Here is a 56,641-nt window from a genome sequence, read left to right on the forward strand (position 1 = left end):
GCACAGGAATTCTCGCGCGGGGTGACGCTGGGGCCGTTGCAACGGGTGGGCGCTGCCCCCAACCGGCGCGGCACGGCGGTGATCTTCACCCCCGATACCGAGATTTTCGGCGATCAGAAGTTCAGGCCCTCGCGACTGTTCAAGCTGGTGCGGTCGAAGGCCTATCTGTTCGCCGGGGTGGAAATCCGCTGGAAATGCTCGGCCTCGCTGGTGAGCGACGATGTGCCGGCCGAAGCGGTGTTCCAGTTCCCCGGCGGTCTGGCCGATCACCTCTCCGAACAGATCGGCGGGCGCGAATGCGTGACCAGCCAGATGTTTGCCGGACGGCAGGATTTCCCGCGCGGCGATGACGGTTCCGAACAGGGCCGGGTGGAGTGGGCGATCGCCTGGCCGCTGTGGTCCGACGGGGCCTATTCCTATTACTGCAACACCATCCCGACGCCGGATGGCGGCACGCACGAACAGGGGCTGCGCGCCGCGTTGACGCGCGGGATGCGGGCGTTTGCGGAACTGGTGGGTCAGGGCAAGAAAGCCAAGGACCTGACTCCCGATGATGTGGTGACGGGCAGCGAGGTCATGCTCTCGGTGTTCATCCGCGATCCGCAATTCCAGAGCCAGACCAAGGACCGCCTGACCAGCGCCGAGGCGGCACGGCTGGTCGAGAACGCGGTGCGCGATCACTTCGACCATTTCCTCACCGACAATCTCGATCGCGGCAAGGCGCTGCTCGGGTCGATCCTCGAACGCATGGACGAACGCCTGCGCCGCAAGGCCGAGCGCGAGGTCAAGCGCAAGACCGCGACGAACGCCAAGAAGGTACGCCTGCCGGGCAAGCTGACCGATTGCTCCGGCGAAGGCAGCGGCGAGACCGAACTGTTCATCGTCGAAGGCGATAGCGCGGGCGGGAGCGCCAAGCAGGCGCGTGACCGCAAGACGCAGGCGATCCTGCCGATCCGCGGCAAGATCCTCAACGTCGCCAGCGCCACGGCGGACAAGATCCGCGCCAACCAGGAAATCGCCGATCTCGGCCTCGCGCTCGGCTGCGGCACCCGCAAGGACTGCAACCCCGATGCGCTGCGCTACGATCGAATCGTCATCATGACCGATGCCGACGTGGACGGCGCGCATATCGCCACGCTGCTGATGACGTTCTTCTTCCAGGAGATGCCCGAAGTGGTGCGGCGCGGGCACCTCTACCTCGCGCAGCCGCCGCTCTATCGCCTGACGCACGGAGCCAGATCCGCCTACGCCCGCGACGATGCTCACCGCGCCGAGTTGGAAGAGACCGCGTTCAAGGGCAAGAAGGTCGATGTCTCGCGCTTCAAGGGTCTGGGCGAGATGAACCCGCAGCAGTTGCGCGAAACCACCATGGCCCCGGCCTCACGATCGCTGATCCGGGTGACGCTGCCGCAGGAAAACGAGGAGCGCTTCGCCGTGAAGGAACTCGTCGACCGCCTGATGGGCCGCGACCCCGCCCCACGCTTCCAGTTCATCCAGAACCGCGCGGGCGAAGTGGATCGGGATTTGATCGATGCGTGAGGTGTCATTGATTTGGATTTTCACCGCCTCAACGATTTTCTCAGCGTCGGCCCGCGCTTCCGAATTATCGCAATCCGTTCATCCCGAGATTGAATCCTCAACCTCCTCAAGCGCTGAATTGGTCGTGTTCGGTGACGCAGGTGTTCCGGATGGAACGGCACTGAAAAGAAATTTGTATTTTACAAAGGTTCTCGCCTATGTAGACGGGTCAGGCAGAGCCACAGACTGTACAATATCTCATCCCAGTGGCTCTAGCGATGCGGATAGTTATGCTTGCGCCCGGATTATGAAAAGTTTGTTTATTCCATCCGCAAGTGTGATGCCCGCCAATTTTATCCATTGGTCCGGATGGATCGCTTCCCGAACGAACGTGTTGGGCTCAAATTCTTGGGGCTTGGAGCCATCGTCCCATACTTGGTCCCAACAAATTAAAGCAAAATATCCAAAGAATGCGAGACGCGTTAACGCTGAGGGTCGGACGGCGGTTAGCACAGTCGTTTCTCGTTATGGGAGACTTCTAACCTGTGAGGTAAAATCCTCGTCCGGTTCGGAAGAGCTAGATGACACGACCTGCATTCGGTTTTTGAAGTACGCGCAGTTCAATCCCGCTCGAGACGATGCGGGTATAGCTGTTGAAGGAAGTTACTCCGGTGCAGTCGTTTGGAAACTGCCGTTCTAACTTTTTTTCAGGCTCATAGGGAGTTAAGTCTACCACTAAGCCGCCGCGCCACCACCACAAACAGCCCCGCCAGCACCAGCGGCATGATCGGCAGCCCTACATTCAGTGCCAGTGGCCGGGCAAAGGCCGGAGCGATGAATGCGGTGGCCAGTGCCAGTTTCTCCCAGTCCCGCCAACCTGACCGCAGCCCCTCGCCCGCCAGCCACAGCAGCGGCGCGGCGAGCAGGACCATGTCGTAATCGAGCACGAACGGCGTCGCCAGCGGCGCGCCCGCCAGCACCAGTGCGGCAAGCCCCGGCGTCCAGCCCCGCCGCCGCGCGATAACCGCCACGGTGGCGGCAACCGCCAGCGTCACCAGCCCCTGCACCGCATAAGCCAGCGCGACCGGCGCGCCAATCAGGCGCAGCGCGGCGAACGGGCTGACCATCTTGCCATAATCGACCGCGCCTTGCGCCATCGCCGCTTGCGCCCGGCCGCTGGCGGCAATCCAGTCCGGCCAGAACTGCGGGCCGAATGCCAGCGCCGCTGCCAGTGCCAGCGCCAGCGCGGTGACGGCCGCCGCCGCGAGCGTGCGCCATTCGCGCGCACCGATCAGCGCGATCGGAACCAGCAGGCCGAACTGCGGCTTGATCGTGGCCAGCCCCAGCAAGGCTCCGGCCAGCGCCGGGCGACCGGGCACCAGCAGCAACCCCAGCCCCAGCAGCGCGGCGACGAGAAAGCTGGTCTGGCCATGCGTGATGACGATCGGGACGGCCGGGAATGCGAGCGCCAGCAGCAACCCGCCCGATACGCCGCAAGCCCGCGCCCAGGCCCGCGCCACCGCGAACCAGGCAGCGCCGGTCGCGCCGAGCCACGCCGCCAGCGCCGCGAAGTAGGGCAGCAACCCCAGCGGCCAGCAGAACGGCAGGAACGCAGGCGGATAAAAGAACGCGGTGAACCCGTCGGACGATGCGAAGAACTGGCGCTGGGCGGCGATGTGGGCGGCAGCGTCATACGGATTGCTGCCCGCCAGCAGCATGCGCCCGGTGGTCCAGAAACTCAGGAAATCGCTGCCCAGCAGGAAGCCGTTGGCATCGATCCCCTGATGCGATGTCGCCAGCAGCCAGCCCAGCATCGCCAGGTTCATCACCGCCAGCAGCCGCAGATAGCCCTGCGCGCGGCCTGCGCCCAGCCAGTTCATCTGTCGCAAGAACGCCGCCCCCATGACCTCGCGTTGTGCCCGCCCTGCCCCCGCTTGTCCATGCGCCGGCCGCGCGGGGCGGTGGAAATGCGCTTGCCTTGCTGCGCTGCAAAACCTACGTCCCTCGGCAAACCCAACGGGCAGTGGACCAAGGCGGACAAGAGCATGCAGCGTTTCGAAGGTACCAGCAACTACGTCGCCACCGAGGATCTGAAGGTCGCCGTCAACGCCGCCGTGCTGCTGCGCCGCCCGCTGCTGGTGAAGGGCGAGCCGGGCACCGGCAAGACGGTGCTGGCCGAACAGATCGCCGAGGCGCTGGGCGCGCCGCTTATCACGTGGAACGTCAAGTCCACCACCCGCGCCCATCAGGGGCTGTACGAGTATGACGCCGTGGCTCGCCTGCGCGACGGCCAGCTTGGCGACGAGCGGGTGCACGATATTTCCAACTACATCCGCAAGGGCAAGCTGTGGGAAGCGTTCACCAGCCCGGTGCTGCCGGTGCTGCTGATCGACGAGATCGACAAGGCCGATATCGAATTCCCGAACGACCTCCTCGCCGAACTCGATCGCATGGCCTTCGACGTCTATGAAACCGGCGAACATGTTGCCGCCGTCGAACGCCCGATCGTCGTCATCACCTCGAACAACGAGAAGGAACTGCCCGACGCATTCCTGCGCCGCTGCTTCTTCCACTACATCAAGTTCCCCGATCGCGAGACGATGGAAGAGATCATCGACGTCCACTTCCCCGGCATCCAGAAGACGCTGGTGAGGAAGGCGATGGAAGTGTTCTACGAACTGCGCGAAGTGCCCGGGCTCAAGAAAAAGCCCAGCACCAGCGAACTGCTCGACTGGCTCAAGCTGCTGCTGAACGAGGACATGCCGCTCGACGTCCTGCAGAACCAGGACCCGACGAAGGCGATCCCTCCCCTTCACGGCGCGCTGCTCAAGAACGAACAGGACGTGATGCTGTTCGAACGCCTGGCGTTCATGTCCCGTCGGGGGCAGTAGGTCCGCCATGACCGCTCCCTATCACGGCCGCTGCAACTGCGGCGCGGTCACGGCGACGTTTTCGGCGGAACCGGTATGGGTGCGCCAGTGCTGGTGCCGCCAGTGCCAGAAGAGCGCGGCGGGCAGTTGCACGACCAATGCGCTGTTCCTCACCGACAGCTTCACGCTATCGGGCGATCTGCGCTGGTTCAGCTATGAGGCGGACAGCGGCAACGGCGTCGAACAGGGCTTCTGCGCGAGCTGCGGCACCCCCGTGATCGGCCGCAACACGGCGCGCCGGCATGCCTGCGTCATCCGGCTGGGGTTCATTGAGCCCCCGCACGATCTGGCACCCACCAGCGCGATCTGGCTGGACGATGCCCCGGACTGGGCGGTGATCGACCCGGCGCTGCAACGGTTCGCCCGACAACCGCCGCCTCCGCCGGAAACGCCCGCCTGATTTCTAGCAAAGTTGGAGAAAAGCTCTCTCCCCACCCCCAGTGCGACGCAACCAGCGGTCGAACCGTGGGAAAACGAAATAACGGCTTTCAAAAACCGATAATTTCGTTATTTCGATTTTCGTTAGGAGATTCGGAATGACGAACGCAGCCCAGAATATCATCGCGAAATTTGGAGGCCAATCGGCTTTGGCCGATGCGTTGGGCACCAAACAGAGTACAGTCCAGCACTGGGCAAAAACTGGCACTATCCCCGCTAAATGGCATAGCGCAATTGCTTCCCGGGCCGTTGATCGCGGGGTTAGCGTCTCGCCCGGCGAGTTTTCACCGATGACAACAGCGCAAGCTACTGCTGTAGCGGTTGCTCCTGTTGCGCAGTGGCCCGGCAACCTCGTCGTCGGCGACGACGAGTTGCCCTGTTACGTTTTGGAGGACGGAAGAAGCGTCATCACACGGACCGGCGGTCTGAACTTCCTTACCGGTGGCAAAGGTGGCGGCAACTTGGAAAGCTATCTCCGGGTACAGGTGTTGCAGCCGTTCCTTCCTGCCGATTTGGATGGCCAGTTTTTTGACATCACGATCCCCCAAGTCGTGAACAAGAATGTGCAGGCCATGTCGGCATCAGCATTCATTGATATTTGTCGCGCTTATTCGCGCGCGCGTGACACTGGCGCACTTACTTCTGAGTCTCAGGTGAGTATCGCGATCCGCGCCGCAGCACTGATGGCTGCGTTCGCGAAGGCGGGCATCGAGTCGGCTATTCACGAAGCGACCGGATACCAATTCGAACGTGCGCCTGACGCACTGCGAACCAAGCTCAAGCTTTTTCTAGAAGAAGAAATGCGGCCGTGGGAAAAGACGTTTCCGGACGAGTTGTGGGTGCAATTTGGTCGCCTCACCAACTGGCGTGGCCCCATACATTCTCGTCCCAAATACTGGGGAAAGCTCGTGAACGAACTTGTCTACGGTTATTTGGACGGCGACGTGATGACTTGGTTGAAGGAGAATGCACCGGCACCCCGTGGTGGACAGAACTACCATCAGTGGCTCAGTGCTCAGTTCGGCCTTCGCAAATTGGTCGAACATATCTGGATGCTGATCGGAATGGCATCGGCCTGCCGCGACATGGCCGATCTCCGACAAAGGATGGCCGAAAAGTTCGGTCGAGAAAAGGTCCAGTTTATCATGTATCTGCCGCCGGTCGGCCCAGGTGGAAGAGGTAAATGATCCAGAAGCACGGGGAATTGCGATACCAGTTTATTAAACGCACAAATTGCCGGCCCGCGCTATCGGGCAATTTGGACCAAGCCTCAGCCCAGCAAACCCACATCACCCCACATTAAAGCAATCCTCCCCGGCCCGCCGCAGCGATGAGCAGAACGCGAAGGCATCCGGGGCGCTGGCGCGCAGGCGGTAGAAGCGGCGGGAGCCGACTATGGCGGGCACCACCTGCTTTTCGAAATCGCCCAGCGCGGGATGCTGGCTGATCAGCGAGGCCCAGTGCGCGTCGGCCTCTGCCGGGGAGACGGCGGCGGCGAGCTGGATGGTCTGGGTCGGGCCCACGGCACGCGGCGGCGGGGCATAGACCGGGGCTGGGACCGGGGCTGGGACCTGAGCTTGCGCGAGCTGGGGCCTCACCGGGGTCCGGAACGGCACCGCCGGTTGCGGAACCGGCGTGTTGAGCGCCAGCGTCCCCGCGTCCATATGCGAGAAGACCGGCTCGTTCGTGACGACCACGGTCGTCGTGCTGGCGCGGGTCAGGCCGTAGAGCGCGCGGGCGAAGGCCAGCGGCAGGCGGATGCAGCCGTGCGATGCGGGATAGCCCGGCAGGTGGCCGGCATGGATGGCGACGCCGCGCCACGTCAGCCGCTGCATATAGGGCATCGGCGCGTTGCTGTAGAGGTTGGAACGGTGCCGCACCGCCTTCTGGAGGATGGGGAACACGCCGGCCGGGGTCGAATGGCCGCGCCGCCCGGTCGAAACCGGAGAGGTCTGCCAGGGCTGGCCGTCCTTGAACACGAACATCCGCTGCGATGCCTTGCTGACGACGATCAGCACGCCCGACTGCATGACGTCAGCCACCGCCGGCGGCTGCGTGGCAACCAGCGGATAGCCGCCTTCGGCAATCGCCTGCTCTGGCGAAGCCAGGATGATCGCCATCAGCAGGAGCATCGAAGCGCCAAGGGCGCAGGCCAAGCGAATCATCGCGGGTCGCCTCGTTAACCAATCGTGTTAACGATTATCCGCCCCGCGCCCGCGCTCAACCGATTTCTTTGCAGCCGGCGGCCCGCCCGGCACCGAACAAAGCGGGCCAGTGCCCCTTGCGTGCCCGCTCCCTCCCCATCTATCAAGGCTTTGGACCTACAGGAGCCTGGCCGAGTGCTGTTGAATTTTGTCGATGAATTGCGCGCCGCCGGGATCAAGGCATCGCTCAAGGAGCATCTCGTCCTGCTCGAAGCGCTCGATCGCGAGGTGATCGAGCAGACCCCTGAAGCGTTCTACTACCTGTCGCGCGCCACGTTCGTGAAGGACGAAGGGCTGCTCGACCGGTTCGACCAAGTGTTCCAGAAGGTCTTCAAGGGGCTGTTCACCGATTACGGCCAGAACCCGGTCGATGTGCCCGAGGATTGGCTCAAGGCGATCGCCGAGAAGTTCCTTTCGCCCGAGGAGATGGAGCAGATCAAGTCGCTCGGCGATTGGGACACCATCATGGAGACGCTCAAACAGCGGCTCGAAGAGCAGCAGGGCCGGCACCAGGGCGGCAACAAGTGGATCGGCACCGGCGGGACCAGCCCCTTCGGCAATGGCGGCTATAACCCCGAAGGCGTGCGAATCGGCGGGGAAAGCCGGCACAAGCGGGCGATCAAGGTCTGGGAGAAGCGCGAATTCGCCAATCTCGACAACACCCGCGAACTGGGCACGCGCAACATCAAGATCGCGCTGCGCCGCCTGCGCCGGTTCGCACGCGAGGGCGCGGCCGACGAGCTAGACCTTGACGAGACGATCCGGGGCACCGCCAAGCAGGGGTGGCTCGATATCCGCATGCGGCCCGAGCGGCACAATGCCGTGAAGGTGCTGCTTTTCCTCGATGTCGGCGGATCGATGGACCCTTATATCAAGCTGGTCGAGGAACTGTTCAGCGCGGCGACGGCGGAGTTCAAGAACCTCGAATTCTTCTACTTCCACAATTGCCTGTACGAGGGCGTATGGAAGGAGAACAAGCGCCGCTGGTCCGATCGCACATCGACCTGGGACATCCTCCACAAGTACGGGCACGACTACAAGGTGCTGTTCGTTGGCGATGCCTCGATGAGCCCTTACGAGATCACTCACAAGGGCGGGTCGGTGGAGCACATGAACGAGGAAGCCGGGGGCATCTGGATGCGCCGGGTGGTGGAAACCTATCCGGCAACGGTCTGGCTCAACCCCACGCCGGAACGGACCTGGGACTATTCGCAATCGACCAAGATGATGCGCGAGCTGGTCAACGGGCAGATGTATGGCCTGACCCTCGAAGGACTGGACGCGGCGATGCGCGAGCTGACGCGCAAGAAAAACTGATCGTCGCCCGCGCAAAGCTATCGCGCCGGCCCGCTTGCGCACCGCGCGGTTGACCCCATTTATGCCGTTATGACCCAGACTATGCCCGCCCTGTTCATCGGCCACGGTTCGCCGATGACGGTGATTACCGACAATCCTGAACGCCGGTTCCTTGAAGGTCTGGGATCACGGCTGTCGCGGCCCGAGGCGATCCTGTGCGTCACGGCGCATTGGGAGACCCGCGACGCGGTCCATCTGACGGATGGCGACGCGCCGCGCACCATACACGACTTTCGCGGCTTTCCGCGTGAACTGTACGAGATCAGCTATCCGGCCGCGAACGCGACGAAGCTGCAGGACCGCATCGAGGCGCTGGCAGGCCCTGCCCGGATCACGCGCGACAGGACCTGGGGATTCGACCACGGGGTGTGGGGCGTGCTGCGGCCGATGTTTCCGGCGGCGGACATCCCGGTCCTGGCGATGAGCCTCGACCGCGCGTTGACGGCGCAGGATCACCTCGCCCTGGCCGCCCGCCTCGCGCCGTTGCGTCGCGAAGGCGTGATGATCGTCGGCAGCGGCAATGTGGTGCACAATCTGGCCTTGTGGCGGGAAAGCGCGGGCACCGTGCCCGGATGGGCGCGATCACTGCAGGACCGCATCACCGCCGCCATGCAGGCCGGCGATCTCGATGCCCTGTCGCGCTTCGAGGCGGACGACGAGGCATCGCAACGGGCGATCAACAGCGCCGAGCATTACCTGCCCCTGCTCTACATCGCCGGTGCGCGCCTGCCCGAAGATGACGTGGGCGTCTTCAACGACAGCATCGATGGTGCGCTGTCGATGACCTCGTACCTGCTGGGCGATCCTGCGGTTCTTGCACAGGGGCCCGCTCCAGCTCAGTAAAGCAGGATATCCGCCACCTCAGCCCGCCATGCCGCCTCGTCGTTGGCGGCGATGGCTTCCAGGTCGCCGGGCAGCGCGGCGCGATCGTCGACCCATTCGCGCAAGGCCGGACCGCCGTTGATGACATCGATGGCCAGGCGATCGAACTCGTACTCATAGGGAAAATCACGCCAGATCGGGTAATCCGCCGCGAGGTTGCGGATCGCCTTGAAGGCCAGCGCCTGCAATCGCCAGGGGCGAAAAGCCTCGTGATCGTAGAACGGCCCCTCGGCGTGGACCATCAGCCCCGAGCACAGCTTGCCCTGATGCTTGTGAAACGTCGGCTCGAACCAGCATTCGCGCAAGGCGCAGCCGGCGAGCCACTGCGGAGCCAGGCGTTCCATCTCTGCCCGCACCGCCCGCGCGTCCACATCCGGCGCGCCGAACAGCACTTCGAGCGGGCGGGTGGTGCCGCGCCCTTCGGACAGCGTGGTCCCTTCCAGCATCACCGTCCCGGCATAGACGCGGGCCATGTTGAGGTTGGCGGCATTCGGGCTGGGGTTGATCCAGATACGGTCCTGCGGCCACCCGAAGCCGGGGCCTGCGTCCGGCTGCCAGCCTTCCATGGCGATCACCCGGTAATCGATGTCGATGCCGTGATGGCGGACGAACCACTGGCCCATCTCGCCCAGGGTCAGGCCGTGGCGCATCGGCATCGGCCCCGCGCCGACGAAGCTTTCCTGCCCGACCAGCAGCGTCGTCCCTTCGACCGGCCGTCCGGCGGAGTTCGGCCGGTCCAGCACCCACACCGCCTTGCCCTGCGCCGCCGCCGCCTCGATCAGATAGAGCAGCGTGGTGACGAAGGTGTAGATGCGACAGCCGAGGTCCTGGAGATCGAACAGGAAGACATCGGCGGTATCGATCATCGCCGCGCTTGGCCGCCGGACTTCGCCGTAAAGGCTGAAGACCGGGATGCCGTATTGCGGATCGCGTTCGTCCGCCGTTTCGACCATGTTGTCCTGCTTGTCGCCCTTGAGGCCATGCTGGGGGCCGAACGCGCTCGTCACGTTGACGCCGGCGGCGATCAACGCGTCGAGCGAGTGGACCAGCCCTTCCGTCAGCGAAGCCGGATGAGCGACAAGCGCGACACGCCGACCTTCGAGCGGTTTGCGCAGGGCGGGGTCCGCCAGCAGGCGATCGATACCGAATTTCATGGCTTGCCGGGTGCCGCAAGCGCTTCGAGGAAGCAAGCCGGATCGTGGAAATCGGGCGCATCGCCGCCGTGGGCCAGCGCCCAGTAGCTTTTCACCCCGCCCTGCTCCTCGATCACCGCCGTCAGCGCGATCCGGGCGGGCAGCGGCGGCAACCCGGCGGCAGGGATGGCGACATCGAAGATCGCCAGATCGCTGCCGAGCCGCAGCGTGCATTGCGGCTCGTGCGGCATCGGCCATTCGCGCATGCCTTCGCGCCGCGAGTCGAAGGCGTAGGCATTCCAGCGCTCGGACGGCGAAAGGTTGAACTCGACGTAGCCGGGCCCGGCCTCTGGCTGGATGAACAGCTCGAAACAGGTGGTCTGCCACAGGCCGTCCGCCCGCCCCTTGCCGGCAAAGGCCGGAACCCCCAGCGCCCCCGCCCCCTCCACCCGCCAGCGAAGCCGCAACCACCGGGCATCGCGCCCGGTGATGCGCGATCCGATGCGGCGGACTTGCTTGGGCGGGTGGGCGGGGTGGGGGATGAGTTCGGTCATGCGGCGTACTGTGGCGACGGTTGGCGATGGCGGCAACAAGGTGGATCGTGGAAAAAGGAAGAGGGGTTCGCACAGAGGCGCAGAGGCGCAAAGGTCTCGCTCGGCGCCGCAGGCGATTCTCCCTGCTTCCACGTTGCGGCAAACGCAGCGTGGACAGAGAGTGGCGGCGTTGCCGCGAGCACAACATCTTTGCGCCTCTGCGCCTCTGCGTGAACCATTCCTTTCCTGACCCGCGATGGCATCCCACGCCCTCGCCCACCCCTTTGTTTCGCAAGGCCCGCGTGCTAGGCGCGCCGCTCGTTCAGTTCCTTAGCGAAGCCATAGCCATGACTTACACCTCCGATCTGCTCCGCCTGCTCGAACAGCGCGGCTACATCCACCAGATGACCGATGCGCAGGGGCTCGATGCCCTCGCCGCGCGGCAGATCGTTCCCGGCTATATTGGTTTCGACGCGACCGCGCCCTCGCTCCACATCGGCAGTCTGGTGCAGATCATGATGCTGCGCCGGCTCCAGCAGGCGGGGCACAAGCCGATCGTGCTGATGGGCGGTGGCACCACCCGCATCGGCGATCCGACCGGGCGCGACGAGAGCCGCAAGATGCTGTCCGACCAAACGATTGAAGACAACATTGCCTCGATCCGCACGATCTTCTCGCGCCTGCTGACCTTCGGCGATGGCCCGACCGATGCGGTGATGGTCAACAACCAGGACTGGCTGGGCCAGCTTGGCTACATCCAGCTTCTGCAGGAAGTGGGCACCCACTTCACCGTCAACCGCATGCTCAGCTTCGATTCGGTGCGCCTGCGCCTGGAACGCGAACAGCCGATGACGTTCCTCGAATTCAACTACATGATCCTGCAGGGCTATGACTTCCGCCACTTGGCGAAGGACATGGGCGTGGCGCTGCAGATGGGCGGTTCGGACCAGTGGGGCAACATCGTCAACGGGGTCGAGCTGACCCGGCGCATGGACCAGAAGGAGGTCTTCGGCCTCACCACCCCGCTGCTGACCACCGCCAGCGGGGCGAAGATGGGCAAGACCGCTGCCGGGGCGGTCTGGCTCAACGAGGACCAGCTTCCCGCCTATGATTTCTGGCAGTACTGGCGCAATTGCGACGATGCCGACGTCGGCAGGTTCCTGCGCCTGTTCACCGACCTGCCGCTGGACGAGATCGCCCGCCTCGAAGCGCTGCCGGGGGCCGAGATCAATGCCGCCAAGGTGGTGCTGGCCAACGAAGTGACCGCGCTGTGCCGGGGTGCCGATGCCGCCCGCACCGCCGAGGCGACGGCGTCCGCCACCTTCGCCGCCGGTGGCCTTGGCGAGGATCTGCCGGTGCTGGATGTGCCCTCCGAAGGCGTTCGGCTGGGGGCGGCCTGCACCGCGCTCGGCTTCACCGCTTCAAACGGGGAAGCCAAGCGCAAGGTCGTGGAAGGCGCGGTTCGGCTGGACGATGCGGTGATGGACGATGCCGGCCTGCTGATAAATCTTGCCCCCGGAGAAACCCGCAAGCTGGCGGTCGGCAAGAAAAAGATCGGCGTTCTCAAAGGCATCTGACGGCAAAGGTTTGCTGATCCGGGCGGCAAAACGCTGCCGGGTTTACCGTTTCTTGGGGATTGTGGTGCAGTTTGTGCCTTCGTGATCACCAAGGAAAGGGCATCGGACATGGGGGGCGGAGCGCAACTCACTGTAACTGACAAGCGTCGGGCCGCGCGCCATCCGGTCGATCATCACGTGATCGCCGAGCATCGCAATCTGGGCGATCTGCCGCTGCACATCATCAATGTGTCGGCGCAGGGGTTCATGGCGCAAGGCGGCCTCGCCCTTGAACGCGGCGAACGCATCGTCATGCGCCTGCCCGTGGTCGGCCGGATCGAGGCGCACCTGATCTGGCTGCACGAGGAGCGCGCCGGATTCCAGTTCGAACGGATCATCCGCATCGACGATTTCCTGAAGCTGGTCGATCAGCTCCAGCCCAATCCCCGGCTGCGCCCGCGCCGCTGATCGGTGCCTAGAGCACGATAGCGTTTGTCTGCATCGCCTGCTCCTCCACCCTTTAGGGGGGAGGTCGGGAGGGGGGTGTGCGCGGCTAGCGTTGACGCGCTGCCTGCGGCATCGCTCCCCCTCCCCCAACCCCGCCCCGCCGGGGAGGGCGATTCAAGGTAAGGCCGTCAGAAGCTGACACCGGTTCGTCGCCGTTTGCGACCTCCTCGCCGCGATGCAGCAGGCGCATCTCGCAGTCGCGCACTCGCCACTTGATACAATATATCATCACAAGTAATACCGGAGCATGACGATTCGCTCCCCCCGCATTGCGCTGCTGGCCTGCGCCGCCGCCCTCCCCCTCCCGGCATTCGCTCAGGAGGCGGCGCCGCCGGCCCCGCACCCGCAGGAAAGCGGCCCTGAAATCATCGTGACTGGCCGCCTGATCTCGGGCAGCGCCGATCCCATCGCCGCGCCGGTGGTGCTTCAGGGTGAAGCGCTGACCCGCGCGCTCAAGCCCCAGATCGGCGAAATGCTCGCCAGCCTGCCCGGCGTTTCCAGCAGCGGCTTCGCCCCCGGCGTCTCGCGTCCGGTGCTGCGCGGCTTCGACGGGCCCCGTGTCCAGGTCCTGCTCGACGGGATCGGCTCGCTCGATGCCTCATCGGTTTCGGCGGATCACGCGGTGTCGCTCGATACTCTCAACATCGACCGGATCGAGGTGCTGCATGGCCCACAGGTCCTGCTCTATGCCAGCGATCCCTCCGGCGGCGCGGTGAACGCGCGGGACAAGCGCATCCCGCGCCGGGTGCCTGACAAGGCGATCACGCTCGATGCGCTCGGTTCCTACGGCACCGCCGCCAATATGGTGAACGGCGGCGTGGCGGCAGATGTGAAGCTGGCGGATCGTTGGGTGGCCCACGCCGATGCCAGCTATTTCGACAGCGATAACTTGCGCGTGGGTGGCCATGTGCTGTCACCGCAGCTTCGTGCGCAGACTTTGGCCGCCGCTTCGGACCTGGCCAATGCGGGCGATATCGACGGGGCCGCTGCGCTGACCGAGCAGGCGGGGCGCAAGGGCTCGATCGCCAATAGCTGGACCAAGGGCTGGTCGGCGGGCGGCGGCATCGCCTTTATCGACGCGGGTGGCGACATGGGCGTCTCGGTCCAGCGGCTTTCCACCGATTACGGCATCCCGCCGCGCCCCTCGGCCGATCCCGAAGCCACCAGCATCGCCTTGCGCCAGACCCGCGTGGACTGGCGCGCCGGGATCAACCCCGACGGCTTCTTCAAACGCATCGAACTGCGCGGTGCTTTCGGCGATTACGAGCATGCCGAGATCGAGGACGGCGCGACCGGGACCCGGTTTCACAATCGCGCCATCGAAGCCCGGCTGCAGGCGGATCAGGCGCGGCGCGGGATCTGGAGCGGATCGAGCGGAGTCCAGTACTCGACCGCCAAGCTGGCGATCACCGGTTCGGAATCGCTGTTGCCGGATAACCAGACGGACAGGTTCGCCCTGTTCACGCTGCAGCGCTTCGAAGTGGGGCAGTTCGATATCGAAGGTGCGGCGCGCTATGAAAACACGCGCATCAACGCCGCCGCGATCGGTGAGGCACGCGATTTTTCCCAGTATTCGGCGGTGGCAGGCATTGCCTGGCATCCGGCTGAACCGCTGACCCTTTCGATCAACTACTCGCACGGCGAGCGCGCGCCCTCGGCCGAGGAACTCTTCGTCGATGGCATGCATGACGCCACCCAGTCTTACGAGCGCGGTAATCCCGCCTTCACGGTCGAGAAGAGCGACGGCATCGAGGCGGGAATCCGCTACAACGGCGGCGATCTGGTCGGCTCGGTCACCGGCTACGCGGTCAACTTCAACAATTTCATCACCGCCGTGCCGACCGGCGAAGTGATCGAGGATTTCCCGGTCTACCAGTATCTTCAGGCCCCTGCCCGCTTCCGCGGTGTCGAGGCGGAGGCCGGGTGGACGTTTGCGCGCCTCGCCTCAGGTGCTTCACTGAAGGGCGATGCCGGTCTCGACTATACCCGCGCCCGCCTCGTGAACATCGGCCCGGTTCCGCGCATTCCGCCGATGCGCGCGCGCGGCGGGCTCGAATTCAATTCGCCCGCCTTCGACTTGCGCGGCGAGGTGGAATGGAACGCACGGCAGCGGCGGGTGGCGGAGAACGAGAACCCCACCAGCGCCTTCACACTGGTCAACCTGAGCGCGACATGGCGCCCCCTGGGGCAGGATGGTCCGCTGTCGCTGGTCCTGGCTGCTGACAACCTGTTCGATGTGTCGGGCCGCCTCGCCGCCTCCGATACCCGCGATTTCGTGCCGATCGCCGGGCGCGATGTGCGGCTGACCGCGAAGATTTCCTACTGACCGGTCAACTCCGGCGAGGCTTGGCAAGGCCCTGGGCCACTGCCAAACCAGCGCCGTGAACGTCCCTGATTCCCCGCTTCGCATACCCGACTATCGCAGATTCTGGCTGGCCCGGTTCAGCGCGACGCTGGCGACCACCGGCATGGTCGTGATCCTGGGTTACCAGTTCTACGACATCGCCCGGATGGATTACGGGCTGTCAATCTCGGAAGCGGCGCTACGGCTTGGCGCACTGGGCCTCGTGCAGTTCATCCCTCTGCTGCTGCTGACACCGTTCTCCGGGGTGATGGCCGATCGCTTCGACCGGCGGCGGGTGGCGGCGCTGGGCATGCTGCTCGATGTGTTCATCGCCGCCTCGCTCGGGCTGGTGACCGTGCTGAAAGTGCACAGTCTCGAACTGCTTTATGTGCTGGCGGCGCTGCACGGTGTCGGCAGGGTCATCATCAGCCCCTCGCTCAGCGCGATCGCGCCGAACGTGGTGCCGCCCAACCTCATCCCCCGCGCCATCGCCCTCAATTCGATCGCGTGGCAATCGGGATCGATCATCGGCCCGGCGCTGTTCGGCTTCCTCTATGCCAGTAGTCAGGCGCTACCCTACTGGATCTCGGTCGTCCTGATCCTCGCCGCCAGCTTCAGCGTCAACGCCATCCGCACGCTGCCCCCGGTCCCGCCAGAGGCGCGGCGCACGCATCCCGTGCGGCAGATGATCGACGGCTTCCGCTATGTCTGGAACGAACGGTTCCTGCTCGGCTGCATCACCCTCGATCTGTTCGCGGTGCTGCTGGGCGGAGCGACCGCGCTGCTGCCGGTGTTCGCGCGCGACATCCTCCACGTCGGGCCAGAGGGGCTTGGCCAGTTGCGCGCCGCGCCTGCGGTCGGCGCGGCGCTGGTTGCGCTGATGCTGTCATTCCGCCCGCTGGAACGCAACGTCGGGGTCAAGATGCTGGTCGCGGTAGTGGTCTACGGCGCGGCGACGATCGGCTTCGGCCTCTCACGCTGGTTCCCGCTATCGCTGCTGTTCCTGTTCGTGCTGGGCGCGGCCGACATGGTTTCGGTGTTCGTGCGCGGTTCGCTGGTCCAGCTCAACACGCCGGATGACAGGCGCGGCCGGGTCTCGGCGATCAGCGGAGTGGCGATCTCGGCATCGAACGAGCTGGGGGAAATGCAGTCCGGCCTTGCCGCCGCGTTGCTGGGTGCCACCGGCGCGGTTGTTTTCGGCGGCGCTGCCGCCATATTCATCACGCTTCTGTGGGCAGTGGTTTTTCCGGAACTGCCACGCGCCCGGACATTTGCACCGCAGTTTCGACAAAGGGAGACCCCGACATGAAGGCCGACAGCATTCTTGCCACGATCGGGAACACACCGCACGTGCGGCTGTCTCGTTTATTCCCGGACCATGAGGTCTGGATCAAATGCGAGCGCGCCAATCCCGGCGGCTCGATCAAGGACCGCATCGGCCTGGCGATGATCGAGGCCGCCGAAGCCGACGGCAGCCTCAAGCCGGGCGGGACGATCGTCGAGCCGACATCGGGCAATACCGGCATCGGCCTGGCCATGGCGGCGGCGGTCAAGGGCTACAAGCTGGTCCTGGTCATGCCCGAATCGATGTCGATCGAGCGGCGGCGGCTGATGCTGGCCTATGGGGCCACGTTCGACCTGACGCCCCGTGAAAAGGGCATGAAGGGGGCGATCGAGCGCGCGCGCGAACTGATCGAGAGCACGCCGGGTTCGTGGATGCCGCAACAGTTCGACAATCCCGCCAATGTTGCCGTCCACATCAAGACCACCGCACAGGAAGTGCTGAGCGATTTCGCCGACGCCCCGATCGACGTACTGATTTCCGGCGTCGGCACCGGTGGCCACCTGACCGGCTGCGCCGAGGCCCTGAAACAGAGCTGGAGCGGGCTGAAGGCGTTCGCGGTCGAACCGACGCTGTCGCCCGTGATCTCCGGCGGCCAGCCCGGGCCGCACCCGATCCAGGGCATCGGTGCCGGCTTCATCCCCGGCAACCTGCATACCCAGGCGATCGATGGGGTGATCCAGGTCGATCCCGCCGATGCCAAGGAATGGGCTCGCCGCAGCGCGACCGTCGAAGGGATGCTGGTCGGCATCAGTTCGGGCGCGACGCTGGCGGCGATCGCCCAGAAGCTGAAGGAACTGCCCGCCGGATCGCGGGTGCTCGGCTTCAATTACGATACCGGCGAACGCTACCTTTCGGTCCCGGACTTTCTGCCGGAATGACCGAGGTGGAACAGATAAGCTATCGCGATGGCCAGACCGCACTGACCGGTTTGCTGGTCCGCCCCGCCCATCCGGCCCGCGCCGCCCTGGTGCTCTATCCGACTATTGCCAACCACAATGAGGCGATGAAGCGGCGGGCGGCGATGTTTGCACAGGCTGGCTTCCTGGTGATGGTTGCCGATTTCTACGGATCAAACCCCGTAGACTTCCCGCAGGCTCACCAATGGGGCGCGGCCTTGCGCGACGATACCCCCGCCTATCGCGCCCGCTGCACCGCCGCACTCGAAGCGCTGCGAAGCCGCCCCGAAACCGAAGGCCTGCCGATGGTTGCGGTGGGGTATTGCATGGGCGGGCAAGCCGCGCTGGAAATGGCGCGCGAAGGGCATGATCTTGCGGGGGTCGTTACATATCACGGCCTCCTCGCCACCGGCCGCCCGGCCCAGCCGGACACGATCAGCGCGCGCATCCTGGTCTGCCACGGCGATGCCGATCCGATGGTGCCGCGCGAACAGGTGATGGCATTCTGGGAAGAAATGGACCACGCCGGAGCGGACTGGCACTTCCACAGCTACAGCGGCGTGCGCCATGGCTTCACCGATCCCGCGTCAGACGCGCGTGGTCTGCCCGCGATCGGTTATGACGCCGCCGCCGATGCTTCAAGCTGGGCCGCGACGCACCAGTTCCTCGACACCTTGCTGGGCTGAGCAAGCTGGGTTGGGCTGACCGCGCGGGTCAGCCCAACCCAGCGAAATCATACGCCATCGTGCTAGCCGCACCGGTCGCGATCTTGCGCCGCAACGCGCCTGCTTCGGCCACGAAACGGTCGGCATAATAGCGCGCAACTGCCAGCTTGCCGGAAAGGAAGCGCACGTCAGGATCTCCCGCGTCGAGATCCGCCGCAGCCACACGGCCCATCCGCAACCACATCAGCCCCAGCGCCACGATGCCGCCCAGGCGGGCATAGTCGGTGGCCGCCGCCCCGGCATTGTCGGGATTGGCCATCGCGTTCTGCGCCAGCCACAGCGTGGCCGCCTGCATCTCGCCACTGGCCTTGCGCACCGCTTCGGCAACGCCGGACAGTCGCTCGTCAGCGCTCACCGCAACGCATTCGGTTTCCACCAGCGCAAAGAACGCGCGGATGGCCCGGCCGCCATCGCGGCCCAGCTTGCGGCCGACAAGGTCCATCGCCTGGACGCCGTTCGCCCCTTCGTAGATCAGCGCGATCCGCGCATCGCGGACGAACTGCTCCATGCCGTTCTCGACGATGTAGCCGTGTCCGCCCCAGATCTGCTGCATGTCGGTCGCCACGCGATAGCCGGCCTCGGTTCCGCCCGCCTTGATGATCGGCGTCAGCAGGCCCAGCAGATCCTCGGCATCGCGCCGGGCCGCTTCGTCTTCTGCATGTGCGGCCTGCTGCACCAGCACCCCGCTCCACAGCGCCAGCGCGCGATAGCCTTCTGTCAGCACCCGCGCATCCATCAGCATCCGCCGCACATCGGGATGGACGATCAGCGGGTCGGCCGGGGCGGAAGGATCGGCCGGGCCCGTCAGCGCGCGGCCCTGCCGCCGCTCAAGCGCATAGGCGAGGCCGTTCTGATAGGCCACCTCGGCCTGACCGATACCCTGCACGCCCACGCCGAGCCGCGCCATGTTCATCATGATGAACATCGCCGCCAGACCCTTGTTCTCCTCGCCCACCAGCCAGCCTGTGGCACCGTCGTAGTTCATCTGGCAGGTGGCGCTGGCGCGAATGCCCATCTTGTGCTCGATCGCCCCGCATGACAGCGCATTGCGCGCGCCGATCGAGCCATCGTCTGCGATCAGGAACTTGGGCACCACGAACATCGAAATGCCCTTGGTCCCCGCTGGCGCATCCGGCAGCCGCGCCAGCACCAGATGGATGATGTTTTCCGACAGATCGTGATCGCCGGCGGAGATGAATATCTTCGCCCCGGTGATCGCGTAACTGCCATCGCCATTGGGCACCGCACGGGTACGCAGCAGGCCAAGGTCGGTCCCCGCGTGGGGCTCGGTCAGGTTCATCGTGCCGGTCCAGCGGCCGGAGACCATGTTGGGCACGAACCGCTCGATCACTTCGGGCGAAGCGACCGCCAGCAGCGCATCGACCGCGCCGTTCGTCAGGAACGGATAGAGGCTGAACGCCATGTTCGCCCCGGTCATGAATTCATGCACCGCCATGCCCAGCGTTTCGGGCAGCGCCTGACCGCCGAAGCGCTCGGGCTGTGACAGCGCGCTCCACCCCGCCTCGCAGAAGGCGGAATAGGCGGCGATGCAGCCTTCGGGGGTGATAACCGAGCCGTCAGCCTCGCGCCGGCAGCCCTGAGCATCGCCGATCGCGTTGATGGGCGCCATCACTTCGCCGGCAAATCGCCCCGCCTCTTCCAGCACCGCATCGATGATGTCCACCGATGCCTCGCTAGCGCCCGGCAATTCGGACAGCCGCAGAACGCGGTTGATGATGAAGCGCGCATCGCGCACCGGAGCCTTGTATTGCGCCACGCGGCGTCTCCCTCCCTGATTATCGAGAGGGATATAGGGCTATTCGCCGATCCTGTTAAGAACATCGCCCTCAAGCCGGCGATAGAAACAGCTCCGTGCCCCGGTATGGCATGCGGGGCCCGCCGGCTCGACCACCAGTTGCAGGGCATCCTGATCGCAATCGACCAGAATTTCCTTGATCCGCAACACGTTGTTGGATGTCTCGCCCTTGAGCCAGAGCGCCTGGCGCGAGCGGGACCAGAAATGGGCAAGCCCCGTCTCGCGGGTCTTCTCCAGCGCTTCGGCATTCATGTAAGCGACCATCAGGATTTCGCGCGTCGCATGATCGACGGCGATGGCGATGATCAGACCCTGGGCATCGAAGCGCGGCAGAAATGTTGTTCCCAGCTCGCGTTCTTCAGTGTCGACACCCGACATGGCGGTATTTCCTTCGATTCGCGCCCGCAACGGGCATGTTGCACGAACATCACAGCCACTGGGCAAAATCGCCACGATTCGCGCATCGCTCTTTCAAAATCGAGCCGGATCGTGGATGGAGTGCTGGCAGCGGGGCGCTGCTTCTGGCCCAAAGGTCGCTATCAGACAAGCGCCATGGTTCAGGGAAAAAGTTGGGGCGGGCAAGGCAGCGCAAACAGCGCGCCGGCCCGAAAGATGAGGGATCGGACCAGGCGGTACAGGGGCCGCCTAACTGTTCGACAGGGTCCTTTGAGTTTCGTCACGAGGACGCCCGGAGCACCAGCTTCGGGCGTTTTCGTTTGTGGTGGCGGGGCGGGCGGATAGTTCCGCAAGTTAACAAGAAAATGGTTCACGCAGAGGCGCAAAGATGTTGTGCTTGCGGCTATGCCGCCTTCTTTTTGACGACTGCGTTTGCCGCAGCGTTGAAAGATGAAGGAAGCCTGCGGCGCAAAGCGACACCTCTGCGCCTTCGCGCCTCCGCGTGAACCATTCTTTCTCTGACCTTCTCCACAGATCGACAAAGCGGGCCCCCCATCACAACGCCTCATCCAGCACTCGCGCGAAGCAGCTTATGACAACCTTGCCCGCACCAGCCCGCTTGATGGCGGAGACGCAGGCGTTTGAGGTCGCGCCGCTGGTCAGGACGTCGTCTACCAGCACCACCTGCGCACCCTTCAGCATCGCCGCCCTGCCCGGATGCGCGGCGATCGCGCCGGACAGGGCGCGGCGGCGTGCTTTGGCTCCCAGGCCGCCCAGCGTCGGCGTCGGCTTGCGCCGGACCAGCGCATCGACCGCGAGGCGTGCGCCGGTGAGCCGTGCCAGTTCGCGCGCCAGTTCCGCCGACTGATTATAGCCCCGCCGCCAGAGCCGCCAGCGATGCAGCGGCACCGGCACGATCAGCCAGGTTTCGTCAAGCGGTGGCAGGCGGGCAGCCATCAGCCGCGCCAGCAGCGGAGCCAGCGCGATGCGGCGGCCGTGCTTGAGCTGGAGGACCAGCTTGCGTGACGTTTCGTTGTAGAGCGTGGCGGCGGCGATGCCGTCATGCCGGGGCGGATCGGCCATGCACGGGGCGCAGATCGCCTCTGCCACGATCCCTTCGCCGAACGGCCGGCCGCACGTGGCGCAGGCGGGGGTGCCGGGGATGACAAGGCCGTTCCAGCACCCCTGGCACAACCCGCCATGACGCGCCACGCCCGCGCCGCACAGCGGACAGCGCGGGGGAAACACCAGATCGATGACCGGTTCAAATGCGCTCATCAGTGCCATGCCCCGATTGCTACCCGCTGTCGCCGCCGGCGCAACGATCCTCGACAGGGCTTGCAAGGTTTTCATGCAAGCGCCACGGAAGCGCCATGCCCAGCCCGCCCCGCATCTTCTCCCCGCATCGCCGCCGCATGACCCGCCAGCGCATGCTGCGGCTCCAGACCGGCGTGGATGCCCCGCGCTACCTTGTCGACGATATGGTCGACGATGTGATCGAGCGGCTGGGCTTCCTGCGCCACGCCCCGGCACGCGCGCTGGTGGTGGGCGATCACACCGGCGCGCTGGCAGCGCATCTGCGCGGGCACGGCGCGCGGGTGGAGGAACGCGAACCGGCTGACGGGTTCGACGAGGAAGTGCCCTATCCCCTCGGCAGCTTCGATCTGATCGCCAGCCTGGGCACGCTCGATACGGTCAACGATCTGCCCGGCGCGCTGATCCACATCCGCCAGTCGCTTGCCGCCGGCGGGCTGGCGATAGTCAGCTTCATATCGAGCGGCAGCCTGCCGGCCCTGCGCGCGGCGATGCTGGTGGCCGATGGTGATCGCCCTGCCCCGCGCCTGCACCCCGCCGTGGACGTGCGTGCCGGGGGCGAGCTTTTGCAGCGCACCGGCTTTGCCGATCCGGTCATCGATCAGCGGCCGTTGCGGGTGGGCTTCCGGGGGATGGATCGCCTGATTGCGGACCTGCGCGCGCTGGGGCTGGCCAATGTGCTGGCAGACCCCGGCCCGCCGCTGGGCAAAGGTGCCCGCGAGCGCGCGCGGCAGGCCTTCGCCGCCGCCGGGGAGGAGGGCCGAACGGTCGAGACGTTCGAGATACTCACCCTCTCCGGCTGGCGGCGCTGACGCCGGTCAGGTCAGCGCGGCCTGCGCTGCCGCGAGCCGCGCGATCGGCACGCGATAGGGCGATGCGCTGACGTAATCGAGCCCGGTCTTCTCGCAGAAGGCGATAGATGCCGGATCGCCGCCGTGTTCGCCGCAGATGCCCAGCTTCAGATCAGGCCGGGTCGCCCGCCCGCGCTCGCTGCCGAGCTGGACCAGTTGGCCGACGCCTTCGACATCAAGGCTGACGAACGGATCGCGCGGGTAGATGCCCTTTTCGACGTAAGGCGAGAGGAACTTGGCCGCATCGTCGCGGCTGACGCCAAGCGTGGTCTGCGTCAGGTCATTCGTGCCGAACGAGAAGAAGACCGCTTCCTCGGCAATCTCGCCCGCCATCAGCGCGGCGCGCGGCAGTTCGATCATGGTGCCGACCATGTATTCGACGGTGCGGCCCTTCTCGGCGAAGACGGTGGCGGCGGTATCGTCCACCAGCTTCTTGAGGATCGCCAGTTCCTTCTTCGTCGCCACCAGCGGGATCATCACTTCGGGCAGCGGCGCTTCGCCCGATGCCGCCGCGACATCGCACGCGGCCTCGAAGATCGCCCGCGCCTGCATCTGGTAGATTTCGGGGAAGGTGATGCCGAGGCGGCAACCGCGATGGCCCAGCATCGGGTTCATCTCGTGCAGTTCATCGGCCCGGCGCTTGAGGGTATCGACGCCGATGCCGATGGTGTCCGAAAGTTCCGCGAACTCCGCATCGCCGTGCGGCAGGAATTCGTGAAGCGGCGGATCGAGGAGGCGGATCGTCACCGGAAGCCCCGCCATGACCGTGAAAATTTCGTGGAAGTCCGCGCGCTGTTCCGGCAGCAGCTTTTCCAGCGCCGCGCGGCGTCCGCCTTCGTCTTCGGCCAGGATCATCTGGCGCACCGCCGAAATCCGGCCGGCATCGAAGAACATGTGCTCTGTCCGGCACAGGCCGATGCCTTCCGCACCGAACTGGCGCGCCATTCGGCAATCGGCCGGAGTTTCGGCGTTCGTGCGCACCTTCATGCGGCGATGCGCATCGGCCCAGACCATCAGCGTGGCGAAATCGCCGGCCAGTTCGGGTTCGATCGTCGGCACTTCGCCGGCCATGATATCGCCCGAAGCGCCATCGATGGTGATGATGTCGCCTTCCTTGAACTCGCGCTTGCCCATCTTGAGCGTGCGGGTCTTGATGTCGATCGACAGACCGGACGCGCCCGAAACGCAGGGGCGGCCCATGCCGCGCGCCACCACCGCCGCGTGGCTGGTCATGCCGCCGCGCGCGGTCAGGATGCCCTTGGCGGCGTGCATGCCGTGGATATCCTCAGGGCTGGTCTCGACGCGGACCAGGATCACCGCCTCGCCGAGTTCAGCACGCTTTTCGGCGGTATCGGCATCGAGCACGATCGCGCCGGAAGCTGCGCCGGGGCTGGCCGGCAGCCCCTTGCCGAGAATATCGCGCGGGGCCTTGGGATCGAGCGTGGGGTGGAGCAACTGATCGAGCGCCATCGGATCGACGCGGCGGATCGCCGTCTTCTCGTCGATCAGGCCTTCCTCGACCATATCAACCGCCATCTTGAGCGCGGCCTTGGCGGTGCGCTTGCCCGAACGGGTCTGCAGCATCCACAGCTTGTTGCGCTCCACCGTGAACTCGATGTCCTGCATGTCGCGATAGTGCTTTTCGAGCAGGTCGAACACGGCCGCCAGTTCGGCGAACGCCTCGGGCATCGCCTCTTCCATCGACAGCGGCTTGGCCCCGGCGCGCTCGCGGGCGAACTTCGTGAGGTACTGCGGGGTGCGGATGCCGGCGACGACATCCTCGCCCTGCGCGTTGACCAGCCATTCGCCGTAATAGGCCTTTTCACCGGTTGCGGGATCGCGGGTGAAGGCGACGCCGGTGGCCGAGGTATCGCCCATGTTGCCGAACACCATCGCCTGGACGTTGACCGCCGTGCCCCAGTCACCGGGGATGTCGTTCAGCCGGCGATAGACCTTGGCGCGATCCGAATCCCAGCTATCGAACACGGCGCGGATCGCGCCCCACATCTGTTCGGCGGGGTCCTGCGGGAACGGACGGCCCAGTTCCTTGGCGACGATTTCGGCGTACTGGCCGACGATCTTGCGCCAGTCATCCGCGGTCAGTTCAACGTCGTTGAGGTAGCCGTTGTCTTCCTTGGCGATTTCCAGCGCTTCCTCGAACACGTCATGATCGAGGCCGAGCACCACGTCGGAATACATCTGGATGAAGCGGCGATAGCTGTCCCAGGCGAAGCGTTCATCACCCGAGGTGGCGGCAAGGCCCTGCACCGTCTCGTCGTTGAGGCCGAGGTTCAGCACAGTGTCCATCATGCCGGGCATCGACACGCGCGCACCCGAACGGACCGACACCAGCAGCGGATCGGCGGGATCGCCGAACTTCTTGCCGACGGCGGCCTCGATATGGGTCAGCGCCTGCGCCACTTCGGCGCGCAGGGCATCGGAAAAGTCCCCGCCGTCAGCCAGATAGGCGACGCACTGTTCGGTGGTGATGGTAAAGCCCGGTGGCACTGGCAGGCCGATTTCGGCCATTTCGGCAAGGTTCGCGCCCTTGCCGCCGGTGATCACTTTATCCTTCGCGCGCGGATCGTCATGCTTCACGCCACCGCCGAAGGTATAGACCTGCCTGCTCATCGTTTTCCCCGGTCTGCCGGCTGCGCAGAGCCGGTACTATGAATGGCTCGCGGATCGAAAGGCGATTCTACCCTTCGATCCGCGAGAAGTCCGCGACGTTGTGCACCGCAGCACGGAAACGATCAAGCAGCGCGAGACGAGAATTTCTCACATCGCGATTGTCATCGTTTACAATGACTTCTTCAAAGAAGGCGTCGATGGGCGCGCGCAGCGTGGCAAGGGCCGACATCGCCCCGGCGAAATCCTCGGCCGCCACCGCTGCCTCGGCCTGCGGAGCGGCAGCCCCCAGCGCATCGATCAGCGCCTGCTCGGCGGGCGCGGACGTGTGGGCCGGGCCGGCGCGGCGCTCGGCCATCTTGGCGGCGATCACGTCCTTGAGATCGGGATCATCGACCAGGACCAGCGGGTCTTCCTCCCCGGTCTGCGCGATCTCGCCCTCGATCCCGCGCCAGTCTTCCTTGCGCAGGATATTGGCGGCGCGCTTGTACCCGGCGAGGAGGTTTTTGCCATCCTCGGTACCGATGAAGGCCTGCAGGGCGTGGACGCGGGCGAGCAGGCGGACGAGATCATCCTCGCCGCCCAGCGCAAACACGGCGTCAATCAGATCGTGGCGGACGCCGGCTTCGCGTTGCTGGACCTTGAGGCGGTCGGCGAAGAAGTCGAGAAGCAATTGTTTCGACGTCGAAAAACGGACGCCCCGGTTGGCAAGGTCCACCGCTACCGATTGAAGTGCCCGGATCTCTGAAGCGAATGCTTCGCGCCCCCACGAAGACTCGTTCTCGTGATCGAACTGATTAATGCGGGCGATGCGATCATTAAGTTCGGCGTGATTGACACCTTCGAAAGACATGCTCCACAGCGCGAACGTAATGGCGTGTCGAAGGGGAAGTGAGACGTTGTTCACTTGCATAAGCGCAATAATACTGAGGGCTGCACGCCTCAGTGCAAAAGGGTCGCGAGAACCGGTTGGCGGCATCTCCTCAAAGAAAAACCATGCCAAAGTATCCAGCTTGTCCGCCAAACTCACCGCCACCGTTACCGGCGCGGTCGGCACATCATCGCCCTGCCCGACCGGCTTGTAGTGATCGCGGATGGCGTCGGCCACGGCGTCCGGCAAGCCTTCGGCGCGGGCGTAGTAGCCGCCCATGAGGCCCTGAAGCTCGGGGAATTCGCCGACCATCTCGGTGACGAGATCGGCCTTGCACAGCCGCGCGGCGAGCTCGGCCTGATCGGCGAGACTCTCCCTCTCCCCTTGAGGGGAGAGGGCCGGGGAGAGGGGGATGGCACCGGAAGTGGCGGCCGCAGCCCCCTCTCCCAACCCTCTCCCCTGAAGGGGAGAGGGCTTGATTATGCCCTCTTCCACCAGCCACCGCGCCAGCTTCGCCACACGCTCCACCTTGTCGGCGACGGTGCCGAGCTTTTCGTGGAAAGTGATGCGCTGCAGCTTTTTGGCCTGTTCGTCCAGCGGGACCTTGCGGTCCTGCTCCCAGAAGAAGCGCGCGTCGGAGAGGCGCGCGGCGAGGACCTTGCGGTTGCCGGCGACGATCGCCTCACCGCCATCGGTGGCGATGATGTTGGCGGTGCATACGAATGCATTGGCCAGCATGCCGGCGGCATCGGTGCAGACGAAGTATTTTTGGTTAACCCGCGCGGTTAGCTGGATAACCTCTGGCGGGACTTCAAGATAAGCCTCATCGAAGCGGCCCAGCAGCGGCACCGGCCACTCGGTCAGCCCGGCGTTCTCGATCACCAGACCCTCGTCCTCGACCAAGGTCAGCCCGGCGGCAGCGGCGGCTTCGCGGGCCTTTTCGCGCACAATGTCCTGCCGCTCGGCATGATCGACAAGGACGTGGCACATGCGCAGCTTGTCGGCATAGTCGTGCGCGCCGCCGATGGTGATGTCGTCCGGGTGGTGGAAGCGGTGGCCGCGGGTCACGAAGCCCGAGGTGATGCCGCCGACTTCGCATTCAACCAGGTCCTCGCCGAGGATCGCGACGATGCCCGACAAAGGCCGCACCCAGCGCAAGCTTTCGGTGCTGATCGAGGCCTTGCCCCAGCGCTGGCTCTTGGGCCAGGGGAACGCCCGGACGATCGCCGGGATCGCTTCGGCCAGCACATCGCGCACCGCCCTGCCGGGCTTTTCGACGATGGCGAAATAGGTTTCCTTGCCCTTGAGATCGCGGACTTCAAGCTGATCCTTGGTCAGCCCCACCTTGCCGAGGAAGCCGGCCAGCGCCTGCTCGGGCGCTGACGTCGCCGGGCCCTTGGTCTCCTCGCGCACGGCGGCGGTCTGGTCCGGCAGGTCGCGGGCGATCAGCGCCAGGCGGCGCGGCGTGGACCACACAGTGAGCGCGCCGAAGGTGACCCCGGCGGCGTCCATTTCCTTGCGGAACAGCTTTTCCAGATCGGCGCGCGCACCGGCCTGCATGCGCGCCGGGATCTCTTCAGAGCGCAGTTCGAGAAGAAAGTCGGTCATCTCAGGCTTCCCCTTGGGGGGCGTTATCCGGGTTCACGCGGAGGCGCGGAGACGCGGAGAAGAAGGAGGGATTGGGTTCGCGCAAAGGCGCAAAGGCGCAAAGGAACTGCATTGCGCCGCAGGCGTTCTGCACGCCGCTACGCGGCGCCAAACGCGCCCTATTGCCGGAATGCGGCTTCGCCGCGAACGCAACACCTTTGCGCCTTTGCGCCTTTGCGCGAACCAAAAACAGCTCCGCGCCTCCGCGCCTCCGCGTGAACCCTTGGGACATCATACCGTCCATCCGGGATACCGCTCTTCCCAGCCTGCCCGGTTCTTGTCGATCCAGGCCTGGCACGAACCCTTGGCGAGATCGCGGACGCGGCCGATGTAGCTGGCGCGTTCCTGGACCGAGATCACGCCGCGCGCCTGCAGGAGGTTGAACAGGTGGCTCGCCTCGATCGCCTGATCGTAAGCGGCCAGCGGGATCTCGGCATCGATGCAGCGCATGCATTCGGCCTCTGCCGCCTTGAAGCCGGCGAACAGGGCGTCAGTGTCGGCGATCTCGAAGTTGTATTTGGAAAGCTGCTGCTCGTTCGCCAGGAACACGTCGCCGTAGCTGACGCCTTCGTTGTTGAAGCGCAGATCATAGACCCGATCGACGCCCTGAATATACATCGCCAGACGTTCGAGGCCATAGGTCAGCTCGCCCGCCACCGGCTTGCAATCGAACCCGCCGACCTGCTGGAAATAGGTGAACTGGGTCACCTCCATGCCATCGCACCAGACTTCCCAGCCCAGCCCCCAGGCCCCCAGCGTCGGGCTTTCCCAGTCATCCTCCACGAAGCGGATATCGTGGGCCAGCGGATCGACGCCGATCCGTGCCAGGCTTTCAAGATAGAGCTCCTGGAGGTTTTCCGGGTTCGGCTTCAGGATCACCTGGTACTGGTAATAGTGCTGCAGCCGGTTCGGGTTCTCGCCATAGCGCCCGTCGGTCGGCCGGCGCGAGGGCTGGACGTAGGCGGCTTTCCACGGCTCGGGCCCCAGCGCGCGCAGTGTGGTTGCGGGGTGGAACGTGCCCGCCCCCATGCGCATGTCATAAGGCTGGAGGATCAGGCATCCCTGCTTGCTCCAGAAATCGTGAAGCGTCAGGATCATGTCCTGGAAACTGAGCGGCTGGCTTGCCATCGTCACCAAATATTTCCGTTGCGTCGCGTCGTGCGCGGCCTTTGGCCCATGCACCCCGGCAAATCAACCGCGCATGCGGGGACCGGCGCGCGCAAGCGCAGCCAATCGCCTTGCATTAAGCCCCTGTTTGCCGTTTGTGCCGCATCAGACATGACCATGATATCTTCGACCCGGCGCCTGTGCGCCATGGCGCTGGGCGCTTTCGCGCTGCTGACCTCATCGTGCGCGGAACGCCCCGCCGCCGTTCCGACCGCTGCCGCGCCCGCTCCGGCCGTCGCCCCGGCGCTGTGGCGGGTGCGCGATGCCGATACCACGATCTATCTGTTCGGCACCGTCCACGTCCTGCCCGCCCCGGTGGACTGGAACCGCGGACGGATCGCCGCCGCGCTGGCCGCGTCGAGCGTGCTGGTGACCGAAGCCGACATCGACGATCAGGCCGCGCTGCAACGCGCGTTCATGGCCAAGGGCACGCGGACCGACGGCAAGCTGCTGCGCGATACGATGACGCCCGAGGCGCGGGCACGCTATGAAGCGGCAATGCGCGGGCTAGGCCTGCCCGAAGCGGCATTCGATCCGCTCAAGGCGTGGCTGCCTGCCGTGTTCCTCCCGGTCGAGACGCTGCGCCGCGCCGGCTATTCGCCCGAAAGCGGCGTCGAAACGCAGCTTGTCGCCATCGCCAAGGCGCGCGGCATGGCGCGCGATGCGCTGGAGACGCCGGAATCGCAGCTCGATGCCTTCGATTCCATCCCCCCCGAGGTCCAGATCGCCTATCTCGACGAAGTGGTATCCCAGCTTCCCGAGGCAACCTCGGTGGTGGGCCGGATGGTGGATGCCTGGAAGGCGGGCAAGGTTGACGAGCTGGCCCGGGTCATCAACGATGACGAGGACAACCCGGATGTCCGCGCCGCTTTGCTGACCCGGCGCAACGCCAACTGGGCGCAATGGATCAAAACGCGCATGGCGCAGCCGGGGACGGTGTTCGTAGCTGTCGGCGCGGGCCACCTCGGCGGGCCGGACAGCGTGCAGACGCAGCTTGCCAGGCTGCACATCCGCGTTAGCCGGGTACAGTAGTGGCCTTTCGCAAGACCCTTGTCGCGATCGCGCTGGCACTGCTCGCTTCCTGCAGTGAGCCCCCTCAGCCCGCCTCGCCGGCGCTGTGGCGGATCGAAGGGGCCGGAGGGCAGACCGGGTGGCTGTTCGGCACCATCCACAGCGCCGACGCGCCGCTGGAATGGCGCACGGACACAGTCGGCGCGGCGCTGGACGCCTCGGCGCAGATCCTCGTCGAAGTCGCCGATCTGGCCGACGGCGGCCAGGTCGCCGCCACGTTCACCCGCCTCGCGCGCAGCCAGACCCCGCTGCCTCCGCTGTCGCAGCGGATCGCCGCAGAGGATCGCCCGGCGCTGACGGCAGAACTCAAGCGCGCAGGCTACAAGGACAGCGATTTCGCGGCGATGGAAACCTGGGCCGCAGCCCTCACGCTGGCGCAGGCGGGCCAGGGGCAGGACGATGCCCGCAACGGCGTCGATCGCGCGGTGATCGCCGCCGCCGGGGGCAGGCCGGTGGTGGAACTGGAAGGCGCGACCTATCAGCTCGGACTGTTCGATGCCCTGCCCGAAAAGGAACAGCGCGATCTGCTGACGGCGTTGCTGCACGAAAGCGTCGTCGAAGGCGAGGCCGAGGATCGCAAGCTGCTCGACCAGTGGCGCAAGGGCGATATGGCAGCGATCGAGGCGGAAACCCGCCGGGGGCTGCTGGCCGATCCAGAACTGCGCGCGGTGCTGTTCACCGGGCGCAACAAGGCCTGGACCGAGCGCATCATCGCCGCCCTCAAGTCCGGCCGCAAGCCGTTCGTGGCGGTAGGCGCGGCGCATATGGCGGGGCCCGAAGGCCTGCCCGCGATGCTGGCTGCGCGCGGTTACAAAGTGACGCGGATCGAATAGGCGCAACGGCCGCGCGCCCTTGCATTTTGCCCGCCGTGCCGTTAAGGGCGCGCGCTTCCGTCATGGTCATCCCTGGAGGCGTGGCGGAACGGCGCGGGGCCGATGCACGGCCCGGCGTTGCTTCATTATCCAGTTTTGAAAGGCAAGTCCCATGAGCGATACGCTTAACCTGCCGGCCGAGACGCGCGAACGGGCTGGCAAGGGAGCCTCCCGTGCCCTGCGTCGCGATGGCCGCGTCCCCGCCGTTGTCTATGGTGGCAACGAAGAACCCCTCGCCATCCACGTCGAGGAAAAGGAGCTGACCCGTCAGCTCATGACCGGTCACTTCTTCAACTCGATCATCGAAGTCGAAGTGGGCGGCAAGACGATCAGGACGCAGCCCAAGGACGTTGCCTTCCACCCGGTCTCCGACCGTCCGCTCCACGCCGATTTCCTGCGTCTGGGCGCGCACTCGACCGTGCACGTCAACGTGCCGGTGGTGTTCCAGAACGAGGAAGCCTCGCCGGGCCTCAAGCGCGGCGGCGTGCTCAACGTCGTGCGCCATGACCTGGAACTGGTCTGCGATGCCGATGCCATCCCGCACGAGATCGCGATCGACGTGACCGGCTTCGACGTGGGCGAATCGATCCACATCAGCCACGTGAAGCTGCCGAAGGGCGTCGCCTCGGCGATCACCGACCGTGACTTCACGATCGCCACGATCGCTGCGCCCTCCGCTCTCAAGAGCGCAGAAGGCGACACGACCAAGACCGACGCCGAGTAATCGCGAAGGTCTGAACGGCCCCTTCCCGCCCCGGCCCGTCCGGCGCGCGGGAGGGGGCCTTTTCATGTCCGCGCCAGCGGCGGAGACGATCGCATGCAGCTTTGGGTAGGTCTGGGCAATCCCGGCCCGCAATACGCCATGCAGCGCCACAACGTGGGGTTCATGGCGCTCGACGCGATTGCCGAAATCCACCGCTTCGGGCCGGTGCAGAAGAAGTTCCAGGGCTGGCTGCAGGAAGGCCGCATCGGCCGCGACAAGGTGCTGCTGCTCAAGCCCGCGACGTTCATGAACGAAAGCGGCCGCTCGGTGGCGGAGGCCATGCGCTTCTACAAGCTTGAGCCCGCCGCGCTGACCGTGTTTCACGATGAACTCGATCTCGCCCCGTTCAGGGTCAAGGTGAAGCAGGGCGGCGGCCATGCCGGGCACAACGGCCTGCGCTCGATCGCCCAGCACCTCGGCCCCGATTTTCGGCGCGTGCGGCTTGGCATCGGCCATCCCGGCCACAAGGACCGGGTTACCGGCTATGTGCTGGGCAATTATGCCAAGGCCGAGATCGATCCGCTGGCCGACATGCTGGGTGCCATTGCCGCCGAGGCAGACCGCCTGGCCGATGGCGACGACACCCGCTTCATGAACGACGTCGCGCTACGCCAGCAGGACTGAAGGTCATCGGCCGACAAGGCCCACGTTAACTGCCGATCGGTCTGATTTGCGCGAGAGAGCACGCCGTATCTCTCCATTTTTCGTTGAAAAATTAACCATTTTTCAGGTCGAATTGTGTCGAGTTAGCTTACAAATCAGTTGCACCCTTTTCCGCGTTAACCAGAAAAACCCGCACGAATCGGTAGTTGGCACGGCATTTGCTTTTCATGGCATCAACCATTTCGGGAACAGGGGAATGTTGATGATCCGTAAGTCCATGATCGCCGCCTCGCTCATCGCCGGCAGCTCGCTCGTTTCGGCCACGCCCGCTCTTGCATGGGGCAAGTGGACCCACACCCACTACTGCAACTGCGGTGACAAGACCGGCTCATCGATGTGCGGGACGACCACCACCTCGGGTGGCACCACCACCACGTCCGGCGGCACGACCACGACCTCGGGCGGCACCACCACCACTTCGGGTGGCACGACGACCACTTCGGGCGGCACCACCACCACGAGCTCGGGCGGCACCGCCGTTCCCGAACCGGGCATGCTGGGCATGATGGGCATGGGCCTCCTTGGCCTGGCATACGCCCGCCGCCGCAAGACCCGCGCCTGACATATTCGCCGCCGGACGGCCGCGCCCATCGCGGTCTCCGGCTCGCGAGGACATGATGGCCCGCCGCTCCCGAAATTGACGGGTGCAGCGTCCTCCGGCGATAACGGCCGCTACCGGTTCAGCCGGTGGCGGCCTTTGCCTTTCTGAGATCGCTGGCGATCACCGGATTGCCTGGATCGCCCGCCGCCGCGCTTTCCAGCAGCCTGCGCGCGGTGGCGAGGTCCTGCCCGCCTTGCAACCGCACATGGCCGGCGAGGAACTGGAAGTCCGGGCTGTCAGGGGCCAGTGCCAGCGCCCGATCGGCATAACCGATTGCCTGCGCGGTGCGCCCCAGCCCGCTCGATCCCAGCGCCATGCGCTTGAGCACTTCGGGGTCGCTGCCATCGCCCAGCATCCGGCCATAGACATCGAGCACCGCCGCCCAGTCCTGCCGCATCACCGCAGTATCGCCCCGCGCCAGCAGTGCGCCGAGCGCCTTGAGCCGTGCCGGGTCGAGCCGCTCGCGCAGCCCATCGGCTTCCGGCGCGCCTGAAGCGCGGGCGGCCTTCTCGGCGGCGACCAGCATTTCTGGCCGGGCCAGCGGGCTCATCGCCAGCGGACGCAGCGTGGCCCAGGCATCGTCGGGATCGCCGCAGGCCAGTTGCGCCTCGCCCAGCATCATGCGCGAATAGGGATTGCCTGGCAGCAGCAGCGTCGCCCGCTTGAACAGCATCCGGGCCTGCTCCGAAAAGCCCAGCCGCAAAAGCGCCTCGCCATAGCGCATGCCAAGGCCTGACGATGGGTCAAGGTCGGCCTCGCGCCCCTGCAAGCCCACCCTGATCTTTTCCCATTCCCCCTTTTCGGCGAGGAGCTGGTACTTCAGGTCTTCCGCCTCGGCATTGTCGGGATCGAGTTTGGCCGCCGCATCGACCTGCTTCGCCGCTTCATCGACCTGCCCTTTGGCATCGAGCTGGTTGGCCAGCGCGAGCAGCGGCTCCACCCGATCCGGGAACGCCGCCACTACCGCGCGGTAGGCTGCGATAGCCTTGTCCACCTGCCCGCGCGCCGCAGCGATATCGCCGGCAAGGACCTGCGTTTCGAACGAGTTGGGGGCCATCCGCTGCAAGCGCTGGCGGATGCGATCGGCGAGAACCAGATCGTTCTGCGCCAAGGCAAAGCGAGCGTAGGCACCGGCCAGATCGGGATCATCCCCCTTGGCCATCCCGCGCTCGAACGCGGCCTTGGCCTTGCCGTCGTCGCCCAGCGCCAGATAGGCATCGGCGCGGATGCGCAGCGCTTCCAGCGTATCGTCGTTGCCCATCAGGGCCAGCGCCTTGTCCGGTGCCTTGCGCATCAGCGCCACCCGCGCCCGGATGCGCTGCACCTCAGGGCCCTTGGCACCGGCCCGGTCCAGCCGGCCTAGCACGTTTTCGGCCCCGTCCGGGTCGCCGAGCTGAAGCTGGGTCCGCGCCAGCAGGATCAGCATCCGGTGGTTGCCCGGTTGCTCGTCGAGCGCGGCGATAAGCTGCGAGCGCGCCGCCTTGTAATCTTCGGCGCTGAAATCCTCCTGCGCCTTGGCGAACAGCGTCTCCGGGCTGTCGCCGCAGCCGCTCAGCGCGCAGAGCGCCAGTAACGGGGGGATGAATGGGAAAGGAATACGCATGCGCCGCGAATCTACCGCCGCTTGCGTGAAGTTTCCGTCAACCGCCGGCAATTTTCGCGCGAACTGGTCAAGCCGCGCCAAGGCGGCTATGGGCGCGCCTCGTTACCAATATACCAATCACCAGTACCGGAGTGCATGATGGGTTTCCGTTGCGGAATCGTGGGCCTGCCCAATGTCGGCAAGTCGACCTTGTTCAATGCCCTGACCGAAACCCAGGCGGCGCAGGCGGCGAACTATCCGTTCTGCACGATCGAGCCCAACGTCGGCCAGGTCGGCGTGCCCGATCCCCGGCTGGACAAGCTGGCGGCCATCGCCGGATCGGCCAAGATCATCCCCACCCAGCTATCGTTCGTCGATATCGCCGGCCTCGTGCGCGGCGCATCGAAGGGCGAAGGGCTCGGCAACCAGTTCCTCGGTAACATCCGCGAGGTGGACGCGATCGTTCATGTCCTGCGCTGCTTCGAGAACGATGACATCCAGCACGTCGAGAACCGGGTCGATCCCATCGCCGATGCCGAGACGGTGGAAACGGAACTGCTGCTCGCCGACCTCGAAAGCCTCGAAAAGCGCGTGCCCGCGGCCCAGAAGAAGGCCACCGGCGGCGACAAGGAAGCCAAGCTGACCGCCAGCGTGCTGGGCCAGGCGCTGGAACTCCTGCGCGAAGGCAAGCCCGCCCGGCTCACCGTCCCCAGGGACGAAGAAGAGGCCCGCGTGTTTCAGCAGGCGCAATTGCTGACCGCCAAGCCGGTGCTTTACGTCTGCAATGTCGAGGAAGAGGCGGCGGCCGAAGGCAATGCCTTTTCCGCCCGCGTGTTCGAAAAGGCAGCGGCGGAAAACGCCACTGCGGTGATCGTCTCCGCCGCGATCGAGGCCGAACTGGTTGGGATGGAGCCGGACGAACGCATGGTGTTTCTGGAGGAGATGGGCCTGCACGAAACCGGCCTCGCCCGCATCATCCGCGCCGGCTACGAGCTGCTCGGCCTGCTGACGTTCTTCACCGTCGGCCCCAAGGAAGCGCGCGCCTGGACGGTTCACAAGGGTGCCAAGGCTCCCGAGGCCGCGGGCGAAATCCACTCTGACATGCAACGCGGCTTCATCCGCGCCGAAACCATCGCCTTTGACGATTACACCGCGCTAGGCGGCGAAACCGCCTGCAAGGACGCCGGCAAGCTGCGCCAGGAGGGCAAGGAATACCTCGTCCACGACGGCGATGTGATGCATTTCAAGTTCAACGTCTAAGGATTATCCGGGAGCGCGGGCGCGCCGCGTGACCCGTGGCAAGTCTCAATCCGGCTCGCCCCTCAGGTTGCCGCGCTCCCCGACGCCTTCCGGCTCCACCGGAACGCTGTGTTCCCACTCCGCAGGTTCGGATTCCTTGCGGCCGAACAGCGCCATGACCCGCTTGCGCAAGAATGCGAAACCGGCGACAACGGCGAGCAGGATCGGCTTGAGGAACTTGAGCAGGATCGCCAGAAAGCCAAGCTTCTTGGCGGCGGCAACGCCGACTCCGGCGGCGATCAGGCCGGCGACCCCGTAATCAGCCTTCTTGTCGGTCGAGGCATCGTAATCGGCATAGCGCGCGCCCGGATCGAACGCGGCATGGGCGGTGAAAGCATGCGCCGCCTGGCGGATCGAGGGCAACTGCGCCATCGACGAGACAAAGTTGATGCTCAGCACGCCTTTGCGGCCCAGCGTGCGCACATCGTAGTTGAGGGTGTGTGCCTGCGTATCATCGAAGGTCAGGTCCTGTGCCCAGATGACCGAGTGCGTGGCCGGGTCATATTTGGGCTGTTCTGCCCAACCGGCCAGATGGATGCCCGTATAGCCCTGTCTTTTCCGTTCGGCATTACGATCCGCCTCACCCTCGCGCATCTGGCCGAGCAGTTCGTTGTAGTCGACATCGGCGGCGTCATCATCGGACACGAACCCGCTGTCTTCGTAAGTGACAACCGCCCCCCAGCCATCCGATATCGGCGAAGCGCTGGCCGGCATCACGATGCCCAGAACATTCGTGGCCGCTTCCGGCGGATTGCCCCAGATATCGACGAGGATCTTGCGGGCATCGTCCCTGCCGTAGAAATCGTATGCGGTGCCGAGATCGAGCGTGGCCGATGCCTGGTCGATCGCGATCCGACCCTGTTGCGGATGAAGTGACTTGACTGCTGCCACCATTTGCGGCGGCAATTGGCCTTGCGGTGCCGCTGCGTTTGCCGGGGTGAGCGCGGTCATCGCCAAGAGTACCGCAAGAAAACGCATGCTCTTCATCACTGCCCCCACACCCAATTTCACATATCGAGGGTGACGGCATTTGCTCCTGTGTCAACTCGTTACAGAATTGTCACAGACTATTTCCGCCCGAACAGCTTCTCGATATCGCCGTGGGCCAGCTTCACCCAGGTGGGTCGGCCATGGTTGCACTGCCCCGAACGCGGCGTGCGCTCCATCTCGCGCAAGAGGGCGTTCATTTCGGCGACCGACAGCACCCGCCCGGCGCGCACGGAGCCGTGGCAGGCCATTGTCGCCAGCACCAGTTCCAGACGCTCGCCCAGCAGCAGCGCGTCGCCGTTCTTCGCCAGATCGTCGGCCACATCGCGCACCAGCGCGGCCGCATCGCTCTTGCCCAGTACCGAAGGCACGGCGCGAACCAGCACGGCGGCGGGGCCGAACCGTTCCAGCACCAAGCCGAATTCCGCCAGCGCGCCGGCCTTGTCCTCCAGCGCGTCGCAGGCGGCTTCTTCCAGTTCGACCACTTCGGGCAGCAGCAGGGCCTGGCTGCGCACCATGGCATCCTGCGCACCGGCAGCCTTCAGCCGTTCCAGGACCAGCCTTTCGTGCGCGGCGTGCTGATCGACCAACACCAGACCGTCCTGAGCCTCCGCCACGATATAGGTGCCCGCCACTTGCCCGCGCGCGACGCCCAGCGGATAAGAGAGCGCCGGCTCATCCGCTTCGGCGACAGGCTCGGCCCGCGCGGCCGGTTCGGCCATCACCCCGGCGTCGTATCCCCGCCAGGTGCTTCCCGCTTCGCTCAGCCGTGATGGCGCGGGCGCGTATTCGCGGGCGAACAGCGAGGACAGCGCGGGCGCGGGGGGCGGCGTCGGCGAAGCGAGCGGCTCTGCCTGCCAGCGCCCCATGGCCTCCTGGCTGGGGGCCTGCGCGCTCTTCTGCCCCGCTCCTTCGAGCGCATGGCGCAGCGCGCCGACGAGGAATCCGCGCACGAAGGCGGGATCGCGAAAGCGCACCTCGGTCTTGGCTGGGTGCACGTTGACGTCCACCTCGTCGGGCGGAATGTCGAGGAACAGCGCCAACACCGCATGGCGATCGCGCGCCAGCATGTCGGAATAGGCCCCGCGCACCGCCCCCACCAGCAGCCGGTCCTTCACCGGCCGGCCGTTGACGAACAGGTACTGGTGATCGGCAACGCCCCGGTTGTAGGTCGGCAGGCCCGCCACCCCGGTCAGTCGCGAAGTCCCGCGTTCGGCCTCGATCAGCACGCCGTCCTCGGCCAGTTCGCGGGCGATCAGCCGGGCCACCCGCGATGCCAGCGCCTCGTCAGGCTGCACCGCCAGCGCGCGGCGGCCATCATGTTCCAGGACAAAGCCGATGTCCGGCCGGGCCATCGCCAGCCGGCGCACCACGTCCTGGCAGGCGGCATATTCGGAGCGCGCGCTGCGCAGGAACTTGCGCCTGGCAGGCACTTTGGCGAACAGCGCCTCGCAGCGGATGCGAGTACCGGGCGGCAGCGCGGCGGGTTCATCGGCGGTGACCTGCCCGTGATCGACGACCCGCTTCCACCCTTCGGCGCTTTCGCGCGGGCGGCTTTCCACGGTCAGCCGGGCCACCGAGGCGATCGACGGCAGCGCTTCCCCGCGAAATCCCATCGTGGTAACCCGCTCGATATGCTCGTCGGGCAGCTTCGAGGTGGCGTGGCGTTCCAGTGCCAGCGCGATCTCGTCAGGGCGCATGCCGCAGCCGTCGTCGGTCACCTCGATCATGTCGAGCCCGCCGTTGGACAGGCGAACGGTGATCTGCCGCGCCCCGGCATCGATCGCGTTCTCCACCAGTTCCTTGAGCGCGGACGCCGGGCGTTCGACGACTTCGCCGGCGGCGATGCGGTTGACGAGGTGTTCGGGCAGGCGACGGATCGTGGGCATTGGGGTTTTGAACTCCGGCACCGGCCTATAACGATCAAACGCCCGCTTTTCGAGACGGGGCCCGGAGAAATCCCCCCTGCAATCGTCACAAAATTTTGGCGTTTGACGATCCCTTGCGTTAAGGGGTCCGATCTGACGCCCACCGCCCGCAGCCATGGCCGCACCCCCGGCCCCAACCGCTGGCAAGCAAACGGAAAACTTGATGCCCTCGCTGATGTCGCGATTCTTCAAACTCGGCTCCCAGAACATGGCGATTGACCTGGGAACCGCCAACACGCTCGTCTACGTGCAGGATCGGGGCATCGTCCTCAACGAACCGTCGGTCGTGGCGATCGAGACGCTGAACGGCGTGAAGAAGGTCAAGGCCGTCGGCGACGACGCGAAGATGATGATGGGCAAGACGCCCGATAACATCGAGGCGATCCGTCCGCTGCGCGACGGCGTGATCGCCGACATCGAAATCGCCGAGGAAATGATCAAGCATTTCATCCGCAAGGTGCACGGCAAGAAGAACCTCTTCCGCTATCCCGAAATCGTCATCTGCGTGCCTTCGGGCTCCACCTCGGTCGAACGCCGCGCCATCCGCGATGCTGCCAGCAATGCCGGTGCCAGCCAGGTCTACCTGATCCTTGAACCGATGGCGGCGGCGATCGGCGCGGATATGCCCGTTACCGAACCGGTCGGCTCGATGGTGGTCGATATCGGCGGCGGCACCACCGAAGTTGCCGTGCTGTCGCTGCGCGGGCTTGCCTACACCACCTCGGTGCGCGTCGGCGGGGACAAGATGGACGAAGCCATCGTCTCGTATGTACGCCGCCACCACAACATGCTGATCGGCGATGCCACGGCGGAACGGATCAAGAAGGATTACGGCATCGCCGTCATGCCGGCCGACGGCGTGGGCGAGACGATCCACATCAAGGGCCGCGATCTCGTCAACGGGGTGCCCAAGGAAATCACCATCAGCCAGGCGAACATCGCCGAAGCGCTGTCCGAGCCGATCGGCGCGATCATCGAAGGCGTGCGCATCGCGCTGGAGAACACCGCGCCCGAACTGGCGGCCGATATCGTCGATCAGGGCATCGTCCTGACCGGCGGCGGTGCGCTGATCCAGGGCCTGGACGAACTCCTGCGCGAGGAAACCGGCCTGCCTGTCAGCGTCGCGGAAGATCCGCTGTCCTGCGTCGCGCTCGGCACCGGCCGCGCGATGGAGGATCCGATCTATCGCGGCGTCCTGATGTCGGCCTGAGGATTCGCAATCCCGGCCATGCGCAGGGGTGCCGTGGCCGCATGACCAAGAGAGGGCACAGCGCATGGCCGCGCCTGTGAACCGGCGCTTCGGGTCTTCCCGAAAGGCGCAGTATTCGACGTTTTTCGGCTATGCCGCTGGCGTGCTCGGGGCGATCCTGGGCGCGGTGCTGGTGATCGTCTCGCTGGTCAACCCGGATGCGTTCTCGGGCCTGCGGTCGTGGGCGGCTGACGCCGCCAGTCCCGCTGCCGGGGTGACCGCTGAAGCCCGCAGCGCCGGCGGCAATGCCGTGTCGATCGTCAGCGGCTTCCTGCAAACCGGCAGCCGCAACGCAAAGATGCAACGCGAACTGGCCGAAGCAAAAGTGCGGCTGGTCGAAGCGGACGCGGTTCGCGAAGAGAACCGCCGGCTCAAGCGCCTGCTCGGCCTGTCGGAAGAAAACGCCGGGACGGTGACCGCTGCCCGGATGACCGGATCGACGAGCGCCGGCACCCGCCGCATCGCGACGCTGGACAGCGGACGTGACAAAGGCATCGCCCCCGGCATGCCGGTGCGCGCGCCGCTCGGCCTCGTCGGCCGCATCCTCGATGTCGGTGCCACCAGCGCGCACGTGCTGCTCATCACCGATGGCGAAAGCCTGGTCCCGGTGCGGCGCGCGCGCGATGGCGTGCCGGCGTTCGCGCAGGGCAACGGCGATGGCACCTTGCGCATCCGCCTTATCAACCTGGGCATCAACCCGCTGAAAAAGGGCGACATGCTGGTCACGTCAGGCTCCGGCGGACTGTATCGCCCCGACACCCCGATCGCGATGGTCGACAGGGTTCTGCGCGATGGCGCGATCGCCCGCGTACTGAGCAATCCCGGCGATGCGGACTATGTGCTGGTCGAACGCGCCTGGGCCCAGGTCGCACCTGCACCGACCGCAGCGCCATCCACCGCGCCGCCGACCGAAGCCGCAGCGCGATAATGTTCGACGGCCTGTTCGCGCGCGGCGAAAGCGAAAAGCCACGGATCAACCGGGCCCCCTCCCCCGTCCTGGCACGCGGCGTGCCGTGGCTCACGGTCATGCTGTGCTCGATGGTGCCGGGCTGGCTCCTGATCGCGTCGGCACCGGTGCTGCCCCCGTTCGGGTTCCTCGCCTTCGTCGCCTGGGTGCAGTTGCGCCCCGGTCTGTTGCCGATCTGGGCCGGGCTGCCGCTCGGCCTGTTCGACGATCTGTTCAACGGCCAGCCGTTCGGCAGTTCGGTGCTGCTGTGGTCGCTCAGTTCCAACCTCCTCGATTATGTCGAGCGCAAGCTGCCCTGGCGCAATTTCCTGACCGAATGGCTGGTCGCGACGGCGCTGATCGCTGCTTATCTGCTGGCCGGCGCGCTGCTCGCCCATCTTGACGGCGGGGCAGCCACCGCCAGCGTACTGGCCCCGCAGATCGTCATCGCCACGCTGGCTTACCCGATCGTCGCCCGCGCGGTCGGCACGGCGGACCGGTTCCGGCTGCGCCCGATCATGGTCGTGCGATGAAGTTCCGCTTCAACTTCCAGCGCCATGTCACGCAAGGCATGCTGCGCAACAGCTATGACCGGCGCACAATGGTGGTCGGCGCGATCCAGGGCGGGATCGGCGTGCTGCTGGCGACGCGGCTGGGGTACCTCTCGATCCTCCAGAACGAGAAGTACAAGCTGGAATCCGAAAGCAACCGGGTCAACCTGTCGCTGATCCCGCCGCGCCGCGGCTGGATACTCGATCGCCATGGCACGCCGCTGGCATCCAACCGTGCCGATTTTCGCGTCGATGTGATCCCGGAACGGATGGCGACGCCACACGAAACCATCGCCCAACTGGGCGAACTGCTGTCGCTGTCGCCGGTGGATCTGCAGGACCTGCGCGACAAGATCGACAGTGCGCACGGGTTCACCCCGGTCGAAGTCGCCTCGGGCCTCCCTTGGGAACAGTTCGCCGCCGTCAGCGTCCGCCTGCCCGAGCTTCCCGGCGTGGTCACGCAGCACGGCTATTCGCGATCCTACCCGAATGGGCCCTCGGTCGCGCACCTCATCGGCTATGTCGGCGCGGCGTCTGCCGAAGACTATGAGAAGGATCGCAATCCGCTGCTCATCACGCCGGGGTTCAAGGTCGGCAAGGATGGGCTGGAAAAGGCGTTCGAAGCGAAACTGCGCGGTGTTCCGGGCGCGCGGCGATCCGAAGTTACCGCCGGCGGCAAAGTGGTGCGCGATCTGGAAACGCGCGAGGACGTGCCCGGCAGTCCGGTCAAGCTGACGATCGACGGGCCGCTGCAGGATTTTGCCGCGCGCCGCATCGGACTCGAATCAGGCTCGGTGGTGGTGATGGATTGCCTGACCGGCGGTATTCTGGCGCTGTGCTCGATGCCCGCGTTCGATCCCAACAGCTTCGTCAACGGCATCGGCCGGCTCGAATGGAAGATGCTGAACGAGGACGATCACATCCCGCTGCTCAACAAGGCGGTGCGCGGCCTCTATCCGCCGGGCTCGACGATGAAACCGATGGGAACGCTGGCGCTGCAACTGAACGGCGTCTCGCCCGATGAGCGGGTCAGTTGCCCCGGCGGCTATCGCCTCGGCAACCGCTTCTTCCGCTGCGATGCGGTGCACGGCTCGGTCGATATGCGCGCCGCCATCGAACACAGTTGCAACACCTATTTCTGGAGCATGTCGCACCGCATCGGTTACGAGGCGTTCGCCCCGGTCGCGCGGATGTTCGGCCTCGGGCAGGAGTTCGATCTGCCCGGCACCTCGCAGCGTTACGGCACGATCCCCGATGCGGCGTGGAAGATGAAGCGCTTCAACCAGGCGTGGACCGACGCGGATTCGCTGAACGCCTCGATCGGCCAGGGCTACGTATCGGTATCGCCGCTGCAACTGGCGGTGATGGTATCGCGGATCGCCTCGGGCCGTCCGCTCATGCCTTCGCTGTTGCTCGGCCAGCCGATGCCGGACGGCCCCGCCCTGCCCCTCACGCCCGAACAGTTCGCGGTGACGCGCGAAGGGATGTTCCGGGTGGTCAACGGATCGGGCACGGCGGGCCGCAGCCGGCTGGATCTTGACGGTATCCAGATGGCCGGCAAGACCGGCACCGCGCAAGTCGCCAAGCTGGTCAGCCGCGGCTCGGTCGGCACGTGGAAGACGCGCGACCATGCGCTGTTCATCTGTTACGCGCCGACTGACCGGCCGCGCTATGCCATGGCGGTGGTCATCGAACACGGCACCTTCGGCGCGCGCGCCGCCGCGCCGATCGCCAAGGATGTGATGACCTTCCTGTTCGATCCCGCCAAGGCCTGGGATTCGCTGCTGAAGCTCGAACAGTCCTGGGGCGGCACGGCGCAGGAGCGCCTGGATGCCCGCTACAATTCCTTCGTGTCGCAATATGGTGTCAGCGCCCCCAAGGTCTCGCAGGACGCGGCCAAGGACGGCGATGTCGCTGCCGATGTGCCTGCCGATGAACCGCAGGCGGTGCAGACGGTGGTGCAGAACGTCGATGCGCCCGAACCGCTGCCCACCGTCAGCCCGCCGCCACCGCCACCGGCTACCCCCGGCCCCGTCCCGTCGGCATCCCCCTCGCTGACACCGGCCACACCGCGATGAGCCGCGCGATCATCCCCGATCCGATCGCGCGCCAGCCCTGGGGCATGCTGGTGCCGCTGTTCGCCTTGGTGATGCTGGGCGGCGCGGTGCTCTATTCCGCCGCCGGCGGGCACCTTCAGCCCTATGCCCTCAGCCATGTCCTGCGCTTTTGCGTATTTCTGGTCATGGCGGTGCTGATATCCCACATTCCCAAGCGCATATTCCGGGCCGCAGCCTATCCGGCCTATGCTGCAACGGTCGCGCTGCTGGTGCTGGTCGAACTGATCGGCGCGGTCGGCGGCGGCAGCCAGCGCTGGCTCAACCTTGGCTTCATGACCCTTCAGCCATCCGAACTGATGAAGCCGGCGATCGTGCTGGTGCTGGCGCGGTTCTATGAATCGCTTCCGTCGTCGATGACGGCGAGCTGGCGCGGGCTGGTTCCTGCGGGGATGCTGATCGGCATCCCTGCGCTGCTGGTGATGCTGCAACCGGATCTGGGAACCGCGCTCGCCATCTGCTTTGGCGGGGTGGTGATCATGTTTCTGGCCGGTCTGCCGCTGTGGTGGTTCGTCGGGGCCGGCGCGGCGGGCGCGGTGATCGCGCCGATCGCCTTCTTCACCCTGCTCCATGACTATCAGCGCAATCGCGTTCTCACCTTTCTCGACCCCGAACAGGACCCGCTGGGTACCGGTTACCACATCACCCAGTCGAAGATCGCGATCGGATCGGGCGGCTTTTTTGGCAAGGGCTTCGGCAACGGCTCGCAGAGCCACCTGCAGTACCTGCCCGAATCGCACACCGATTTCGTCTTCGCGACCATGGCCGAGGAATGGGGCATGGTCGGCGGCCTGTTCGTGCTGGGCGTGTTCGCCGTCGTGCTGACCTGGGGCATGCGCGTGGCGCGCAGCAGCCCGGACCGCTTCTCCAGCCTGCTCGGTGCCGGCCTCTCGGCAACGATCTTCTTCTACGTCGCGATCAATCTGATGATGGTGATGGGCCTTGCGCCGGTCGTCGGCATCCCGCTGCCGTTCATGAGCCACGGCGGCACGTCAATGATGACCAACATGCTGTGCCTGGGCTCGCTGATGGCGATCAACCGGTGGAACGCGGGGTCACGCCTGCTGCGGTAAATTGCCGCGCAAAAAGAGGCTCAATTTGCCCTTCCAAAGCCCGGAGCATTCTGTATAGGAGCCGCTCCGCCGCCGAATCGGGACGGGGCAAACGCTCCGGATCGAAGGCCGCAGGATCGCAAGATCCGAAGGTCGGTAGCGTGGACGCATAGCTCAGTTGGTAGAGCAGCTGACTCTTAATCAGCGGGTCCTAGGTTCGAGCCCTAGTGCGTCCACCACACCGCCGCCCCGGAAGGCCACCTACCTTCCAGCCATGGGGACGCATAGCTCAGTTGGTAGAGCAGCTGACTCTTAATCAGCGGGTCCTAGGTTCGAGCCCTAGTGCGTCCACCATTATCCGGCCTCATATCATCTGGAACTTCGGCCAGAGGCTCAGTCCGTGAATGGGTCTCGGATCGTGAGCCGGTCTTCAACCCGCAAGCCGTTCTGCATATCTTCCGACCAGAGAATGTTGCAACCGGCTCCGATCGCCGCCGCGACGATCATGCCGTCGTAAATGGAAAAACGGTAACGCTCACATAGATGCAAACCCAAGTCATGGGTCGCAACATCCAGTGGGGTAACCTCGAGCAGTGCCCGTAGTGTCCCGATCAGCGATCGGACCTCGGGCCATTCGAACCCCATCTTCCGGCGCGCGACGTTGGCGAGTTCGTTCAGGACCTGAACACTGATGGTGCCGCCGCTACGCAACAGCGCTTCTGCGCGCGAAGCTTTGACCGCATCAGCAGAAACTACGTAAAGCAGAACATTGGTATCGAAAAATTCAACGGCCATTGACCTCATCCCGGTCAAACTTGAAGTCCGCGGGAAGCCGGCCTCGGAACGCCGCAAGGCGGGCCAAAAGGGCCTCGCGATCGGGCTTGCGGACTACTTGCATGCTCCGCTCACTATCCACGTGTAGCTCGATATCGTCGCCTTCGCGCAAGTTCAAAGCCTCGACGATCGCGGCGGGAAGCCTCACAGCCAGGCTATTGCCCCATTTTGCTACCAGCATGATCGATCCTTGTGATACCCAAGATATACTCGTGCGAAACGTATATCTTCGATGCCCCATTGTAAACGCGGTCGAGACCGCTCGACAGGGCCTCTGCCCCCCTCACCGCCGCGCCCGCATCGTTTCGCCCTCGTGGTGGACGTGGCGGACTTTCAGCAGGTCATGACGGGTCAGGATGCCGATCACCCGCCCGGTGGCGGGATCGACGATCGGGATGCGGCCGGTGCCGGTCTCCACCATCAGGTCGGCAATCCGGCCGAGGGGGTCGTGAGGCGTTCCGCAATGTTGCGAGGCATCGGACAGAGTGTCGCCCAGGGTAGTGTCCGGCGGAATGCCGTCCACCTGCCAGCGCAGCGCGTCGCCGCGCGAGACGATACCCTTCAGGGTGCCGTCGGCCGTCGTCACCGGATAGCTGCGGTGGCGTGCCGTCCCGAAGAAGGCGGCCGCCTCGGCCAGCGGCATGGTGTCGAACAGAACCTCCGGCTGCGGGGTCATGATCTGGGCGGCCTGGAGGAAATCGAACGGGTCGATGGTGTATTCCTGCAAGACATGCCGACCGCGCCGGGCGATCTTTTCGGTGAGGATCGAACGGCGCATCACCAGCACGCTGACGGCATATGCCCCCGCCGATGCCGCCAGGGTCAGCGGCAGCATCGCGAAATCACCGGTCAATTCCACCGCGAACAGCGACCCCATCAGGGGCGCGCGCATCGCACCGCTGAGGATGCCCGCCATGCCCGCCAGCGCCCACAGCGCCGCGCCGCCGGGCAGGAACTGTCCCAGCACGAAACCGAGCGCCCCGCCCAGCAGCAGCAACGGTGCCAGCACTCCGCCCGAAGTGCCGGACCCGAGCGCAACGAGCCAGATCACCGCCTTCACGATCAGCAGCGCCACCACCACCTGCATCGCCAGCGACCCATCCAGCAGGCCGCGAATGCTGGCGTAACCCGCCCCCAGGGTATGGGCATCGATCAGCCCGCCCAGCCCTACGACGATACCGCCCAAGGCCGGCCACCACATCCAGTGGATCGGCAGGCGGGCGAAGGCATCCTCGATGCGATAGAGCACGGTGGACAGCAGCGAGGCCTGCGCTCCGGCGAGAGCCCCTACCGCCAGCGCCAACGCAATATGCGGGCTGCCCAGATCGATGGCATGGTGGACGGGAAACAGCGGCCCCTGATCTATGAGCAGCGGGCGCCAGAGCCACGCCGCCAGCACGGCGATCACCAGCGGCACGAAGCTGCGCGGTTTCCATTCGAACAGCAGGACCTCAATCGCCAGCATGATCGCTGCCATCGGCGTCCCGAAGATTGCCGTCATGCCGGCGGCGGCACCTGCTACCAGCAGCGCCTTGCGCTCCGCGGCGCTGAGGTGAAAGGCCTGCGCGAACAGCGATCCGATTGCGCCGCCAGTCATGATGATCGGTCCTTCCGCCCCGAACGGCCCGCCGCTGCCGATCGATATCGCCGACGACAGCGGCTTGAGGAGCGCCACCCGTGGGGACAACCGGCTCTCGCCGTAAAGGATAGCCTCGATCGCCTCGGGAATGCCGTGACCGCGGATCTTGTCCGAACCATACCGGGCCATGACGCCGACGATGACGCTGCCGATCACCGGCCCGGCGACCAGCCACAACCCCAGCGTGTTATCGACGATTGCACTCGGTGCGGCGGACAGGCGGCCGAACCAGAACAGGTTCGTGGCAATGGCGATCGCCTTGAGCAGCACCCCTGCACCCGCCGCCCCGCCGCTGCCGACCGCCAGCGCCGCCGCGGCCAGCAGCAGCATGCGGCGGTCGGCGCTGTGATCGGCCAAGGGACGGCGGGGGTGGGTCGCGGCGGAGTGGATCATGGGAAGTGCGCTCGACTATGGGGACTGCGCTCGCATATCTATCGTAATACGATATAAATCAAGGATTGACAGAATCCCTCCTGACCCCGGACTGGACCGATGCGCAGCGAACTGACCGATGCCGATTACGCCGCCCTCGCGGACTTCCGCTTTTCGCTGCGCTCGTTCCAGGCGTTCAGCGAAGGCAAGGCGGCGGCATGTGGCCTGACCCCGCAGCAACACCAGGCGCTGCTGGTCATCCGCGCTGCCCCGCCGGGAGCCGCTACCGTTGGCCGCGTTGCCGAGCGCCTCATTCTGAAGCCGCACAGCGCCACGGGCCTGATCGATCGCATGGAAGCACTGGGGCTTGTCCAGCGACAGCCTTCAACGCTGGACAAGCGGCGTTCCGTGCTGAGCCTGACGCCCGAAGCGCACCGCACTCTGGAAACCCTGAGCGCCACCCACCGCGAGGAAATCCGCCGCCTGCGGCCGATGCTGGTCGACCTGATGCAGCGTCTTGAAACGCCATAAGGCGAAGCGCACGAAATCTGAATCATTCTCCGTTCGTGTCGAGCGAAGTCGAGACACGCTGGCGCTGTGCTATCCGTATCTCGACTTCGCTCGATACGAACGGAACTTGTGGTGCTGAGTAAACGAACGATGCTCTAGAAACGGACCGCCGCCGTCAGGCTGGCCGACAGCGGGCTTTGGGTGACGTACTGGCGCATGGAACGATAGCGCAGCGAGTTGCCGTAAGCGAAGGCATTGGCTGACCTGCCCAACAGATTGCTGCCGTTCAGGGCAACCGTCCAGGCATCGTCGGACAGCGTCAGGCCCAGGGTGCTTTCCACCACCCTGCCCATCTGCCGGTCCAGATCGGGATCGAAACTCATGCGGGCGGGGCCGATATAGCGCATGCCCAGGCGCGCGGAGGCCTGCCATCCACCAACCGCGAACGTGCGGGTAAGCGCGGCGCGCGCGGTGTAGTCCGGGACCACCGGAAGCCGTGCATCGTGCAGTTCGAAACCCAGCGCATTGCGGCTCAGCCGGGCGTCGGTCAGGTTGGCTCCCGCTTCGACGGTCCATGCCGCGCCGAGCGGGGCGGTGATCGCAAGCTCGGCACCGATGATCCGCGCGTCCCCCGCTTCCACCGTCTCGATCAGACCCAGCGGCGTCAGGGAATCGGACTGGACGTGGTTCCAGCGCGAGTACCACGCCGAACCTTCGATCCTGCCGCCCTCGCCGATCTCCTGCCGCCAGCCCGCCTCGATCGAGGAGAGATCGTCCCCGTGCAGCGCCGACGCCCGGCTCGACCCCGCCGCGCCCTGCCGGAAAGCCGCGCCATAGCGCAGGTAAAGCAGCTTGGAACCATCGGGCTTCCAGGTGAGCGCCAGCGAAGGCGTGAACCCGGACCGGTCCCGCTCGCTCGAAACCGTGGTGGCCGATGCGGTCGCGGTATCGGCGATTGATGCGCGGTAGAACCGTCCACCCCCTTCGACCGCGATGGTGTTCGATAGCGGCACAGTCAGATCGAAGTAGGCGGCGCTATCATGACTGTCGCGGCGCTTGCGCGCCAGTTCGGTTTCCTGCCCGCTGACACCATCGATCGCCATGGTGAGCGACTGGTTCGCGTCCAGGTGCGACAGGCCGAGCAGCCAGGACAGCGCCCCCCACCGCCCCCGTAGCCGCAGTTCGGTATCCCAGACGCGGTACCGTCGCCGGTCCTGCAACAGGCGGGGGTCGGCGATGCCGAACCCTTCTGCCCCCACAGTCGCGTCGTAAGTGTCGCCGACGTCGTGCCAGGTCATGCCGGTGGAGGCGGTGACATCGATCCCTGCGGCTTCGCCGTGGAGCGTGGCCGCCGCGTGGAGCAGGTCGTTGTCGTGCGGCTCGGCCAGTTGGGCCGGCCGATCGACGCTGCCGGCTCGGTAAGTGTAGCGGCTGTCGCGCGAGTTCAGCCACTGCGCCATGCCGGCGATGTCGAGCCGCCAGGCGGGTGCCAGTTCCGCGGCAAGGAGCAGGCGCGCGCCGGTTGTCCGGGTCGCATTGCCGTCACGCCGCCGGGCCGCGCCGGTACCGCTGTCGATCCATCCCGGCTCCAGCGCGCTATAGCCGACCAGGCGCAGGGCCACGCGATCACTTAGCACCGGGAGGTTGCCGACCACAGAGCCGGAGTACCCGGTCCCGCCATGCGCGCTCAGGTTGCCGCCGCCACCCACCACCAGCGAGGTATCGTCGAGGTCCGGCTTGCGCGACACCATGCGGTAGATGCCGCCCAGCGCGCCGGTACCGTAAAGCGAACCCTGCGGGCCCTTCAGCACTTCCACCCGGTCCATATCGACGAGGCGGATATCGGGGTCCGGGGCGGAATAGGTCAGGCGGGCGTCGTCCAGCACCACCGCCACGGTCGACTGGCTTTCGCCGCCGAACGCGCTGTCGGCAACGCCGCGCAGGAACATGCGGTTACGGCCCGGCCCCAAGGCGGTGAGCGCGAGCCCTTCCACTTTGCCGGCGATCTCCGGCGTGCTGACGAGCGCATCCGACCCGGCCGGCAAGCGCAGGGTATCGACGAGCGAGACCGACGCGGGAAGCGACCGCAAGTCGAGCGGCTGCTTGGTGGCGGTCACCAGAATGATCGTGGGCGGCGGCGGAGCGGGCGGCGCTGGTGAGACGGGCTCCTTCGCGATGGGCGCTGGCGCAGGCGCGCGTTCGATCCGCCACGCCGTGCCGCCGACCAGCCGGGCGCGGTAACCGGTGCCTGCCAGCAGCGCCTGCAGCGCCTCGGCGACCGTCATGACGCCCCGCACCCGCCCAACCCGGATATGCGGCAGCGGACCATCGGTGCCGATCGAAACCCGCACCTTGCGAGCAAGGTCATTCAGGGCGTCGGAAAGGTCGCCGCCCGCGACTTCGATGGCGGCTCGATCCGGCTCGCGGGCTTCAGCGCTGTTCCAGACGCCAGGCACCAGCATGGCCGCCCAGACGCAGATCCATGAGCTGGACCAGATCGCGCAACGCCTTTTCGCCATCGTCGACAATCAAAGTTCCCGAAAACCGCCGCGACCGCAGGGGGGCCGGCACATTCACCCGCACCCCGGCATACCGGCGCAAATCGGTCGCGACCAGAGCGAGCGGCGCGTTATCATACGACAATCGACCGTCCTGCCACGCGCCGACATCTGCCGCCTTCACCGGGGCGACGATGGCGGTGCCGGCGTTCGCGTCAAACGTCAGCCCGCTTCCGGCCGCCAGCGCGATCGGTTGCGCCAGCGCCTGACCGCTCACCCGCACCCGGCCCTCGGCGATGCTGACGCGCACGGCTTCATCCTGCTGCTGCACGTCGAAGCGGGTGCCGATGTCGCTGATGCTGACGCCGCCGGCCGAAATCGTCAGCGTGCGCGAGGGATCATGGCGTATATCGAAAATCGCCCCGCCGGTGATATCCATGTGATCCTGCGCACGCCCGGCCACCGTCAGCCGGCTGTGCGGGGCGAGCAGGACCGAAGAACCATCAGCCAAGGCGATGCGGCTGCTGCCGGCTTGCGTTGCATAGACGGCAGGTGCCGGCACCAGGAATTGCGGCGCGGCGACGATCGCGGCCAGTGATGCGGCGATCGCCAGACCGCCCCAGCGCCACAAGGCACCCCGTCCGCGCTGCGGCGAAACATCGTCGTCCTCGTCCGCATCAGCGACACCAAGCTCGGTCTTGTGCCGGTCGATCGCGTCTGCCGTCAACGCCATCTGGTCGAAGGCGTGACGGTGGCGCGGGTCGGCCTCCAGCCAGTCCGTAAAGGCATCCCAGTCCATGGCGTCCGGCCGCTCGTCTTCGCTGCGGACATGCCACGATGCGGCTTCCGCCAGCATCGCTTCGGGCAGTTCGGCTTCGTTGTCGCGGTTCATCGTCCCTGTTCCATTCGCGGCGTTGCGCCACCATCAGCCCCATGGTCATGAGACGGCACCGCTGCAAATGATCCGCAGTTCGCCAGCACCGCCCGCAAGTGCTTCATCGCCACGGCAAGATGCTTTTCCACGCCGCTGCGCGAAATGCCCAGGATTTGTGCGATCTCGCCCTGCGCCATCCCTTCGAAGCGGTACATCCGCAAGGCCTTCGCGGCGCCTTCCGGCAGTCTGGCAATGGCTTGCTGGAGAATTTCCGCTTCCTGCCTACGCGACAGCGCCTCGTCAGCCGGCTCGGCGGGATCGATCCGCAGTTCGGGGGCCAGCGCCACGCCGTCCCCGTCCGCCTCGATCCACACCCGCTCGCGCCGCATCGCCCGGCGGCTTGCGCGCAGGCGGTCGAGCACGATGTTGTTGGCCATGCGGAACAGATAGGCGCGCGGATTGCCGATCGGCCCGGTCGATGCGCCGCTGACCTTGATCCACAAGTCCTGCATGACGTCCTGCGCCTCGTCCATCGAACCGCAGCGGCCACACAGGAAGCGCAACAATTCAGCCCGATGGACTTCCAGCATCCCGCCAAGGCCGGATGCCGGTGTTCTGTCCTCGCCTGGCTCCATCCGTTTCCCCGCAGCGATCACCCGGCACGCCTCGCAAGGCCGAACAGGCCCCGGATCGATCGGGTCACCGCCACGTCATGCACCTCCACATCGGTTTCGGCAAATCCCCCCGCCACCAGCGCATCGCGCAACGCCGGCGCGTCATACAGGCGGTGCAGCCCGGCGCGGGCGAAGGCCCAGCCGTCCATCGCCTGCCGGTGCGTGACATAGGCGACCATCCGCCCGCCGGGCCGCAGCACCCGGTGCAATTCGCGGACAAAGCCGTGATCGGCGTCATCGAAATAGAGGACGTTGAGCGCCAGCGCCGCATCCATACAGCAATCGTCGAACGGCAGCGCGGCCAGATCGCCCGGAATGAGCGTCGCGGCGGTACCGAGCGAGCGCCGGGCCATGGCCACCATGATTTCGGACCGATCGACGCCGGTCAGCGAACCCGGCCTGCTGCGCCGCATTTGCGCGAGCGCCGCGCCGGTGCCGCAGCCGGCATCGAGCACGTCCTCTCCCGGTTCGATCGCCAGCCGTTCAAGGGCGAGCCGCAGCGGCCGCCGGTTGACCAGATCCATGGCGCTGCCGAGCAGGCGACCGGATTGCCCCCGAGGATGAGAGAGTTGTCGGGCGAGGCTGCCGGCGAAGCGCATCCGCGTCATCCCGGCGCGGTCAGCCGGCCTTGCCCAGCAGATCGCGCGCCTCGCGGCGGCGGCCGGCGTCCCACACCGGGCGGCTGGCATCGTGCGGCGCGCGCAGCGCCTTCTGCAGATAGGCGCGCGCACCGGCCTTGTCGCCCTGGGCCAGAAGATAATCGCCGAAGAAATAGTTCGTATCGAGCCCGTTGGGATCGGTCGCCAGCGCCTGCTTGAGGAGCTTCACGGCCCGCTCGTCGTCCCCCCAGGCGAGCGGCGAGCCGGGTACCTTGTAATAGAGCACGCCAAGGCTGAGCGCAGCCCCGCCATCGGCCGCGCGTGGGTCTATGGCATACGCCTTGGCGATCAGGTCGCGCGCCTTGGTGGCCAGCCCCAGCTTGTGAAAGAAATTGGCGCGGTTGGCCTGCTCGCTGGTGACGATGCCCGCCCACAGCAGCGGTTCCGCCTTGCCGGGATAGCGCGCCACCAGCGTATTGGCCTGCTTCGCCAGTTGGTCGAGCGCCTTGGTCTGCGTGCTCGATCCCTTCACTTCATACGTGATGTGCGCCCAGCCGTCGTTCACGGCCTTCACGTCGCCGGCCATGTCGGCCAGCGCGGCCGTCGGCAGCAGCGCGGCCAGCAAGGGAGCCGCAGCCACAAGGATGATGCGGCGCAGGTTTGTGTGATGTGTCATGCATGCTCTCCGTGATGCGCGCCGGGCCCGGGCCCGCGCCATTCAGTTGAATTCGGCCCGCACCTTGCGGATCTGGCCGGCAAGGCCATTGTCGACAAGGCGCGGGGCGATGGCGTTCAGCGCGGCGAAGACCTGCTCCATCGCGCCGATGTTGACGGTTTCGCGACGCTCGATGATGGCGATGGCGATGCGCCGCGCCACCCATTCCGGCTCGTCCGCCTTCATCCCCGTCAGCGCAAGAAAGCGGTTCACCTCGCCGTTGTTGAACGGGGTGCGCGCCGCCCGGGGATTGATGTGCGTTACCGTCACGCCGCTGCCCTGCAGTTCGCGGCGCAGCCCCTGGCTGAGCGCGGCAAGTCCCGCCTTGCTGCTGGAATAGGCGGCGAACCACGGGTACGGGATGGAGCCCAGCACCGACCCGACGTTGACGATCTGCCCGGAACCCCGCTGGCGCATTGGTGCGGCCACCGACCGGGCCAGCACGGCCGGGACCAGCAGGTTGACGCGATAGCACAGCGCCAAGGCGTCGATCGGCTGGCTTTCGTGCAGCCCGAAGCGCATGACCCCGGCGACGTTGACGAGAATGTCGGGGCAATCGTCTTGCAGCCGCTGCGCCAGTTTGGCCAGTGCCGCATCATCGGACAGGTCCGTCACGATGCTGGCATGGCAGGCCGGGCAGTCGCTGCGGTCGATACCGGTAACGTGCGCGCCGGCTTGCGCCAGCATCCGCGCCAGCGGGGTGCCGATGCCGCCGCCCGCCCCGGTTATCATCACCCGCAGGCCGTTCATACGCGCCGGGTTACGCTGCGGCATGGGCGGTATCCTCCAGTTCGATGCTGCCGAAGACGCCGCCGAACAGCCCGAACATTTCGCGGGCCATGTCCAGCACGGCCTGCCGGTCGTCGTCAGACGCGAAGCCGTTCACCAGATCGGCGAAGAACGCCATGTGATGCTGGTCGAGCGCACCGTGCGATGTCAGATAGGTGAACGCCTCGGGCGGCAGGCCCAAACGGTCGGCCACCGCGCTCGCCCCGCGCTGCGCCAGCGCCACGCTCACGCTTTCCAGCACATAGACCATGCCGAAGAACGCCGCCGCATTGCCGGTGGCGGTCCGGGCATAAGCGTGATCGACCATGGCTCGCGTGGCCGGGTGCGGGTCACCGCCGCGCACGGCGTCGGCATCGCCGCCGGCCGCCGCGATATCGGACAGAATCCACTCCTCGTGGCCGGTCTCCTCCTCGATATATTCGTCGAGCGCGGCGACCAGTTCGGGCCGGTGCAGCAATCGCGCGCGCGCGGCCTGCATCAGCGGCACGGTGTGCTTTACATGGTGATAGGCCTCGCCCAGATAATCGACATAGGCCCGGCGCGAGATCGTGCCCGCCAGCCCGGCGCGCACTTGCGGGATGGTGAGGAACCGCAAGCGCTCACGCCAGGTGGCCGCTTCCAGCTCCTCGAAGAACGGCGGAGTCCCGTCAAGCCAGGTGGCGGCGATGGCGTTGCGGCGCAAGCGGCCGTTGCCGGTCAGCATCGCGTTATCGGCGGTAAAGGGCGATACCTCCTTCCACCGCGCGATCCGCGCATAATCGGGCAGCGCTGCGTTCACCGCCGCGACCGCCGCCGCCAAATCCGCATCGGGCGATGCCGGCACCAGCAGCGCTTCGGGCGCAGGCAGTCCGTCGCCATGGACCATCGCCTGAAGCACCGCCGGTTGCGCGGTGAGCAGGGTTTCGATCCATTCGGGCGATATGTTGCGGCCGAAACTGGTGACGATCAACGCCGACTTGCGCCCCTCTATCCATAGCCGCCCCGCATCGTCGATCCGGCCGATATCGCCGGTCGCCAGCACTCCGGGCTCGCGCGGGCGGCCGATCGTGCCAAGGAACATCCGCCCTTCCAGCATGATCTCGCCATCCGGCGCGATCGAAACGCGGACACCGGGCATTGGCCGTCCGACCGATCCGCTGACCGCCTCGTCGGCAGCCTCCAGCGCGACCACCGACCCGCACTCGGTCAGCCCGTAGCCTTGGCGTACCGGCAGTCCGCACCGCCGTGCGCGCGCCAGCAGCTCGGGCGCGACCCGCGCCCCGCCCACCGCCACCAGCGTCAGATCGGGCAGGGACAGCCCGCCCTGCTCCAGCACCCCGACGATGCCGGCGAGATACTCCGGCACCACGATCAGCGAGGTAATCCGGGCTTCTCCGATCACCTCCACCAGGCGGGCAAAGTCCGGCCGGAACGGGTTCGCCAGCCCCAGCCTCTCCTGCGGCGGGCAGACATATGTTCCCCCGGCCAGCATGGTGGCGAAGAAACCGGCGACCGTCTCCAGCAGAATGCCCGGCGGCAATACCGCACAATGGCGGCCGGCCTGATCGGCCCCCACCGTCTCGACGACGGCCCCGGCCACTTCCAGCAAGTGCGCCGCCGACAGGCACACGCCCTGCGGCGTACCGGTGGAGCCGGAGGTGAAAGTGACCCGCGCCGTCTCATGGGGCAAACGAGACGACGCGGGCCGCGATGCGTCGGCGCCAGCGCCTGATGCACCGCAAGCGCGGCGGGCATGCTCTGCCTGTTCCGCCGTAAAGAACCGGGGCAGCGACAGCACCGGTACGCCGGCTTCCAGACAGGCCAGTTCGCGAACGGCAGCCTCCACCCCATGATCCTGGCACAGCACGGCGAGGTCTGCACCCTGCCCCGCCCGGATCGCAGAAACCTCGGCGGCGACGCGCTCTGCAAGGTCGGCCCAGGTCACGGGTGCGGCAATCACCGGATCGAGTGCGATGCCCTCGGGCTTGGCGGCCGCGTGGCGGCGAATTTGGGTGAGCAGCCCGGTCATGCTGCGGCCCTGCGGCGGGCGGCGAGGTGCCCCGCGATGGCTCGCTGCCCTTCGGCGATGAGCCCGGCGCAGACCATCGGATCGGCATCGTAATACCGCCCCCACGCCGCCGGATCGCTGACCCGCGCAGCAGTCGCCGGTGCCAGCACATGCAGCGGCACCCCCATCCGCGTGAACATCCGCCGCAGCGGGGCCGTCAGCGTGGCCACGGCAATCTCGCACTGCGCCCCCAGATCATTCGCCGCCGTCGCCCACAGCGACACCATGGCGAAAGCATCGTCCGCCGCCAGGCTGCCGATCTCGATGACACTGCCGCGCGCTACCGGACGGCCCAGCACAGCCGCCAGACAGTCCTCGACCGGGCTGTCGAGATAGCTTTCCAGAAACAGCGGCG

At 66.0% G+C, this 56,641-nt stretch carries 50 protein-coding genes and 2 tRNA genes (2 of these 52 running past the window's edge); 28 read left to right on the forward strand and 24 right to left on the reverse strand.

The window, feature by feature from the left end; translation table 11 throughout:
- Positions 1-1,539 carry the 3' portion of a DNA topoisomerase IV subunit B gene (gene parE, locus IE122_RS05420; RefSeq protein ID WP_189620078.1) on the forward strand. It extends 471 nt beyond the left edge of the window, so only the last 1,539 of its 2,010 coding nucleotides appear in the window; the start codon falls outside the window, past its left edge; the stop codon is at positions 1,537-1,539.
- 319 nt (positions 1,540-1,858) lie between these two features.
- Positions 1,859-2,218, forward strand: coding sequence for an energy transducer TonB (locus IE122_RS18540; protein ID WP_373299111.1), 360 nt, complete (start codon positions 1,859-1,861; stop codon positions 2,216-2,218).
- Positions 2,219-2,231: 13 nt separating this feature from the next.
- Here the strand turns inward: IE122_RS18540 and IE122_RS05430 are convergent, their stop codons facing one another.
- Positions 2,232-3,422, reverse strand: coding sequence for a glycosyltransferase family 87 protein (locus IE122_RS05430; protein WP_189620080.1), 1,191 nt, complete (start codon positions 3,420-3,422; stop codon positions 2,232-2,234).
- Between the two features lie 141 nt (positions 3,423-3,563).
- Here IE122_RS05430 and IE122_RS05435 point away from each other — a divergent pair, with 141 nt between their 5' ends.
- From IE122_RS05435 to IE122_RS05445, 3 genes are all read left to right on the forward strand, one after another.
- Positions 3,564-4,409, forward strand: a complete 846-nt coding sequence (locus tag IE122_RS05435) for an AAA family ATPase (protein ID WP_189620081.1) — start codon at positions 3,564-3,566, stop codon at positions 4,407-4,409.
- A 7-nt stretch (positions 4,410-4,416) separates the two neighbouring features.
- Positions 4,417-4,848, forward strand: a complete 432-nt coding sequence (locus tag IE122_RS05440; protein ID WP_189620082.1) for a GFA family protein — start codon at positions 4,417-4,419, stop codon at positions 4,846-4,848.
- A 136-nt stretch (positions 4,849-4,984) separates the two neighbouring features.
- On the forward strand, positions 4,985-6,073 hold the full coding sequence (locus IE122_RS05445; protein WP_189620083.1) for a P63C domain-containing protein: 1,089 nt from the start codon (positions 4,985-4,987) through the stop codon (positions 6,071-6,073).
- Positions 6,074-6,175: 102 nt separating this feature from the next.
- Here IE122_RS05445 and IE122_RS05450 read toward each other — a convergent pair whose 3' ends face one another.
- A complete protein-coding gene (locus IE122_RS05450; protein ID WP_189620084.1) occupies positions 6,176-7,051 on the reverse strand; it encodes a L,D-transpeptidase family protein in 876 nt (291 codons plus the stop codon).
- A 174-nt stretch (positions 7,052-7,225) separates the two neighbouring features.
- On the opposite strand from IE122_RS05450, the gene IE122_RS05455 reads away from it, so the two are divergent.
- Entirely contained in the window at positions 7,226-8,407 is a 1,182-nt protein-coding gene (locus tag IE122_RS05455) for a vWA domain-containing protein (RefSeq protein WP_189620085.1), read from the forward strand.
- Positions 8,408-8,476: 69 nt separating this feature from the next.
- Positions 8,477-9,289, forward strand: a complete 813-nt coding sequence (gene ygiD / locus IE122_RS05460; RefSeq protein WP_189620086.1) for a 4,5-DOPA-extradiol-dioxygenase — start codon at positions 8,477-8,479, stop codon at positions 9,287-9,289.
- On the opposite strand, the gene IE122_RS05465 is transcribed toward ygiD, so the two are convergent.
- Both IE122_RS05465 and IE122_RS05470 read right to left on the reverse strand, forming a co-directional pair.
- Positions 9,283-10,482, reverse strand: coding sequence for an exo-beta-N-acetylmuramidase NamZ family protein (locus tag IE122_RS05465; RefSeq protein WP_189620087.1), 1,200 nt, complete (start codon positions 10,480-10,482; stop codon positions 9,283-9,285). The genes ygiD and IE122_RS05465 overlap by 7 nt on opposite strands.
- On the reverse strand, positions 10,479-11,015 hold the full coding sequence (locus tag IE122_RS05470; RefSeq protein WP_189620088.1) for a DOMON-like domain-containing protein: 537 nt from the start codon (positions 11,013-11,015) through the stop codon (positions 10,479-10,481). The genes IE122_RS05465 and IE122_RS05470 overlap by 4 nt, the downstream gene beginning before the upstream one ends.
- 326 nt (positions 11,016-11,341) lie before the next feature.
- Between IE122_RS05470 and tyrS the strand changes: the two genes are divergently transcribed.
- The 6 genes from tyrS to IE122_RS05500 all read left to right on the forward strand — a co-directional run bounded on the left by tyrS (position 11,342) and on the right by IE122_RS05500 (position 18,328).
- Entirely contained in the window at positions 11,342-12,571 is a 1,230-nt protein-coding gene (gene tyrS / locus IE122_RS05475) for a tyrosine--tRNA ligase (protein WP_189620089.1), read from the forward strand.
- A 108-nt stretch (positions 12,572-12,679) separates the two neighbouring features.
- Positions 12,680-13,018, forward strand: coding sequence for a PilZ domain-containing protein (locus tag IE122_RS05480; protein ID WP_189620243.1), 339 nt, complete (start codon positions 12,680-12,682; stop codon positions 13,016-13,018).
- Between the two features lie 286 nt (positions 13,019-13,304).
- Positions 13,305-15,383 (forward strand): TonB-dependent receptor, encoded by a 2,079-nt coding sequence (locus IE122_RS05485; protein ID WP_189620090.1) that lies wholly within the window; start codon positions 13,305-13,307, stop codon positions 15,381-15,383.
- A gap of 55 nt (positions 15,384-15,438) precedes the next feature.
- Positions 15,439-16,710, forward strand: a complete 1,272-nt coding sequence (locus tag IE122_RS05490) for an MFS transporter (RefSeq protein WP_189620091.1) — start codon at positions 15,439-15,441, stop codon at positions 16,708-16,710.
- Entirely contained in the window at positions 16,707-17,624 is a 918-nt protein-coding gene (gene cysK / locus IE122_RS05495) for a cysteine synthase A (protein WP_189620092.1), read from the forward strand. Before IE122_RS05490 ends, cysK begins: the two co-directional genes overlap by 4 nt.
- Positions 17,621-18,328, forward strand: a complete 708-nt coding sequence (locus IE122_RS05500) for a dienelactone hydrolase family protein (RefSeq protein WP_189620093.1) — start codon at positions 17,621-17,623, stop codon at positions 18,326-18,328. Before cysK ends, IE122_RS05500 begins: the two co-directional genes overlap by 4 nt.
- 28 nt (positions 18,329-18,356) lie before the next feature.
- Here the strand turns inward: IE122_RS05500 and IE122_RS05505 are convergent, their stop codons facing one another.
- The 3 genes from IE122_RS05505 to IE122_RS05515 all read right to left on the reverse strand — a co-directional run bounded on the left by IE122_RS05505 (position 18,357) and on the right by IE122_RS05515 (position 21,866).
- Positions 18,357-20,144, reverse strand: a complete 1,788-nt coding sequence (locus IE122_RS05505) for an acyl-CoA dehydrogenase C-terminal domain-containing protein (protein ID WP_189620094.1) — start codon at positions 20,142-20,144, stop codon at positions 18,357-18,359.
- A gap of 39 nt (positions 20,145-20,183) precedes the next feature.
- Entirely contained in the window at positions 20,184-20,561 is a 378-nt protein-coding gene (gene hisI / locus IE122_RS05510; protein ID WP_189620244.1) for a phosphoribosyl-AMP cyclohydrolase, read from the reverse strand.
- 573 nt (positions 20,562-21,134) lie between these two features.
- On the reverse strand, positions 21,135-21,866 hold the full coding sequence (locus IE122_RS05515) for a ComF family protein (protein ID WP_189620095.1): 732 nt from the start codon (positions 21,864-21,866) through the stop codon (positions 21,135-21,137).
- An 86-nt stretch (positions 21,867-21,952) separates the two neighbouring features.
- Between IE122_RS05515 and IE122_RS05520 the strand changes: the two genes are divergently transcribed.
- Positions 21,953-22,705 carry a methyltransferase domain-containing protein gene (locus tag IE122_RS05520; protein ID WP_229813785.1) on the forward strand — a complete coding sequence of 251 codons (753 nt, stop codon included), beginning with the start codon at positions 21,953-21,955 and terminating at the stop codon, positions 22,703-22,705.
- Positions 22,706-22,711: 6 nt separating this feature from the next.
- Here the strand turns inward: IE122_RS05520 and ppdK are convergent, their stop codons facing one another.
- The 3 genes from ppdK to IE122_RS05535 all read right to left on the reverse strand — a co-directional run bounded on the left by ppdK (position 22,712) and on the right by IE122_RS05535 (position 29,018).
- On the reverse strand, positions 22,712-25,375 hold the full coding sequence (gene ppdK / locus IE122_RS05525; protein WP_189620096.1) for a pyruvate, phosphate dikinase: 2,664 nt from the start codon (positions 25,373-25,375) through the stop codon (positions 22,712-22,714).
- A 67-nt stretch (positions 25,376-25,442) separates the two neighbouring features.
- The gene (gene glyS, locus IE122_RS05530) at positions 25,443-27,851 is read right to left on the reverse strand and encodes a glycine--tRNA ligase subunit beta (RefSeq protein ID WP_189620097.1); all 2,409 of its coding nucleotides are present in this window, start codon (positions 27,849-27,851) and stop codon (positions 25,443-25,445) included.
- Positions 27,852-28,121: 270 nt separating this feature from the next.
- A complete protein-coding gene (locus IE122_RS05535) occupies positions 28,122-29,018 on the reverse strand; it encodes a glycine--tRNA ligase subunit alpha (RefSeq protein WP_189620246.1) in 897 nt (298 codons plus the stop codon).
- A gap of 150 nt (positions 29,019-29,168) precedes the next feature.
- Here IE122_RS05535 and IE122_RS05540 point away from each other — a divergent pair, with 150 nt between their 5' ends.
- From IE122_RS05540 to IE122_RS05560, 5 genes are all read left to right on the forward strand, one after another.
- A complete protein-coding gene (locus IE122_RS05540) occupies positions 29,169-30,089 on the forward strand; it encodes a TraB/GumN family protein (RefSeq protein WP_189620098.1) in 921 nt (306 codons plus the stop codon).
- Positions 30,089-30,961: a TraB/GumN family protein gene (locus tag IE122_RS05545; protein WP_189620099.1), complete on the forward strand. Its 873-nt coding sequence runs from the start codon at positions 30,089-30,091 to the stop codon at positions 30,959-30,961. The genes IE122_RS05540 and IE122_RS05545 overlap by 1 nt, the downstream gene beginning before the upstream one ends.
- Before the next feature lie 151 nt (positions 30,962-31,112).
- The gene (locus IE122_RS05550) at positions 31,113-31,724 is read left to right on the forward strand and encodes a 50S ribosomal protein L25/general stress protein Ctc (RefSeq protein WP_189620100.1); all 612 of its coding nucleotides are present in this window, start codon (positions 31,113-31,115) and stop codon (positions 31,722-31,724) included.
- A 93-nt stretch (positions 31,725-31,817) separates the two neighbouring features.
- Entirely contained in the window at positions 31,818-32,387 is a 570-nt protein-coding gene (gene pth / locus IE122_RS05555) for an aminoacyl-tRNA hydrolase (protein WP_189620101.1), read from the forward strand.
- A gap of 241 nt (positions 32,388-32,628) precedes the next feature.
- Positions 32,629-32,988 (forward strand): PEP-CTERM sorting domain-containing protein, encoded by a 360-nt coding sequence (locus IE122_RS05560; protein ID WP_189620102.1) that lies wholly within the window; start codon positions 32,629-32,631, stop codon positions 32,986-32,988.
- Positions 32,989-33,106: 118 nt separating this feature from the next.
- Here the strand turns inward: IE122_RS05560 and IE122_RS05565 are convergent, their stop codons facing one another.
- Positions 33,107-34,630, reverse strand: a complete 1,524-nt coding sequence (locus IE122_RS05565; protein ID WP_189620103.1) for a tetratricopeptide repeat protein — start codon at positions 34,628-34,630, stop codon at positions 33,107-33,109.
- A gap of 138 nt (positions 34,631-34,768) precedes the next feature.
- Between IE122_RS05565 and ychF the strand changes: the two genes are divergently transcribed.
- On the forward strand, positions 34,769-35,869 hold the full coding sequence (ychF, locus tag IE122_RS05570) for a redox-regulated ATPase YchF (protein ID WP_189620247.1): 1,101 nt from the start codon (positions 34,769-34,771) through the stop codon (positions 35,867-35,869).
- A gap of 45 nt (positions 35,870-35,914) precedes the next feature.
- Here the strand turns inward: ychF and IE122_RS05575 are convergent, their stop codons facing one another.
- Together IE122_RS05575 and mutL are read right to left on the reverse strand one after the other, a co-directional pair.
- Entirely contained in the window at positions 35,915-36,859 is a 945-nt protein-coding gene (locus IE122_RS05575) for a DUF2167 domain-containing protein (RefSeq protein ID WP_189620104.1), read from the reverse strand.
- A 116-nt stretch (positions 36,860-36,975) separates the two neighbouring features.
- On the reverse strand, positions 36,976-38,784 hold the full coding sequence (gene mutL, locus IE122_RS05580) for a DNA mismatch repair endonuclease MutL (RefSeq protein ID WP_189620105.1): 1,809 nt from the start codon (positions 38,782-38,784) through the stop codon (positions 36,976-36,978).
- A 202-nt stretch (positions 38,785-38,986) separates the two neighbouring features.
- On the opposite strand from mutL, the gene IE122_RS05585 reads away from it, so the two are divergent.
- The 7 genes from IE122_RS05585 (at position 38,987) to IE122_RS05615 (ending at position 45,089) form a co-directional block, all read left to right on the forward strand.
- The gene (locus tag IE122_RS05585; protein ID WP_308430408.1) at positions 38,987-40,033 is read left to right on the forward strand and encodes a rod shape-determining protein; all 1,047 of its coding nucleotides are present in this window, start codon (positions 38,987-38,989) and stop codon (positions 40,031-40,033) included.
- 64 nt (positions 40,034-40,097) lie between these two features.
- The gene (locus IE122_RS05590; protein WP_189620106.1) at positions 40,098-41,000 is read left to right on the forward strand and encodes a rod shape-determining protein MreC; all 903 of its coding nucleotides are present in this window, start codon (positions 40,098-40,100) and stop codon (positions 40,998-41,000) included.
- Positions 41,000-41,551, forward strand: a complete 552-nt coding sequence (locus tag IE122_RS05595) for a rod shape-determining protein MreD (RefSeq protein WP_189620107.1) — start codon at positions 41,000-41,002, stop codon at positions 41,549-41,551. The genes IE122_RS05590 and IE122_RS05595 overlap by 1 nt, the downstream gene beginning before the upstream one ends.
- Entirely contained in the window at positions 41,548-43,647 is a 2,100-nt protein-coding gene (mrdA, locus tag IE122_RS05600) for a penicillin-binding protein 2 (protein WP_189620108.1), read from the forward strand. The genes IE122_RS05595 and mrdA overlap by 4 nt, the downstream gene beginning before the upstream one ends.
- Complete coding sequence (gene rodA / locus IE122_RS05605; protein WP_189620109.1) at positions 43,644-44,756, forward strand: rod shape-determining protein RodA; 1,113 nt, start codon at positions 43,644-43,646, stop codon at positions 44,754-44,756. The genes mrdA and rodA overlap by 4 nt, the downstream gene beginning before the upstream one ends.
- A 142-nt stretch (positions 44,757-44,898) precedes the next feature.
- A tRNA-Lys gene (locus IE122_RS05610) sits at positions 44,899-44,974 on the forward strand.
- Between the two features lie 39 nt (positions 44,975-45,013).
- Positions 45,014-45,089: transfer RNA gene (locus IE122_RS05615), tRNA-Lys, on the forward strand.
- Positions 45,090-45,128: 39 nt separating this feature from the next.
- Here the strand turns inward: IE122_RS05615 and IE122_RS05620 are convergent.
- The 3 genes from IE122_RS05620 to IE122_RS05630 form a co-directional block, all read right to left on the reverse strand.
- On the reverse strand, positions 45,129-45,530 hold the full coding sequence (locus tag IE122_RS05620) for a PIN domain-containing protein (protein ID WP_189620110.1): 402 nt from the start codon (positions 45,528-45,530) through the stop codon (positions 45,129-45,131).
- Positions 45,520-45,750 carry an AbrB/MazE/SpoVT family DNA-binding domain-containing protein gene (locus IE122_RS05625; RefSeq protein ID WP_189620111.1) on the reverse strand — a complete coding sequence of 77 codons (231 nt, stop codon included), beginning with the start codon at positions 45,748-45,750 and terminating at the stop codon, positions 45,520-45,522. The genes IE122_RS05620 and IE122_RS05625 overlap by 11 nt, the downstream gene beginning before the upstream one ends.
- Positions 45,751-45,852: 102 nt before the next feature.
- On the reverse strand, positions 45,853-47,601 hold the full coding sequence (locus IE122_RS05630) for a chloride channel protein (RefSeq protein ID WP_229813787.1): 1,749 nt from the start codon (positions 47,599-47,601) through the stop codon (positions 45,853-45,855).
- A gap of 99 nt (positions 47,602-47,700) precedes the next feature.
- Here IE122_RS05630 and IE122_RS05635 point away from each other — a divergent pair, with 99 nt between their 5' ends.
- The gene (locus IE122_RS05635) at positions 47,701-48,111 is read left to right on the forward strand and encodes a MarR family winged helix-turn-helix transcriptional regulator (protein WP_189620112.1); all 411 of its coding nucleotides are present in this window, start codon (positions 47,701-47,703) and stop codon (positions 48,109-48,111) included.
- A 134-nt stretch (positions 48,112-48,245) separates the two neighbouring features.
- Here the strand turns inward: IE122_RS05635 and IE122_RS05640 are convergent, their stop codons facing one another.
- The 8 genes in view from IE122_RS05640 to IE122_RS05675 are tightly spaced (at most 42 nt apart) and all read right to left on the reverse strand, a layout consistent with a single transcriptional unit that may run on beyond the window.
- Positions 48,246-50,552, reverse strand: a complete 2,307-nt coding sequence (locus IE122_RS05640; RefSeq protein ID WP_229813789.1) for a TonB-dependent receptor — start codon at positions 50,550-50,552, stop codon at positions 48,246-48,248.
- Positions 50,521-51,480: a FecR family protein gene (locus IE122_RS05645; RefSeq protein ID WP_189620114.1), complete on the reverse strand. Its 960-nt coding sequence runs from the start codon at positions 51,478-51,480 to the stop codon at positions 50,521-50,523. Before IE122_RS05645 ends, IE122_RS05640 begins: the two co-directional genes overlap by 32 nt.
- Positions 51,477-52,097, reverse strand: coding sequence for an RNA polymerase sigma factor (locus IE122_RS05650; protein WP_229813791.1), 621 nt, complete (start codon positions 52,095-52,097; stop codon positions 51,477-51,479). Before IE122_RS05650 ends, IE122_RS05645 begins: the two co-directional genes overlap by 4 nt.
- Before the next feature lie 17 nt (positions 52,098-52,114).
- The gene (locus tag IE122_RS05655; RefSeq protein ID WP_189620115.1) at positions 52,115-52,735 is read right to left on the reverse strand and encodes a class I SAM-dependent methyltransferase; all 621 of its coding nucleotides are present in this window, start codon (positions 52,733-52,735) and stop codon (positions 52,115-52,117) included.
- Positions 52,736-52,754: 19 nt separating this feature from the next.
- On the reverse strand, positions 52,755-53,411 hold the full coding sequence (locus IE122_RS05660; RefSeq protein ID WP_229813793.1) for a tetratricopeptide repeat protein: 657 nt from the start codon (positions 53,409-53,411) through the stop codon (positions 52,755-52,757).
- Positions 53,412-53,453: 42 nt separating this feature from the next.
- Positions 53,454-54,224 (reverse strand): SDR family NAD(P)-dependent oxidoreductase, encoded by a 771-nt coding sequence (locus IE122_RS05665; RefSeq protein ID WP_189620116.1) that lies wholly within the window; start codon positions 54,222-54,224, stop codon positions 53,454-53,456.
- Positions 54,211-56,247 carry an AMP-binding protein gene (locus IE122_RS05670; RefSeq protein WP_189620117.1) on the reverse strand — a complete coding sequence of 679 codons (2,037 nt, stop codon included), beginning with the start codon at positions 56,245-56,247 and terminating at the stop codon, positions 54,211-54,213. Before IE122_RS05670 ends, IE122_RS05665 begins: the two co-directional genes overlap by 14 nt.
- Positions 56,244-56,641, reverse strand: the 3' portion of a protein-coding gene (locus tag IE122_RS05675; protein ID WP_189620118.1) for a thermostable hemolysin. It continues 148 nt past the right edge of the window; only the last 398 of its 546 coding nucleotides appear in the window; its start codon lies off the right edge, out of view; the stop codon is at positions 56,244-56,246. Before IE122_RS05675 ends, IE122_RS05670 begins: the two co-directional genes overlap by 4 nt.

This window comes from Novosphingobium colocasiae, from assembly GCF_014652555.1.
Classification (GTDB): domain Bacteria; phylum Pseudomonadota; class Alphaproteobacteria; order Sphingomonadales; family Sphingomonadaceae; genus Novosphingobium; species Novosphingobium colocasiae.

Coding starts and splice junctions, on each gene's coding strand:
- ppdK (WP_189620096.1), bottom strand. CDS start 25,375: ATGAGCAGGCAGGTCTATACCTTCGGCGGTGGCGTGAAGCATGACGAT.
- IE122_RS05435 (WP_189620081.1), top strand. CDS start 3,564: ATGCAGCGTTTCGAAGGTACCAGCAACTACGTCGCCACCGAGGATCTG.
- IE122_RS05665 (WP_189620116.1), bottom strand. CDS start 54,224: ATGCCGCAGCGTAACCCGGCGCGTATGAACGGCCTGCGGGTGATGATA.
- ygiD (WP_189620086.1), top strand. CDS start 8,477: ATGACCCAGACTATGCCCGCCCTGTTCATCGGCCACGGTTCGCCGATG.
- IE122_RS05540 (WP_189620098.1), top strand. CDS start 29,169: ATGACCATGATATCTTCGACCCGGCGCCTGTGCGCCATGGCGCTGGGC.
- IE122_RS18540 (WP_373299111.1), top strand. CDS start 1,859: ATGCCCGCCAATTTTATCCATTGGTCCGGATGGATCGCTTCCCGAACG.
- mutL (WP_189620105.1), bottom strand. CDS start 38,784: ATGCCCACGATCCGTCGCCTGCCCGAACACCTCGTCAACCGCATCGCC.
- IE122_RS05535 (WP_189620246.1), bottom strand. CDS start 29,018: ATGGCAAGCCAGCCGCTCAGTTTCCAGGACATGATCCTGACGCTTCAC.
- cysK (WP_189620092.1), top strand. CDS start 16,707: ATGAAGGCCGACAGCATTCTTGCCACGATCGGGAACACACCGCACGTG.
- IE122_RS05645 (WP_189620114.1), bottom strand. CDS start 51,480: ATGAACCGCGACAACGAAGCCGAACTGCCCGAAGCGATGCTGGCGGAA.
- tyrS (WP_189620089.1), top strand. CDS start 11,342: ATGACTTACACCTCCGATCTGCTCCGCCTGCTCGAACAGCGCGGCTAC.
- IE122_RS05565 (WP_189620103.1), bottom strand. CDS start 34,630: ATGCGTATTCCTTTCCCATTCATCCCCCCGTTACTGGCGCTCTGCGCG.
- IE122_RS05660 (WP_229813793.1), bottom strand. CDS start 53,411: ATGACACATCACACAAACCTGCGCCGCATCATCCTTGTGGCTGCGGCT.
- IE122_RS05670 (WP_189620117.1), bottom strand. CDS start 56,247: ATGACCGGGCTGCTCACCCAAATTCGCCGCCACGCGGCCGCCAAGCCC.
- IE122_RS05630 (WP_229813787.1), bottom strand. CDS start 47,601: ATGATCCACTCCGCCGCGACCCACCCCCGCCGTCCCTTGGCCGATCAC.
- IE122_RS05585 (WP_308430408.1), top strand. CDS start 38,987: ATGCCCTCGCTGATGTCGCGATTCTTCAAACTCGGCTCCCAGAACATG.
- IE122_RS05445 (WP_189620083.1), top strand. CDS start 4,985: ATGACGAACGCAGCCCAGAATATCATCGCGAAATTTGGAGGCCAATCG.
- IE122_RS05590 (WP_189620106.1), top strand. CDS start 40,098: ATGGCCGCGCCTGTGAACCGGCGCTTCGGGTCTTCCCGAAAGGCGCAG.
- IE122_RS05465 (WP_189620087.1), bottom strand. CDS start 10,482: ATGAAATTCGGTATCGATCGCCTGCTGGCGGACCCCGCCCTGCGCAAA.
- IE122_RS05560 (WP_189620102.1), top strand. CDS start 32,629: ATGATCCGTAAGTCCATGATCGCCGCCTCGCTCATCGCCGGCAGCTCG.
- IE122_RS05500 (WP_189620093.1), top strand. CDS start 17,621: ATGACCGAGGTGGAACAGATAAGCTATCGCGATGGCCAGACCGCACTG.
- IE122_RS05440 (WP_189620082.1), top strand. CDS start 4,417: ATGACCGCTCCCTATCACGGCCGCTGCAACTGCGGCGCGGTCACGGCG.
- IE122_RS05650 (WP_229813791.1), bottom strand. CDS start 52,097: ATGGAGCCAGGCGAGGACAGAACACCGGCATCCGGCCTTGGCGGGATG.
- IE122_RS05550 (WP_189620100.1), top strand. CDS start 31,113: ATGAGCGATACGCTTAACCTGCCGGCCGAGACGCGCGAACGGGCTGGC.
- IE122_RS05620 (WP_189620110.1), bottom strand. CDS start 45,530: ATGGCCGTTGAATTTTTCGATACCAATGTTCTGCTTTACGTAGTTTCT.
- rodA (WP_189620109.1), top strand. CDS start 43,644: ATGAGCCGCGCGATCATCCCCGATCCGATCGCGCGCCAGCCCTGGGGC.
- IE122_RS05520 (WP_229813785.1), top strand. CDS start 21,953: ATGCCCAGCCCGCCCCGCATCTTCTCCCCGCATCGCCGCCGCATGACC.
- IE122_RS05575 (WP_189620104.1), bottom strand. CDS start 36,859: ATGACCGCGCTCACCCCGGCAAACGCAGCGGCACCGCAAGGCCAATTG.
- IE122_RS05470 (WP_189620088.1), bottom strand. CDS start 11,015: ATGACCGAACTCATCCCCCACCCCGCCCACCCGCCCAAGCAAGTCCGC.
- mrdA (WP_189620108.1), top strand. CDS start 41,548: ATGAAGTTCCGCTTCAACTTCCAGCGCCATGTCACGCAAGGCATGCTG.
- IE122_RS05595 (WP_189620107.1), top strand. CDS start 41,000: ATGTTCGACGGCCTGTTCGCGCGCGGCGAAAGCGAAAAGCCACGGATC.
- IE122_RS05430 (WP_189620080.1), bottom strand. CDS start 3,422: ATGGGGGCGGCGTTCTTGCGACAGATGAACTGGCTGGGCGCAGGCCGC.
- IE122_RS05635 (WP_189620112.1), top strand. CDS start 47,701: ATGCGCAGCGAACTGACCGATGCCGATTACGCCGCCCTCGCGGACTTC.
- IE122_RS05480 (WP_189620243.1), top strand. CDS start 12,680: ATGGGGGGCGGAGCGCAACTCACTGTAACTGACAAGCGTCGGGCCGCG.
- IE122_RS05640 (WP_229813789.1), bottom strand. CDS start 50,552: ATGCTGGTGCCTGGCGTCTGGAACAGCGCTGAAGCCCGCGAGCCGGAT.
- hisI (WP_189620244.1), bottom strand. CDS start 20,561: ATGTCGGGTGTCGACACTGAAGAACGCGAGCTGGGAACAACATTTCTG.
- pth (WP_189620101.1), top strand. CDS start 31,818: ATGCAGCTTTGGGTAGGTCTGGGCAATCCCGGCCCGCAATACGCCATG.
- IE122_RS05515 (WP_189620095.1), bottom strand. CDS start 21,866: ATGGCACTGATGAGCGCATTTGAACCGGTCATCGATCTGGTGTTTCCC.
- ychF (WP_189620247.1), top strand. CDS start 34,769: ATGGGTTTCCGTTGCGGAATCGTGGGCCTGCCCAATGTCGGCAAGTCG.
- IE122_RS05450 (WP_189620084.1), bottom strand. CDS start 7,051: ATGATTCGCTTGGCCTGCGCCCTTGGCGCTTCGATGCTCCTGCTGATG.
- IE122_RS05625 (WP_189620111.1), bottom strand. CDS start 45,750: ATGCTGGTAGCAAAATGGGGCAATAGCCTGGCTGTGAGGCTTCCCGCC.
- IE122_RS05655 (WP_189620115.1), bottom strand. CDS start 52,735: ATGCGCTTCGCCGGCAGCCTCGCCCGACAACTCTCTCATCCTCGGGGG.
- glyS (WP_189620097.1), bottom strand. CDS start 27,851: ATGACCGACTTTCTTCTCGAACTGCGCTCTGAAGAGATCCCGGCGCGC.
- IE122_RS05485 (WP_189620090.1), top strand. CDS start 13,305: ATGACGATTCGCTCCCCCCGCATTGCGCTGCTGGCCTGCGCCGCCGCC.